Origin of the sequence: Streptomyces iranensis, assembly GCF_017874715.1 — a bacterium.
Lineage (GTDB): Bacteria > Actinomycetota > Actinomycetes > Streptomycetales > Streptomycetaceae > Streptomyces > Streptomyces iranensis.
In genome coordinates, this window is record NZ_JAGGLR010000017.1 from 166,825 (window position 1) to 223,504 (window position 56,680).

A 56,680-nucleotide genomic window follows, 5' to 3' on the forward strand; every position below is an offset into this window, starting at 1 on the left:
AGCCATAAGAGCCATAAGGGCCAGGTGGACCGGAAGGAGCGGGGTGGGGCGTCATGGCGAGAGCCTGGCAGCGGCAGATTGCACCGCCATTGCGTGGCCGTCACAGGTGATTGCGTCGACTTCACCGGCCGCCCGGCGCCGTGCTGAGGTCCGCTTCCCGCAGGCGTAATGCGAGGTGACACGGGCTGTAACACGGCCGTAGCACGCTCTTTCGCATGGCGCACGTACCGGTTCCCGGGGAGCACTCCCCCGCTTCCTCCGACCCCGTCGATACGCACTGCCCTTACTGTTCGCTGCAGTGCGGTATGGCGCTGCGCCCGCTGCCGCCGGGCGGCGGACCTGGTGACGGGCCGGGCGGTCGGCCGGGCGGTGTCGAGGTCGTCGAGCGCACCGCGTTCCCCGTCAACCGTGGCGCGCTGTGCGGTAAGGGCCGCACCGCGCCCGCCGTGCTCTCCTCCCGGGTGCGTCTGACCGAGCCGCTGGTCCGCCGCCCTGACACCGGTCGGCTCGAACCGGCCACCTGGGAGGAGGCCCTCGACCGGATCGCCGAGGGCCTGGAGTCCACCGGCCGGGCGTACGGCCGCGACGCGGTGGGCGTCTTCGGCGGCGGCGGCCTGACGAACGAGAAGGCGTACGCGCTGGGCAAGTTCGCCCGGGTGGTGCTCGGCACCTCACAGATCGACTACAACGGCCGGTTCTGCATGTCCTCGGCCGCCGCCGCCCATCAGCGGGCCTTCGGCCTTGACCGCGGGCTGCCGTTCCCGCTGGCGGACGTGGCCCGCACCGGATGCGTCGTCCTCGTCGGCTCGAACCTGGCCGAGACCATGCCGCCCGCGCTGCGCTATCTGACCGAGCTCAAGGAGGCGGGCGGGCGGCTGATCGTGGTCGATCCCCGGCGGACCCGTACGGCCGAGCAGGCGGATCTGCATCTGGCGCCGCGCCCCGGCACCGATCTCGCGCTCGCGCTGGGGCTGCTGCACCTGGTGGTCGCGGAGGGCCGGGTGGACGAGGAGTTCGTCGAACGGCGCACCAGCGGCTGGCCCGAGACGCGGGCCGCCGCGATGGCCCACTGGCCGGAGCTGGTGGAGCGGATCACGGGCGTCCCGGTTCCTGAGCTCCGTAAGGCCGTCACGATGTTCTGCGACGCCGAGAGCTCCATGGTGCTGACGGCCCGGGGGCCCGAGCAACAGTCCAAGGGCACCGACACCGTGGGCGCGTGGATCAACCTGTGCCTGGCCACCGGCCGCGCGGGCCGCCCGCTGTCCGGCTACGGCTGCCTGACCGGCCAGGGCAACGGCCAGGGCGGCCGCGAACACGGCCAGAAGGCCGATCAGCTGCCCGGCTACCGCAAGCTGGCCGACCCGGCCGCGCGCGCCCATGTCGCGGCCGTGTGGGGCGTCGAGCCCGACGACCTCCCCGGGCCGGGGCGCAGCGCGTACGAACTCCTGGACGCGCTCGGACGGGACGTGCGGGCGCTGCTGCTGATGGGCTCCAACCCGCTCGTCTCCGCCCCGCGCGCGGCCCATGTGGAGTCCCGGCTGCGATCGCTGGACTTCCTGGCGGTCGCGGACGTCGTGCTCTCGGAGACCGCCGCGCTCGCCGATGTGGTGCTGCCGGTGGCCCAGTGGGCCGAGGAGACCGGGACCATGACCAACCTGGAGGGCCGGGTCCTCCTCCGCCGGGCGGCCCTCACCCCGCCGCCGGGCGTCCGGACGGACCTGGAGGTGCTGAGCGGGCTCGCGGCCCGGCTGGGCTGGGAGAAGGGGTTCCCGGCGGACGCGGAGGAGGTCTTCGAGGAGCTGCGACGGGCCTCGGCCGGGGGCCCGGCGGACTACTCGGGCATCACGTACCGGAGGATCGCGGAGGAGGACGGGGTGTTCTGGCCCTGCCCGGAGAGCGTGGAACGGGACGACTCGGAGGGGGCCGAATCCCTGAGCCCTGCCGACTCCACACCTGCCGACTCCATACCGACCGACTCCGCACCGACCGACTCCATGAACGCGGGAGCCCACCCGCACCCCGGCACCCCCCGCCTCTTCCTCGACCGCTTCGCCACGGACGACGGCCGGGCCCGCTTCGCCCCCGTCAGCCATCGCCCGGCGGCCGAGGAGCCGGACGCGGAGTACCCGGTGCTGCTGACGACGGGCCGGGTACTGGCCCAGTACCAGTCCGGCGCCCAGACCCGGCGCGTCGGCGAGCTCAACGAGGCCGCGCCCGGCCCCTACGTCCAGCTCCACCCGCTGCTCGCCGAGCGGCTGGGGGTGGACGAGGGCGCGCCGATCGCGGTGGTCTCCCGGCGCGGCCGCGCCGTGGCCCCGGCCCGTATCAGCCGGGACATCCGGCCGGACACGGTGTTCATGCCGTTCCACTGGGCGGGGCCGGGACGGGCCAACACGGTGACGAACCCGGCGCTGGATCCGGTGTCGCGGATGCCGGAGTTCAAGGTGTGCGCGGTGCGGCTGGAACCGGCCGGGGGCTGACCGCCTCCGGTCGGCGTCAGCTCCAGCTCTCGACCTCCTTCAGGTACGCCGCCCGCGTCTCCTCGTCCAGGAACGCGGCCTGGAAGGAGTTGCGGGCCAGGGTGCGCAGGGTGGCCTCGTCGAGGCCGAGCGCGTCCCGTACGGCGGTGTAGTTGTCGCCCACGTAGCCGCCGAAGTAGGCGGGGTCGTCGGAGTTCACCGTCACCAGCAGACCGGCGTCCAGCATCGCGGGCAGCGGATGGTCCTCGAGCCGGTCCACGACGCGCAGCCGGACGTTCGACAGGGGGCAGACGGTCAGCGGGGTACGGTCCGCGACCAGCCGGGCCACCAGCGCCTCGTCCTCCAGGCTCCGCACCCCGTGGTCGACGCGGTCCACGCCGAGGACGTCCAGCGCCTCCCACACATACGCGGGCGGCCCCTCCTCCCCCGCGTGCGCGACGCACTTCAGCCCGGCCCGCCGCGCCAGCGCGTACACCTCGCGGAACTTCGACGGCGGGTTCCCGACCTCCGCCGAGTCCAGGCCGACGGCGGCGATCCGGTCCAGATGGGGGCGGGCCGCCTCGAAGGTCGCCAGGGCCGACTCGGCGCTCTCGTCGCGCAGGAAGCACATGATCAAGCGCGTGGTGATGCCGTACGCGCGCGGCGCGGCGTCCAGCGCGCGGCCGATCCCGCGGATGACCGTGTCGATCTCCACGCCGCGCGCGGTGTGCGCCTGCGGGTCGAAGAAGATCTCCGCATGCCGTACGCCCTGCGCACGGGCGCGGGCCAGATACGCGTTGGTGAGGTCGGCGAAGTCGTCCTCGGTACGCAGCACGGTCATCAGCGCGTAGTAGAGGTCCAGGAAGTCCTGGAGATCGCCGAAGGAGTAGGCGGCCCGCAGCTCCTCCTGGGTGGCGAACGGCAGCTCGACCCCATTGCGCCCGGCGAGCGCGAAGGCCAGATCGGGCTCCAGGGTGCCCTCGATATGGAGATGGAGCTCTGCGGTGGGAATCGGGGGCATGGCGGGGATCACCTGTTGTTTTCGCTAACGGGGGGGGTCACTCAGCCTATCCGGGCGGCAGACCTGCCCCGAGCGATAGGCTCTGCGTCGGCAGCAGTGCACTCAGGGACACAGGAGGCCACCGTGAGCAGTCAGCCGACCGAGGCGAGCGCTCCGTTGATCCCTATGCCGTCGCTGACCCCGGACGCGCTTCGGGTGGCAGTGGCCCAGATCGTTCCGAGTCGCCTCCCAGAGCTGAACGAACATCTGGCGAGCGCGGCAACCAGTGCGCAGCGCACCAGCAGCGTGGGACCGCTGCGAGCCTTCACCGCACATTGGGGAGCCGTCGTCAACATCGAACGCTGGCCACAGCGCGCCGCTCGCTTCCACGCCTGTGAGGAACTGGCCGCGGATCCGCTGGCCGACCCGGAAGCGGCTCGCGCGGCGACAAGCGAGGTCGGCCGCATCCTCCGAACCGCGGCCGAGGAGATCGGTGCATGAGTGACGCGTGGAGGTGGGAGTACGACCCCGACGCGGAACACGTCGTGGGCGGTCTCCCGCCGCATGTCGTCGCTGAAGTGGAACGGCTCGCCCGTGAACTGGCCGTGCTGGGGAGGGACGCCACCGAGGTGGGGGCCGGTCACCAGCTGCGCAATCTGACCTTCCTGGATGTGGGGCTGCTGTACTTCCTGCCGGTGCCCAGTCAGCAGCTGATCGCCGTGGTGCGCGTCACCTGGGCCGGGTGAGGCAACCGCCATCCCTCTCACCGGCGTCCCACAGCGCGAGCTGATCAGTGAGGCGAAGAGGGGGAGCACATGCTGGGGTGGGTGCGGGGGCGATTGCCGCGGACGCGGCGGGGGTGGCGGCGGTTGGTGCAGGGGGGCGTCCTCGTCTGCGTACTGGCCCTGCTCCCCGCGACCTGGCTGCGGCTGAGCACGGACGACCGGATCCGTACGGTCGCCGATGTGCCCTCGGCCCCGGTCGGGGTGGTCTTCGGGGCGGGGCTGTGGAACGGGGAGCCGTCGCCGTATCTGGCGCACCGGCTGGACGCCGCCGTACGGCTCTACAAGGACGGCAGGGTCCATGCGCTGCTGGTCACGGGCGACAACAGCCGCCATGACTACGACGAGCCGGACGCGATGCGCGCGTATCTGGTCAAGCGCGGGGTCCCGGACCGGCGGATCGTGAGCGACTTCGCGGGGTTCGACACCTGGGACTCCTGCAGCCGGGCCCGGCGGGTCTTCGGGGTGCACAAGGCGGTGCTGGTGAGCCAGCGGTTCCATGTCCGCCGGGCGCTGGCGCTGTGCGGGGCGGCGGGGATCGACGCGTACGGGGTCGCGGTCGACGAGCCGCACGACGCGACCTGGTACTTCGGCGGCACGCGGGAGGTCGTGGCGGCGGGCAAGGCCGCGCTGGACGCGGCGTTCGAGCCGGATCCGCACTTCCTGGGGCCACGGGAGCGGGGGATCGAGGAGGCGCTGGCGGACCGGGGCTCGGGCGCCGGCTCTCGCTCTGGCTCTGGCTCTGGCTCTGGCTCGCGTTGACCGTCGCCCCGGAGCCCCGGATCTCGCCCAGGGGCCCAGGGGGTGTCCGGCGGACCGTGACGCCTGCGGCGGGCTGCCCCCTCCCCGCCCCTTCCCACAACTGGGGCTCCGCCCCAGACCCCGGGGCCCAGGGGCGAAGCCCCTGCCACGCGGCGGACACCCCGTAGCCCACGCCCCGGCCCTCGATCACCGTCCGCCGATCAACGTCCGCCGATCAACGCCAGCCGATCAACGTCAGCCGATCGTCGTCTCCGACACCACCCAGGCCAGGTAGTCCTCGCTGCCGTTCACGATGGGCGTCGCGATGACCTCGGGGGTCTCGTAGTCGTGCGCCTCGCGGATATGTGCCTCCAGCTCGTCGTAGCGCGCGGCGGTGGTCTTGAACAGCACCTGCCACTCGGCCGCCGTCTCGACCTCCCCCTCCCACCGGTACACGGATGTCACGGGCTGGCTGATCTGCGCACAGGCCGCCAGCCGGGCCTCGATCGCCCCGCGGGCCAGCGCCTCGGCCTTCTCGGGGGTGTCGGTGGTGGTCAGTACGGTCAGGTAGTCGGCCACTGCTGCGGTACCTCTCTCCACGGGGCGGTTGTACGGGCGGTTGCACGGCGCGGCTGCGGACTGGCGCCCACCACGCTAGCCGGTGAGGATTGAGGGAACCCGCCGACGATCAGACCGGACCGATCGAGGGGCACTCATGGATGACCTGACCACGCTCGCGCGCCACCATCTGGACCAGGCCAAGGCCGATCCGCACGGGCGCAGCGCGCATCTGTTCCTGCACGACGGTCCGCTGCGGCAGAGCGTGATCGCCATGGTCTCCGGCTGTGAGCTCGACGAGCACAACGCTCCCCCGGCGGCCAGCCTCCAGGTGCTGCACGGGCATGTACGGCTGACCGGCGGCGGTGACCGGCTGGATCTCATCGCGGGCCAGGTGCAGGAGTTGCCGCACGAACGGCACGGGCTGCGGGCGCTGGAGGACTCGGTGGTGCTGCTGACGGCCGTGACCGCCACGCATGGCTGTCCCTCCCCTTACGAGGACGCGGCCACCGCCTGACGACGGGCCCGGCCACTTCTTTCCCCTCCCCGCCCTTCCCGCAGCGTCGATTTGCGGCTCCACCGCGTGGCATGGGCTCCGCCCCTGGACCCTGGGGGGCGGCGAGCCGGTCGCCGTCGTGATCAGCTCACCGGCCGGGGCGCCTGGGACGCGGTGGTCGAGCGGCCGACCGGTGGGCAGGGGGCCAGGGCGTCCGCGGGACGGGCGCTGCTCGCGGCGGGCGGCAAGGGCGTGAACACCTGCACCGGCGGGCTGATCGCGGGCGGCGCGCCGACGCGGCGGCCGACCGGGCGGACGCCCGCGCACATCCAGGTCGTCCGGCCGGGGTCTGGGGCGGAGCCCTGGGGCCGCTTCGCCCCTGGACGCCGGGGGCCGGCGAGCCGGTCGTCGTCGCGATCAGCTCACCGGCCGGGGCGCCCACCGCGCCATCTGCGACGCGGGCGGGGTCTGGGGCGGAGCCCCAGTTGCGGGAAGGGGCGGGGAGGGGAACAGCCCGCCGCAGGCGATCCGCCGGACAGGCCTAGTCGCCCCCGCCGCCTCCGCCTCCGCCGCCACCGCAGGAGTGGTGGCCGCCGCCATAGTCGCCGCCGTGGCTCCCTCCGTGGTCGCCGCCGTGGCTCCCGCCACGGTCGTCGCCCCACCCGTGCGCGGTGTGGAAGGACTCCTGGTCGGGGTAGTCGGGGTCGTAGGCGATGAGGAGGTTCCGGTCCCAGTAGGCCGGGTCGCCGGTCGGGACGGGTATCGCGTCGCTGACGGCCCTGCGCCGGGCCGGTTCCGGGACGACGACGGGGCCGTAGAAGACGTACGAGGGGAACGCCCCCTCCCGCACGGCCGCCTCCACGCGGCGCCTGCCCGTGCGGGTGGGGCGGCCCCGGAGACGGGTGAGCAGTCCGCCGGCGGTGAGCCGGTGCCGGATCTCCGCCAGCTCGGGTCCACCGAGCAGCGCGGGGACCACATGGTCCACCGGCCTCGAGCGCGGGCACAGCGCGATGAGCGCGCGCTCGACCGGGTGCTCGGCGTCCGGGTGCCCGGCCCCCGGGCGCTCGGCATCCGGGTGCCCGGCCCCCGGGTGCTCGGCCCCCTCCCCCGCCGTGGCGCGGATCCGGGAGCGCCGGAGCGTGATCACATCCCGTTCCTGGAGCGCTATCAGGAGGGTCTGGATCACCCACGGGCGCCCGCCCACCAGATAGGCGATGTCATAGAGGTCCAGCGCCGGTGGCTCCGCCGGGGCGGGGCGTCTGGTCATGGCACACATCGGAATGCCCCCGTCCATCCATGTCCATCCGTGTCCATCCAAGTCCATACGAACTGCTCAAGTACCGTCAGTTTTGTCTTTCTGAACGGTGATGAACCCTGATGAGTACCGTTTCAGAGCAGAATTTGAGCTTTCGCCCCCTACCCGAATCGGATCCGACGTGGCGCCGCGACGTGCGGGTCGCGCCCGTACCTCGTTCGCGTTGAAACGTTGACACCTGGAAGGCCAAACGGCCGCGCAGGGAACAGCCGCCCCGGGAGCGCGGTTGCATCGGCCGAGGGACCGGCGTTCGCACGGCGGGGAACGCGGAGACCACAAGGTCGTCCGCCCCACCAGGACCCGGGCCCAGGACCGCGGTGTGCCCGCCGCACACTTGGATCAAGACATATTTCTGCAGGAGGACTGTTTCATGACTGACCGGCCCTTGACGCTCATGGCAGTACACGCCCACCCCGACGACGAGGCCACCGGGACCGGAGGGGTTCTCGCGCGGTACGCGGCGGAGGGCATCCGGACGGTTCTCGTGACGTGTACCGACGGCGGTTGCGGTGACGGCCCGGGGGGTGTCAAGCCGGGCGACCCCGGGCACGATCCGGCGGCTGTCGCCTTGATGCGCCGTCAAGAACTCCAGGCGAGCTGTGACGTCCTGAAGATCAGCGATCTGGAGATGCTGGACTATGCCGACTCCGGGATGACGGGCTGGCCGAGCAACGACGCCCCCGGATCCTTCTGGCAGACCCCCGTGGAGGAAGGCGCCGCCCGGCTCGCGGAACTCATGCGGCACTACCGACCCGATGTAGTCGTCACCTACGACGAGAACGGCTTCTACGGCCACCCCGACCACATACAGGCCCACCGCATCACGATGGCGGCGCTGGATATGACCACGCTGACACCGAAGGTGTACTGGACCACGATGCCCCATTCGATGATGCAGCGGTTCGGGGAGACCATGCGCGAGTTTCATGAGGACATGCCGGAGCCCGATCCTGCCGAGGCCGCCGCGATGGCCGAGATCGGCCTCCCCGACGATGAAATCACCACGTGGGTGGACACCACCGCGTTCAGCGATCAGAAGTTCGACGCGCTGGCCGCGCACGCCAGTCAGGGCGAGAACATCTTCTTCCTCAAGATGGGCAAGGAGAGGTTCGGCGAGTTGATGGGCATGGAGACCTACCTACGCGTCAAGGACGCCACCGGCGCGGCCATACCCGAGAACGACCTCTTCGCCGGACTGCGCTGATCCCCCTGCCCAACCGGGGCACGGAAAGTCCGAGAAGTCGAAGAAGGCACAATGGCTCGCCCGAGGAAATGCCGTTCGCACTCGTATACTCGTGCGATCTCATGGAGGGGGAGGTGGAGACAGTGAAGCTTGCTGAGGCACTGGCAGAACGTGCGGAGGCGACGCGCCGTGTAGAACAGCTGCGAGCGCGCGTCGTCAGCAGTGCGCGGTACCAGGAAGGGGAGACACCCGCCGAGGATGCGGCTCAGCTGTTGGCTGAGGCCGGTGAAGTGCTGGACGCTCTGGAAACGTTGATTCGGCGGATCAACCGGACCAATGCCACCGTGGAGATGGGTCCGGACGGCACGCTCACCGATGCCCTCGCCCGCCGGGATGTCCTGCGGCTGCGTCACTCCGTGGTCACCGCAGCGGCGGACGCGGCGGCGGGTAAGGGCGAGCGGGGACACGGCCGGCAGCTTCGGTCCGAGCTGATGATGCTTTCCGCGCTTCCGGTCGCGGAACTGCGCGGTCAGGCGGATGTACTCGCCCGGGAGATCCGAGAGGTCGATGTGCGGATCCAGCGTACGAACTGGGAAGTCGATCTGCTGGACTGAGCGGTCCAGCAAGCTGGGACGATGTGGAGCAGGTAGCGGCTTCGGAGGCGTGCACACACCGAGGACTGGCGGTTTTCCAGTCCACTCCTGGCGCGTGAAGAGCAACGCGGGGGTTCGACTCCCCATCAACAGTGCAGCTCAGTACCGCGTACAGGTAAAGGTGCACATCGCACAGCACATCACCACGTGCAGATCCGAGGCGGCGAGGGCGGGTTCGGGGCTTTCCACACTACGTCGTGACGGACACATCCGCCGACGGACCGGTACCCGTGGCGGTCATGGCGGCGACCGAGAAGGTGTACGCGGTGGCCGGGCGCAGCTTGCCGATCACCCGCAGCATCCCCTTGGCCCGGGGCTGGGAGACCAGGACGTCGCGGCCGGTCACGGTGGTGGCGGTGCGGCCGTCGGAGACGGTGATCCGGTAGCCGATGACCGGGGTGTCGCCGGTGGTCTTGGGCGGAGTCCAGGAGAGCGTCGCCGCCGTGGCATCGGCGTTGGCCTTCACACCGGTGGGGGCGTCGGGCAGTGCGCCCGAACCACCCGCGCTGGGCGTGACGGGCGCGGCGGGCAGCGACGTCTCGCTCCGCCCCACCCCGTTGCGGGCCGTGACGGTCACCGTGTACGGCGTGCCGTTGGTGAGCCCGTCGACCACGGCGTACGCGATCCGCTTGAAGCGCGCCGCCGGGACGGTGGTGGAGACGGTGTGGGCGCCATCGGAGGACGTCGCGGTGACGGTGTACGAGGTGACCGGGGCCCCACCCTCGACGTACGACGGGTTCCAGGTGACGTACACCGAGCCGTCCGCCGCGAAGTCGCCCACGCGGGTGGGCGCTTCGGGTGCGGAGTCGGCGGCGAACGTACGGCCGAGCAGCCCCCGGTAGCCGGGCTCGAGACCGGCCGCGGCCACGATGTCCGCAGGTGCCTTGGACGGGTCGGCCAGGATGTGGTTGCCGCTGGTCACCACGCCCTTGTCGGTCCCGTCGGGATCGCCCTGCTCCCAGTAGTTGCCGACGATGCGGGTCGGGTCGTTGTTGCCGAGGTCGTCGCGGTAGTCGACGTGGGCGCTGAGGACGTTGGCCTGAGCGCCGTAGAGGACGTTGCCCTCGACCGTGACATAGGTGCAGCCGTTGTCGGTGTAGACGGTCCGGCCCAGCCCCCACCCGTCGTGGATGACATTGCCGGTGATCTTCTCGCCGTTGCCGAGGGAACTCCCGGTGAGGCCCTGGGTGTAGACGCCGGCGCCGTCGTCGAGTGCCTGCATGTAGTCGAAGATGAGGTTGTTGGACACCCTGTTGTCGCGGGAGACGTTGGCGGTGGCGGGTTTGCCGATCTTGTCGGGCCAGCCGCCCCAGCCCATCGAGATCGCCGAGTAGCCGACATGGTCGATCTGGTTGTGGGCGATGGTGTTGTTCCGGGTGTAGCCGTTGAGGATGGCGACGCCGCCGTGGTACTCGCGGGGCAGCGCGTAGAGGTGGTTGTTCGTCACCGACACCTCGCGGGTGAGGTCGGCGTCGCTGCCGGGCCGTGGGGCATCCACCCCGCCGATCTCCATACCGTTGCCGGAGATGTCGGTGAAGACATTGCCGCGTACGGTCGCGTTCCGCGTACCGGTGCCGAGTTCCAGCCCGGCCGCGCCGAGGTGGGTGAACGCGTCGTCGGAGAACTCGATGTCACGGCCGTGGCTGATGGCCACGTTGCCGGGCATCTTGGTCCAGGACGCGTACGGGCAGGTGCCGCCCGGGGTGTAGTCGCACAGCCCCTGGGTCTTCCAGCCCTCCGGGCCGGTCACCGTATAGCCCGCCTGCACCTCGGAGAAGCCCTCGGGCGAGGAGGGGGTGAGCCAGGTGGCGTACGAGAACTCGATACCGCGCAGGGCGATGTCGTGCAGCGGCGCGCGCCCGGTGCCCCGCCCGTCGACCAGCTTCTCCAGGACCGGCGCCTCCACCTCGGCGGTGCGCGGGTTCTCCCCGGAGCGCGGGCGGTAGTAGACGGTGCGGGTGTGCCGGTCGAGGTACCACTCCCCGGGCTGGTCCAGGACCTCGAAGGCGTTCTCGACATAGCCGGGCAGCGCGCCGCCTGTGAGCTTGGCGGGGCCGACCATGTTGATGCTGCGGCCGGGGATGTCGGGGAACTCCACGCGCCTGGTGGAGTTGTCCCAGCACGGCTGGGCCATGGTGACGGTGGTACCGGTCGTCGAGCCGATGGGGCAGCGCGGTTCGGTCCACGGGCCGAGTCCGTACTGCTGGATGTTCCACAGCGCCTCACCGCTGGGGTAGACGAACTCGATGTCCGACGGATTGCGCCAGCGGGCGAGGGTGCCGGCGGACGCGGTGTAGCCGGTGTCGGTGGCGGTGAGGGTCACCGGGATCGGCCCGCGCGCCCGCTGGGCGCGGACGCCGTTCACATACAGCTGCCGGGTGTTGTCCAGCCCGGCGGGCGCGGGCGCCGACCACAGTCCGGCGCTGCCCTTGACCGGCCGCCAGCCCCGGACCGCCCGCCCACCGCTGAACACGGTGCCCTTGCCGCCCTGCCAGATGACGCGGTGGCCATTGCCCCCGGAGTCGCGGGAGTCGAGGACGAGCGGACGGGAGAGACGGTATGTGCCCGGCGCGAGGTGCACCGTAAGGTCGGCACTTTGCTGCGGGACGCGCTTCCGTACGAGGTCGCGGGCGCGTTCGGGGGTGCGGACGGGGGCGGTGCGGGTGCCGGGGGCGCGGTCGTCGCCGTTGGGCGCGACATAGACATCGGCGGCGGGGCGGGGCCCGCGCGCGACGGCGTCGGCGGTGCCGCCGAAGGCGGCGCCGAGGGTGGCGAGGGTGGCCAGGACGGCGGCGGCGGAGGCGGCTCTCGGGGCCGCTTTGCGGGCCGCCTTGCGGACGGTCTTGGGCGTCCGGACCGACCGGACCATCCGGATGCGTGAGCGTACGTACTCCGACATGTCCCTCCCTGCGGAACCTTGCTGGAACCCTGCTGGAACCCTGCTGGAACCCTGCTGGAACTCGTGGAGCGACCCCAGGAAAGGTAGGATCTATAAGCGGAGTACGTCAATATAGCGGCGCCGAATCGCCTCGCTTCACCTCCAGGGCATTAATTCATTGGACCTATCGGCCCGGTGATGGCCTTACGGGGTGTTCGGGGTGTCAGGACGCCGAGTCGCTCTCGTACAGGACGACGTACCGACCGCGGGCCTCGCCGCCCTCCGACAGCCGCCAGCCCGCGCTGACATGGCCCAGGGACCCGGTGGACTCCGCACCGGACTCCGGACGCAGAACGCGCGTCACGTGGAGGGCGGGACCCCCGTCGCCCAGCAGCAGACGGGTGCCGTCCCGACGGTTCGCGACGGCCGGAGCCCCCGCGGCCCCGGCCGGGACGTCGAACCCGGCTCCGGCCACCTCGGCCGTGACGGACGGGTCCGCGGTGTGGGACTCGCTCTGCGCCTGCGGTTCGGCGCGGCCCTGGAGGAGCGCGATCAACTGGGCCACCAGCACCGGGTCATACGGCCCGTCGTAGATCCACCGCCGCCCCAGCACCCCGTGCTCGGTCGTGCCGATGAGGGCCCGCTCGGCTCCGTCGAGCGGCGTCGCGCGGTAGGTCATCGGTACGTGGTACCAGGCGGGCCGGTCACCGGCGTCGTCTCGGACCACCATGAACTCCATCCCCACCTGGCCCTTCGGGTCGTCGAGCCGGAAGCCGCCGACCCGGGACAGCTCCGGAGGGCGCTGCGCGGCGGCGTACCACGGCTGCTGGGGCAGCCACGGGGTGAGGAGCTCCAACTTGGTCGGGCTCATCGTGGTCTTGTGGATGATCGACATGCCGTGTGAACGCCTTCGCTCGTCGTTACGCTTCCCGGGCGCTGACACGGTCTCACGGCACACGGAAATGCCCGGCGCGCCGTGCGCGCCGGGCATTTCGACGGCCGGCCCCCCACTTGGCCGGCCGGTGGATCAGGAGCGGGTCGCGCGGGTCGCCTCGACCGCCGTGGTCTTCGCGTCCGAAGACGGCTTGGTGGCCCGGTGCCCGTCCTTGGACACGACGATCACGCAGATCTTGCCCGGCTTGCCCGGCTTACCGGGCTTGGTGGGCGTCGTGGGCGTGGTGGGCTTGCCCGGCTTGGTGGGCGTGGTGTGCTTGCCCGGCTTGGTGGGGAAGGCGGGGACGGAGTCCGGCTTCCCGGAGCCACGCTTGATCACGACGACCTTGCAGGCCTTCCCGGGGTCGGTCGGGAAGGCGGGGATGGCGACGCAGGTGTCGTCGTGCCCGCGGGAGCGGTCCTTCGACACCGCGATGGCCTTCTTACCGGCGACCTTGCCCGCCTCGGTCAGCTTGCCCGGCTTGGCGTGCTCAACCACCTTGCCCGGCTTGGTCGGCGTGGTCGGCGTGGCGCTGTCGTCGTCGGCCCGGATCACACAGAGGGCCGGACCGTGGGACGTCTTCCCCTTGGCGGCGGAAGCCGACGCCGAGGAGGACTGGGAGGCCGAGGCCGAGGCGGGGGCCGCGGCCCCCAGCGCCAGGGCGCCCGCCGCCACGGCGAGCACGACACCGCGCCGCTTCGCGGCCGAGGCACGGGGCAGGGTACGAGACATGGGCACAGCTCTCCTTCGTTCGGGGAGTGGAACTGGCTGCCGAAGGACCCTTGATCCGTCGGCGCACTCACCGTGTCGCACCGATGCTGAGTCCTCGCTGAATCACCTGAGGCCCCGCTGAAACCGGTGCCGGTTTCAGCGGGGCCTCAGCTTGCCCGTGCCATCCTGACCGCGTGCGCATACTGGTGGTGGAAGATGACGCCCGGCTCCGCGAGCTGCTCACCGAGGGCCTGGAGCAGGAGGGTTTCACCATCGAGACGGCGGCCGACGGGCTGAGCGGCCTGGCGCTCGCCCGGTCCGGCGAGTACGCGGCGATCGTGCTGGATGTGATGCTCCCCGGGTGCTCCGGCTATCAGCTGTGCTCGCGGCTGCGCGAAGAGGGCGACTGGACGCCGATCCTGATGCTCACCGCCAAGGACGGCGAGTACGACGAGGCCGATGGGCTCGACGTGGGCGCAGACGACTATCTGACCAAGCCGTTCTCCTTCGTCGTCCTCATCGCCCGGGTGCGCGCCCTGGTGCGGCGCGGCGGGCTGGACCGGCCCGAGGTGCTGGCGCTGGGCGATCTGCGGCTGGAGCCCGCGGCGCTGGCCTGCGCGCGCGGGACGGACGAGGTCACGCTCACGGCCAAGGAGTTCGCCGTGCTGGAGTACCTCGCCCGGCGCGCCGGGCAGGTGGTCTCCAAGTCCGAGATCGTGCAGAGCGTATGGGACGCCGCGTACGACGGCGGGGCCAATCTGGTCGAGGTCTACATCCGCAGTCTGCGCCGGAAGATCGATGTGCCGTACGGACGGCGGTCGATCCGCACGATACGGGGCGCGGGCTATCTGCTGGCCCGCGACGGAGGGTGAAACGGTGGGGCACACAGCGGGCTCGATACGCGTCGCGGACGCGGAGCACATGGCGCACGGGCAGCAGGAGTCGGAGGGCATACGGACCCGCCGCCCGCGCCTGACCTCCGGGTTGAGCGTGCGTGCCAAGGCCGTGCTGGCGGCCGCCGGGACCGTGGCCTTCGCGATCGCGCTGTGCATGCTGGCACTGGTGCTCGCCCTCCAGCACAACCTCCGTGCCAGCGCCGACCTGGACGCCAGGAACGCCGCCGTGGCGATCAAGGGCCAGCTGGGGAAGACCCGGGCCATGCCGCAGCGGGCGTTCATCGTCGCCCCCGGCGCGGTGACGATCAGGGACGCCTCCGGCCGGACGGTCACCCCCATGACCCCGACGGATGCCGCCTCGCAGGGGTCGACCGGGCTCCCGAGGCTCCACACCGAACCCACCGAACCCACCGAGTCCGCCGAACCCACCGAGCCCGCCAAGCCCACCGAACCCACCGAACCCGCCGAACCCGTCGAGGCCGGGCGGCCGTACAGCGTGACGGTGAGCCCCTCGACCACCTCCCTCGACAGCGCCACCGGGCTGCTGCTGCGCCAGGCCGCCCCCGCGGCCGCCGGTCTGGTGCTGTTCGTGGCGGGGCTCACCTGGCTGCTGGTGGGCCGAGCGCTGCGCCCGGTCGCCGCGATGCGGCAGGAGTTCACCGAGATCACCGAGCGCGATCTGCACCGCCGGGTGCCGGTGCCCCGGGCGCGGGACGAGATCCACCGGCTGGCCCGGACCATGAACGCCACGCTGGACCGGCTGCACCGGGCCATGACCCGGCAGCGGCAGTTCGTGGCCGACGCCTCGCATGAGCTGCGCAGCCCCATCGCGGCCGTACGCGCCCAGCTCGAGCTGGTCCTGGCCCGCCCGTCGCGCACCGACTGGCCGGCCGCCGTACACAAGGCGCTGCGGGACACCGACCGGCTCCAGGCCGTCGCCTCCGATCTGCTGCTGCTCGCCCGGCTCGACGCGCAGGAGGCGCCGCCCAAGGCCGCGGTGGACCTCGGCGCGCTGGCGGCCGAGGAGGTACGGCGCCACCCGGGCGCGCTCACGATGGACCGGTCCCCGATGGCCACGACGGACCAGCCCACGATGGCCGGGGGCCACCCCACGAAGACCGGCGACCGTCTCACGAAATCCGGGAACCAGGACCGGGCCGCCGTCGTGACCGGCAGCCGGGTGCAGCTGTCCCGGCTGCTCACCAACCTCGCCGACAACGCCCGCCGCCACACCCGTACCAGCGTCTCCATCACCGTGGCGGTCCAGGGCGGCATGGTCGAACTGGCCGTGGACGACGACGGCCCCGGCATCCCCGAAAGCGACCGCGAGCGCGTCTTCGAGCGGTTCACCCGGCTGGATGATGCCCGAGCCCGCCAGGACGGCGGCACCGGTCTCGGCCTCGCCATCGCCAATGACATCGCTCACGCCCACGGCGGCACCCTTACGGTGCTGACCAGCCCGCGAGGCGGGGCTCGCCTGCTGTTGCGCCTGCCCCGGGCGGCGTAGCCGAACCCCGACCCCGGTGCGGCCACGGCTGCCCAGTCGTGAGAGTTTGGCAACTACCGGACCAGACTGATCAGTTGGTCAGTAGTATCTGCCCTTTCTTGGCCGTGTCCCAGATGGAGGTGTCGAAGGTGCTGTCGGGGACGGGGGCCGTCGTGCTGGCCGCGTCCGCGGTGCTGGTACTGGTGTTATCACTGTGCCTCACCTGGGTGGTCAGACTTCGCCGCGCGCTCGCGGAGGCGTGTAGGGCGACCGAGCGAGAACGAGCCGTTTCCGAGCGGGAACGAGCCAATGCGGCCGAAGAGCGGGCGCTGGCGGCCGAGCGCGGCGAGGAGGTCGCCCGGCTGGCCGCCGTACAGACCGATCTGGACGAGGCGGCGCGCCGGGAGCGGATCCTGCGCGACTCCGTCCAGGCATCGTTCGAGTCCGTGGCCCGCAATATGCACGCCATGTCGATGGTGCAGCAGCAGGTCCTCGACGGCCTGGAGCAGTATGTCGAGGACGCCGGGCTGATGGGCGAGGTCATGAAGGCGGACCACGCCGCCGCCCAGATGACCCGTAAGGCCCAGACGCTGCTGGTGATGTGCGGGATCTGGCCCGCGCGGCGGGAGACCCGGCCGGTGTCGCTCTTCGACTGTGTGCGAGGCGCGCAGTCGCGCATCGTGGAGTTCGGCCGGGTGGACGTGCACGGCGGTCAGACCCTCTACGCGGTGGCCCCCGCGGTGGAGGGCCTGATGCACGCGGTGGCCGAACTCCTGGAGAACGCCACGGTCTTCTCCCCCTCCCGCACCCAGGTCGCGGTCGCCGTCCGCGAGGTCGCCGCGGGCGCGGTCATCGAGATCGACGACGCGGGGCTCGGGATGCCGCCGGACGTGCTGGAGAAGGCCGTGGGCCAGCTGCGGGACGGTCTCGACCTGGCCCAGCTGGGCGCGGTGCCCCGGCTGGGGCTCGCCTGTGTGGGGCGCTGGTCGCGGGAGCTGGGCTTCGGCGTCGAGCTGTCCACGGCGTCGGCGTACGGCGGCACCCGGGTGGTGGTCTTCGTACCGCACCGGCTGCTGACCGAGCAGACGAGCGCCGTACGGGCGGCGGACCACAAGCCGGTGGTCGTGGAGCCCGTGGTCGTCGGCACGGTGAACCAGGACGCGGGCGGCGCGGGGCTCGGCCCGGCCGCCGCGGACCCCGCCGGGGGCGGCCTGCTGAATGGCATGTCCGGGGACGACGTGGACGACATCCCCGACGCCCCCGCGCCCCTCGGCACCGGGCTGCCCCGGCGCCGCAACCGCCGCCGCCCGGCCTCCGGAGCCGCGTCGGCCGCCACTACCGACGTGGCCGATAGGGCCGATGGGGCCGGCGCGGGCGACCTCGCCACCGCCTCCGGCACCCCCGCCCGCGCCGCCCCCACCCCGCCGGCCGCGGCGGTCCCCTGGACACCCGAGGCCGCCCGCGCCTCCATCACCAGCGTCGTCTCCGGCACCCGCCGCGGGCGCGCGGAAGCGGAGTCGGAGGCCGTACCGCCCGAGGATGAGACGAGTCCGGACCGAGAAGACCGAGAGGGAGGCCGGTAGTGGCCGGAACCATATCCAGGTTGCCCGACGTTGGATGGATGCTGCGTCCGCTCACGGGGATCCCCGGGGTGCGGCATGCCGTCGTCGTCTCGGAGGACGGTCTGCGCATGGGCCATGACTCCGCCGAGGGGCTGACCGGCGAGGTGTCCCGGCTCGGGGTGGCCGAGGCCGAGTCGCTGGCCGCCGCCTGTGCCGCGCTCACGGTCACCAGCCAGTCCACAGTGTCGCTGCTGTTCGGCGACGAGGCCGGGGTGCGGCAGCTGATGATCGAGTCCGACAGCGGGTTCGTGCTGTTCACCTCGGCCGGTCAGGGCGCCTCGCTGGGGGTGGCCACCGACACGGAGGCGGATGTCGGCCTGGTGGCTCAGCAGATGCAGTTACTGGTCGCCAAGATCGGTGCCCATCTGAGCAGCCGGCCGCGGGAGTCGATGGGCCGCCCGACGTCATGAGCCGGCCCGGCGAGGAACGCACCACGGCCGCGGTGCGCCCCTATGTGATCACACGGGGGCGTGCCGGTTCCTCACGGGATGCTCTGCCGCTGGAAACGCTTGTCATGGCGTCCGGGAGCGCGCTGCCGCCGCATCTCCAGCCCGAGTACCGGCGGATCGCCGGCTTCTGCCAGGGGCTGCTGTCGGTGGCGGAGGTCGCCGCCCATCTCGGTCAGCCACCGGCCGTGGTGCAGGTGCTGCTCGCGGATCTCATCGGCTGGGGGCACATCGTGGCGCGTCCGCCGATCCGGGTGGTCAAGCGAAAACGTGCCGATTTGGACTTGCTGAGGAAGGTGCTCGATGGGCTTGAGAGCAAGCTCTGAGATCTCGATGGCCGGTACGGACGGCACAATCAGGACCGACCACCACACGGCCCACCCGGGCCACACGGCCCACCCGGGCCACGCGGACCGCACGACCCGCACAGACCACACCAACGAGACAGGCGAGACGGACGAGACGGGCGATACGGACGACATGGATGACATGGACGACACCCCCGTCATGTACGTGGAGTCCAGCGTGGCCGGGGCGGCCAAGATCCTGGTGGTCGGCCCGATGGGCGTCGGCAAGACCACGCTGATCGGCACGGTGTCGGAGATCAAGCCGCTGTCCACCGAGGCGACGATGAGCCAGGCCGGGGCCCGGCTCGACACCAAGGTGCGGCCGTCGAAGACCACGACCACCGTGGCGCTGGACTTCGGGCGGATCACCCTGGGCGGCGAGCTGGTGCTCTACCTCTTCGGCACCCCCGGGCAGCAGCGGTTCCTCCCCGCCTGGAAGGACCTGGCGCGCGGTGCGCTGGGCGCGCTCGCGCTGGTCGACACCCGCGATCTGGAGGCCTCCTTCGACGCGATCGGGCATCTGGAGGACCTGGATGTGCCGTTCTCCGTCGCCGTCAACGCCTTCCCGGACAGCACGCCGCACAACGAGGACGATCTGCGCTCCGCGCTCGATCTGCTCCCGCACACCCCGCTGGTCATCTGTGACGCCCGGGAGCACAAGTCCTCGGTCCAGGCGCTGATCTCGCTCGTCTCGCATCTGATCGAGACGCTGACGGAGGCGTCGTGACCGCCCGAGCCGCCTCCCGGGTGCCGCTGTACGGGACCGCGCTCGACGGTCCGCTCACCGACCTGTACGAGCGGATGCGGCGCGACCACGGTCCGGTGGTCCCGGTGGAGATCGCACCCCGGGTCGAGGCATGGCTGGTCATCGGCCACCGTGAGCTGCTCCATCTCACCCGCGACGAGCAGTACTTCTCCCATGACCCGCGCCGCTGGACCCCGCTGCGCGAGGGCCGGGTGGCCGCCGACTCGCCGCTGATGCCGCTCGTGGGCTGGCGCCCCGCGCTGCTGTTCGCGGACGGCGCGGCGCACCGCCGGATGCGCTCGGCGGTGGCCGACGCGCTGGGGCGGGTCAACGGCCATGAGCTGATCCGCAGGGTGCGGGCCACCGCGGAGCGGCTGGTCGCCGGGTTCGCCGACCAGCACGAGGCGGATCTGGTCGAGAGTTACGCGCGCATCCTGCCGCTCCAGGTCGTCACCGAACTACTGGGCCTCGACGAGGAGAACGGGGCCCGGCTGGTCGAGACGCTCACCACGATCGTCGCCCCGACCGTGGCCGCCACCGGCGCCAACAAGCGGATGGGTCAGATCCTGCTCCAGCTGATCGCCGGGAAGAAGCGGCGGCCGGGCGCGGATCTGACGTCCTGGCTGCTGGAGCACCCCGTCGGGCTCAGCGACGAGGAGGTGCTGCACAACCTCGTGGTGATCATCGTCGCGGGCAACAACACCACCGTGAACTGGATCGCCTCCACGCTCCAGATCCTGCTCACCGACCCCGCGTTCCGCTCCTCGCTGGCCCGCGGCCACCTGACCGTGGACGACGCCCTGGACCTGGTGTTGTGGCGCCAGCCGCCCACCCAGAACTTCCCCGGCCGCTACGCCACCCGCGATCTGCGCTTCGGCGGCCAGGACATCCGCGCCGGGGACATGCTCATCCTGGGCCTCGCGGGCGCCAACGCGGACCCCGAGGTGCTGCCCGAGGACGGGCGTCCGGTGGTCGGCAACCGCTCGTACCTCGCCTTCGGGGCGGGCCCGCATGGCTGCCCGGCGCGGGATCCGGCCCGGCTGATCACCCGTACCGCCGTGGACACGCTGCGGCACCGGCTGCCGGACATGGAGATCGCGGTGCCGGAGGAGCAGCTTCCGTGGATCACCTCGCCGTGGTCCAAGGGTCTGGCCAAGCTGCCGGTACGGTTCTCCGTGCCGCAGCTGGCCGCCGATGCTCCGGGTTCGGGCTCGGGCTCGGCGTCGGGTTCGGTTTCGGCTTCGGGCTCGGGTTCGGGCTCGGTGGCCTCGAGCTCACCGGCAACGCCCTCCGACTGACCACCGGTCCCGACCCCCGACTCCCCCGCAGGAGACAGCAGATGACCGACGGCCGATGCCCCGTGTCGCACGCCGACCCCGCCGCACCGCACCGCCTGGACCCCACCGGGGCGCGCCAGCACGCGGTGAACGAAGAGCTGCGCGCCCGCGGGGCCGCGGTCCCGGTCCTGCTGCCCGGTGACGTACCGGCGTACGCCATCACCCGGCACGAGGAGCTGAAGGACTTCGTCACCCACCCCGACGTGGCCAAGAACGCCTGCCACTTCGCCGCGTTGCAGAACGACGAGCTCCCGCCCGGCTGGCCGATGCGGACCTTCGCCACCGTGCGCGGCATGATCACCGCGGATGGCGAGGACCACAAGCGGCTGCGGTCCCTGGTGACCCGGGCGTTCACCCCGCGCCGGGTGGAGGCGCTGCGTCCGGTGGTCCACGAGCTGACCGGCACGCTGCTGGAGCGGCTGGGCGAGGCCGCCGCCGCCGATCCGGACGGGGTGGCCGATCTGCGCCGCCACTTCGCACTGCCCCTGCCCATGAGCGTGATCTGCCAGCTGCTGGGCGTCGACGACCACTACCAGGACCGGCTGCACGAGCTGTCCAACGAGATCGTCTCCACCCAGACCGCGCCCGAGCGGGTCCCGGCCGCCAACCGCGAGATGGTGGCGATCCTCGGCCAGGTGGCCGCTGCCCGGCTGCGGGACCCCGGGGACGATCTCACCAGCGCGCTGATCGCGGTCCGTGAGGAGGACGGCGACCGGCTCAGCGAGGAGGAGCTGATCGGCACGCTGATGCTGACGATCATCGCCGGGCACGAGACCACGCTCAATCTGATCACCAACGCGGTGCGGGCGCTGTGCAACCACCGCGATCAGCTGGATCTGGTCCGGTCCGGGGCCGCGAGCTGGAGCGATGTGGTCGAGGAGACGCTGCGGTACGACAGTCCGGTGTCCTTCTTCCCGTTCCGCTACACCACGAGGGACCTCCCGGTCGGGGACGCGGTCATCCCGAAGGGCGCGCCCGTGCTCATCTCGTACACCGCCGCCGGGCGCGACGAGCGAGCGTACGGCCCGGACGCCGGCCGCTTCGACGTCACCCGGGGCGCGCGCCATCTGTCCTTCGGCCACGGCGCCCACTTCTGCCTGGGCGCCCCGCTGGCCCGCATGGAGGCCGTGATCGCCCTCGATGCCCTCTTCACCCGCTTCCCCGCGCTGGATCTGGCGATCCCCGACGAGGAGCTGGTCCCCCACCCCAGCTTCGTCGGCAACAGCCCGCGGCGGCTCCCCGTCCGGCCGGGGACGCCCGGGGTGGCTCACAGCGGCTGAGGGGGCGCGCTGAGGGCAGCGTTGCCTACGGGAAACGGCGGGGATGCGGCCGGGTAACAGGCACCCCGCAGGCTTCCTGGCATGGAGTCGTACAGGAAGCCGAGGAGCCCGAGCCGCCGCCGGGTGGTGATCGTCGGCGGCGGCATGGCGGGCACGAGGCTGGCGCAGCAGCTTGACGTGGGTTCGGGTGCGGGTGCGGGTGCGGGTACCGGTGCCGGTTCCGGTTCCGGTTCCGTCGAGGTCACGATCATCGGCGAGGAGCCGCACCCCGCGTACAACCGGGTGCTGCTCGCCGAGGTACTCGCCGGGCGGTACGCCCCGGAGGTCATCGCGCTCCCCGCCCCCTCGGCCGAGGTACGGCGGCTCAGCGGGGTGCGGGCGGTGCGCATCGACCGCCCCACGGCGGAGGTGGTGTGCGACGACGGCCGCCGCGTGCCGTACGACGCGCTGGTGCTGGCCACCGGCTCCAACCCGGTGCTGCCGCCGCTGCGCGGCCTGTTCGAACCGGACGGCCACGAGCTTCCGGACGGCGTCCACGCCTTCCGCACCATGGACGACTGCCTGGCCCTCGGCGCCGCCGTACGCCCCGGGGCGCGGGCCGTCGTCATCGGCGGCGGACTCCTGGGGGTCTCCGCAGCGCGTGCGCTGGCCCAGCGCGGCGCCCAGGTGGTCCTGGCGCAGCAGGGCGAGCACCTGATGGAGCGCCAGTTGGACCCGGGCGCGTCAGGGGTCCTGCGACGGCATATGGCGGCGCTGGGCGTGGAGGTCCACACGGAGTGCCGCGTCCGCGGCCTGCGCACGCGCGCGGTGAGCGGCGGGCGCGCGGTGGACGGCGGGCGCGCGGTGAGCGGCGGGCGCGCGGTGAGCGGTGTCGAACTGGCCGACGGATACGCCCTGGAGGCGGACCTGGTCGTGCTGGCGTGCGGGGTCCGCCCACGGGTCGGGTTGGCGGTGGCCGCTGGGCTGGAGGTGGCGCGGGGGGTCGTGATCGACGACGAGCTGCGGACGAGTGATCCGCGGGTGTTCGCGATCGGCGACTGCGGGGAGCACGCGGGGGTCGTGTACGGCTTGGCGGGCGCCGCGCAGGAACAGGCGGACGTGCTGGCGCGCCTGCTCTCCCCCACCCCGCCCCTCCCCGAACCTATGGGGCTCCGCCCCCTAGACCCCCACGAGGCCTCCGCCCCCGACCCCACCCAGGGCTCCGCCCCAGGACCCAGCCAGGGCTCCGCCCCGAACCCCGACCAGGGCCCCGCCCTCGAACCCGACCAGGACTCCGCCCCAGGACCCCGCCAGGGCTCCGCCCCTGGGGCCGCCCGGGACTCCGCCCCCACCCCCCGCCATGGCTCCGCCCTCGAACCCAGCCAGGGCTCCGCCCCCACCCCCCGCAGGGGCTCCGCCCCGAACCCCGACCAGGGCCCCGCCCTCGAACCCGACCAGGGCTCCGCCCTCGAACCCGCCCGGGACTCCGCCCCCACCCCCCGCCATGGCTCCGCCCTCGAACCCTCCCCGGGCTCCGCCCCGAACCCCGACCAGGGCTCCGCCCTCGCACCCGCCCGGGGCTCCGCCCCAGGACCCCGCCGGGGCTCCGCCCCTGGGGCCGAGCGGGGCTCCGCCCCCGACCCCGCGCCTGGGGACCAGGTTGTGGGCGATCGTCCCGCGGAGGGGGCACCTCCCAGCGGTAGCTGGGGGAGGAACGGATGGGCACAACCCGGGCACCGGGCCGCGCCCGGCGACGAAACCCCGACCCGCAACACCGACGCCGCACCCGCCGACCACCCTGCGGGGGCGCAACCCGGGCACCGGGCCGCGCCCGGCGACGAAACCCCGACCCGCAACACCGACACCACACCCGCCGACCACCCTGCGGGGGCGCAACCCGGGCACCGGGCCGCGCCCGGCAGTGAGACCGTGCCCCGGTACCACGGCACCCGTACGCTCACCCGCCTCACCCTCACCGCAGCGCCCGGCTCCGCCGGAGCGAGCGCGTCGGGCACCGATGGCCCCCTCGACCTCGCCGCCTTCGGCAACCCCACCCCCGCCCCCGGCGACGACGTCATTCACCTCACCGACGCCACCCGCAACACGTACCGCAAAGTCGTGGTCCGCGGTGACCGCCTGCTCGGGGGCATTCTGCTCGGCGATCTCGGCACCGTTGGCGCGCTCGCCCGTACCTGGGAGAGCGATGAGCCGCTTCCCGCCACCCCCTTGCTCCACCTGCTGACCAACGATGGAGGGTCCTGACGATGAGCGCATCGAATCCCCGAACCGCCGAGCACGCCGAAAACGCCGAGCACGCCGAGAACGCCGCACCCACCATCGTGCTCGTCGGCCACGGCATGGTCGGCCAGCGGTTTCTCGAGGCGCTGGCCGAACGGAAGGTCACGGAGACCGCCCGCGTCGTCGTGTTCTGCGAGGAGCCCCGCCCCGCCTATGACCGCGTCCAGCTGACCTCGTACTTCTCCGGGCGCACCCCGGACGAGCTCTCCCTCGTCGAGGAGGGCTTCATAGCGCGCCACGGCATCGAGTTGCGCCTGGGCGACCCGGCCCAGGTCATCGACCGCGACGCCCGCACCGTGACCAGCCAATCCGGGCTGACCGTCACCTACGACGCGCTCGTGCTGGCCACCGGCTCGTATCCGTTCGTCCCGCCCGTGCCCGGCAAGGACAGCGACGGTTGCTTCGTCTACCGGACCGTTGAGGATCTGCTCGCGATCGAGGAGTACGCCACGAACCGCTCGTCCGGCGTCGTCGTCGGCGGCGGGCTGCTCGGCCTCGAGGCCGCCGGTGCGCTCAAGGGGCTCGGGCTCACCACCCACATCGTGGAGTTCAACCCGCGTCTGATGGCCATCCAGGTGGACGAGGGCGGCGGCGCCGCGCTGCGCCGCACGGTCGAGGACATGGGCCTGATCGTGCACACCGGCGTCGGCGGTAAGGAGATCACGGCGGACGGCGACGGCGCGGTCACCGCCATGACGCTGTCCGACGGCTCGTCCATCGACACCGACCTCGTCATCTTCTCGGCGGGCGTGCGCCCCCGCGATCAACTGGCCCGGGACTGTGGCCTCGACGTCGGCGAGCGCGGCGGCATCGCGGTGGACGAGACATGCCGCACCAGCGATCCCGCGGTGTACGCGATCGGCGAGTGCGCGCTGGCCGCCGACGGCCGGGTGTACGGGCTGGTCGCGCCCGGCTATGAGATGGCTCAGGTGGCCGCCGAGGCCATCGCGGACAACACCGCCACCAGCGGCTTCCGCGGCGCCGACACCTCCACCAAGCTCAAGCTCCTCGGCGTCGACGTGGCCAGCTTCGGCGACGCCCACGGCACCGCCGACGGCTGCCTGGACGTGGTCTACTCCGACTCCCGCACGGGCGTCTACAAGAAGCTCGTGGTGGGCGCCGACGGCGCCCTGCTCGGCGGGGTGCTGGTCGGCGACGCCGAGGCGTACGGCATGCTGCGCCCCCTCACCGGCTCGGTGCCGCCCGTAAGCCCCGAGCAGCTCGTCCTCCCGGCGGGGCTGGGCGCGCCCGCCGCCCTCGGCCCCTCCGCGCTGCCGGACGAGGCGGTCATCTGCAACTGCCACAACGTCACCAAGGGCGCGATCCGTTCGGCCGTCACTGACCACCACTGCACCAGCGTCCCGGAGGTGAAGAAGTGCACCAAGGCGGGCACGGGCTGCGGCAGCTGCGTCAAGGCGCTCACCTCGCTCGTCAACGACGAGCTGGAGGCGGGCGGGGTCAGCGTGGACAAGGGGCTGTGCGGCTGCTTCGCGTACACCCGCGCCGAGCTGTACGAGATCGTCCGCACCCTGCGCATCACCACCTACGCCCAGCTGCTGGACAGCCACGGCCGGGCGGAGGCCCGGGAGGGCGACGGCTGTGAGGTGTGCAAGCCCGCCGTGGCCTCGATCATCGCCTCGCTCGCCCCGACCCTGGGCGCGAGCGGCTATGTGCTGGACGGCGAGCAGGCGGCCCTCCAGGACACCAACGACCACTTCCTGGCCAACCTCCAGCGCAACGGGTCGTATTCGATCGTCCCCCGGATCCCCGGCGGAGAGATCACCCCGGAGAAGCTGATCGTGATCGGCGAGGTGGCCCGGGACTTCGGGCTCTATACGAAGATCACCGGCGGTCAGCGGATCGACCTCTTCGGCGCCCGGGTGGACCAGCTCCCGCTGATCTGGACGCGGCTGGTGGACGCCGGTTTCGAGTCGGGCCACGCGTACGGCAAGGCGCTGCGCACCGTGAAGTCGTGCGTGGGCCAGACCTGGTGCCGCTACGGAGTGCAGGACTCGGTCCGGATGGCCATCGACCTGGAGCTGCGCTACCGGGGGCTGCGCTCACCGCACAAGCTCAAGTCGGCCGTCTCCGGCTGTGCCCGCGAATGCGCCGAGGCGCGCGGCAAGGACTTCGGCGTGATCGCCACGTCCAACGGCTGGAACCTGTACGTGGGCGGCAACGGCGGGGCGGACCCGCGCCACGCCGATCTGCTCGCCCAGGACCTGGACGACAAGGAGCTGATCCGGCTCATCGACCGGTTCCTGATGTTCTACATCCGCACCGCGGACCGTCTGGAGCGCACCTCGGCCTGGCTGGAGCGGATCGAGGGCGGCCTGGACCACGTCCGCGAGGTGGTGGTCGAGGACTCGCTGGGGCTGGGCGCCGAGCTCGAGGCGATGATGGCCGACCATGTGACCGGCTACCGCGACGAGTGGGCCGAGACCCTGGGCGACCCCGAGCGGCTGCGGCGCTTCGTCTCCTTCGTCAACGCGCCGGGCGCACCCGACCCGACGGTGAAGTTCGTGCCCGAGCGCGACCAGGTCAAGCCGGACCTGACGATCCTGTCCGGTCCCACCCTCCCCGTCCGTACTCTCGAAGGGACTGCCAGCCGATGACCATGGCACCCATGACGCCCATGGCAGCCGAGCGGACCGCGGTCCGCGTGGAACTCCTCGTCGACCAGCGGTGGTTCACCGTCTGCGAGCTGACCGACCTCACCCCCGGGCGCGGGGTGGCCGCCCTGCTGCCGGACGGCGCCCAGGTGGCGGTCTTCCCGGACCGTTCGGGGCGCGTGTACGCGATCGCCAACCGCGACCCGTTCACCGGGGCGTATGTCCTCTCCCGGGGGCTGCTGGGCTCGGCGGGCGGGCGGCCGTTCGTCGCCTCCCCGCTGCTGAAGCAGCGCTTCGACCTGGAGACGGGGCGGTGCCTGGACGACGAGGGGGTCGTCGTCCAGGCGTATGCGACCCGTACCCGGGCGGGCTCGGACGAAGTGTCAGCCCAGGTCGCGTGAGACCAGCACCCCGCACTGGACGGGGTCGCTCGCACAGCCTGCTGTCCCCGCGGCGAGCACGCCCTTCGTCCCGGGGACGGCCGCGACGCCGAGCACCGTGGACATCTCGCTGTGCTCGGTGACGTCGGCGGGCAGTTCCTCGGTCGCCCACTCCGTACCGGTCCAACGGGCCAGTACGGAGTGGGGGTTGCCCGGGGCCCAGCCGGCGATCCACAGCCGCCCGGCGCCGTCCGCGCCCACGGCGTTCGCCTCGCCGACGGGGAGCGCCGGGAGCGACTGCCAGCGGCTGCCGGTCCAGCGGGTGGCCATGGTGGCCGTGGGCGACTGCGGGTCGTTGGTCTTCCCGACGACGTAGACCGAGTTACGGCCGGTGGCCACGGCGTGGTTGGCCACCCAGCCGGTCGGGTGCTCGCCGGGGGCCGGCACCTCACGGACCGTCCAGCCGCTGCCGTTCCAGTGGTACAGCAGCGGTACGGACGCCTCGCCGGTCATGGCGCTCGCGGTGACCCATACGTCGTCCGGGCCGGTGCCGGTGATGTCCCAGGGCTGTACCTGGCCACCGCCGGGGGCGGCGGGGAGGGACACCTCCTCCCATGCGGAGCCGGTCCAGCGCTCCAGACGGGAGACCTGGGTGTCGCCGTTCGGATCCCAGTCGAAGCTCGTCAGCCAGGCCGACTTCGTGCCGAACGCGGCCAGGTCGCCGACGAAGCTGAGCGCCCCCTCCGCGGGGGCCGCGTGGCCGACCTCCGTCCACTTCTCGCCGTCCCAGTGCTGGAGCACGACCGGCGCGGAGGTGTTGTCGGCCAGGCTGCCGGCCGCCCAGGCGTCGTCGGGCGCGGCGGCGGCGACCTTCTCCAGCTGGGCCGCCTTGCCGCCGGTGGAGGCGGCGGGTACGTCCGCCCATGTGCTGCCGTTCCAGTGTCTGATCAGGGGGGCGGGCCCAGCGGGGCCATCCGTCGTGCGGCCCACCGACCAGGCGTCCTCGGCGCCGGTCGCGGCGACGTCCCAGAACTCCCGCGAGGCGGTCTCGCTCAGCGGTGTCCGCAGCTTCCACGGGGTGTCGGCGCGGGCCGCCCGGTCGGACGAGGCGCTGGGCGCGGCGCCGGGCGCGGCGTTCGCGGGGGTGCCGAGGGTGGCGAGCGTGCCGAGTGCGACCGCGCACACCGCGACCGCTGTACGCAGCCGCGTCCGGCGGGTTCCGGGCCGTCCTGCGGTTCTGTCCATGGCCATCCTTCTGCTCGGGTGGGGCTCTCAGGGCTCTCAGGGCTCTCAGAAGGAAATGGCCGCCGCCCGGCCGTTCTTACAGCTCGCCCCGGACGGTCATTCAGGGGCCTTCAGCTGCCGCTCGGTCCACTCCGACTCCACCGTGGCGGTGTAGTTCACCACCGTGCCCGCCGTGAGCCCCGCCTCGGTGGCCTTCGCGTCCGGCTTGGTCAGCACCTCCTGGTCGGACAGCAGGGCCCCGGTCGCCGGGTCCACGATCAGCTCCGACCGCGCGGTCCCGTAGTCGGGCCGGGCGGTCGCGGGCAGGGCGAAGCCGACCCCCTTACGGCCCAGCGGGTCGGTCACCTCGCCGAGCGACCGGATGCCCGGCAGATCCGCGATGACGCGGTACGCGGCGGCCCGGACCCCGGGCCTGACCGGGAGGCCGATCAGCCCGGCCGCCTGCCGCCACATCCACTCGGTGCGGCCCGAGATCTCGCTTCCGCGGTCCTCCTCGTACAGGTCCGCCAGCACCCCCTTCAGCTTCGCGCTGTCGCCGGGGAGCTTCCGCAGCTCCGCGTAGCTCACATTGCGCGCGCCGAGGGCGGCGATCTTGTCGCCGCTGTTGATCCGGTCCACCGTCGGCCGCTTCCTTCCCCCCGTCTCCAGCCGCAGACCGAGCCTGCCGCCCGACCCGGACGCGGTGAGCGTCACGTCCTTCGGCGATCCGGCGGCCCGCCAGCGTGCCGTGTCGCGCTCGGTGCGGGGCTCGGTGGTGGCGTCGATCCCCGAGACCCACAGGCTCTGCGTACCGGGCCGCACTCCGAAGGACCACCGCGAGGTCTCGGAGGAGACCACCGCGAAGGTCGACTCGGCCGCGGAGGCGACGCCGATCCAGGACGACCGCGTGGTCGTCTGCCAGTACGTGCCTTCGTCCGCCGTGCGATCCACCCGGGCGGCCACGTTGAGCAGCGCCAGGCGGCCGCTCTCGGGAGTGTGCCGGGGGCCGTCCGTGGTGGGTCCGGCGGTGGCGCGGGAGCCGCGGGTGTCCCGGGTGCCGGAGCCGCCCTCCGGCAGGGTGGCGACGAGCACCCCGGCCGCGGCCGCCGTCGCGGCGACGGGCAGTGCCCACCGCCAGGTGAACGGCCGGGCGGACCGGGACGCCGTCCGCGGCTCCGGCGCGCCGGGCCTGCTCGCCAGGATGGTGATCAGGTCGTGCCGGGCGCGTTCCGAACCGGCCAGCTGGTCCGGATCGAGCTCCGGGGGCCGGGCGTCCGCCAGCGTCTTCATGACATCGGGCCGCTTGCGTGCCATGTCAGTGCTCCTTCACGGTCACTTTCGGGTGGGAGTCGCGAGGGTCGCGAGAGGGTCCGACCGCGTCCACGGCCCGCTCCAGCCGCCGTCTGGCCCGGTGCAGCCGCACCGAGAACGTGGCGGTGGAGCAGCCCAGGACGCGTGCCGCCTGTCTCGGGCCGAGCCCGTGCCAGGCGACCAGCGTCAGCAGTTCGCGGTCGGCAGCGGACAGCCCCGCCAGCGCCTGCAGCGCCACCGCGCGCTCGGCCACCCCCGCGGCCACGTCCTCGACCTGGGCTCCGGAGGTGATGACGCGCTGGGCCTCCCGAGCGGCCAGGTCGTACTGTCTGCCGTCGCGGCGCCGCAGCTCGCGGGTCAGATTGCGGGCCACGCCGAGCAGCCACGGCAGCGGTGGCGTGGGGATGTCCCGCATCCGCCGCCAGGCGACCGTGAAGGTCTCACTCGTGATGTCCTCACCGACCTGCCGGCCCACCAGGCCGGTCGCGTAGGCCAGCACACGGGGATGACACTCCTCGTAAAGGTCCCGAAAGCGTTGGGCGTCGGTCACGCCGTCTCCTCATCTCGGCTCTCTCACCATGCAGTGGTCGAGGGCCGCGCTTTCTTACACCCGGGGAGAGGAGATTCCACGCGGCGAGGTGCCCGGGACGACGGAGGCCGGGACGATGGGGCCGGGAGACGGAGGCCGGGACGATGGGGCCCGCGGCGCTGCGTAAGCTCAGGAGCCTCATGGGGACGTCCCCTCTCTCGTCTCTTCACGTCCGATCCGGTTTTCCGGAAGACTTCTGCAAGGTTCCGAGGGCGCGTCCCCGGGAAGCAAGAGGCGGGGGTGGCTCCCGTCAACGGAGGAGGCGGTAATGGCTACGGAGAGCAGGGGCACCGAGGGCGGCGCCCGGCCCAAGGTGACGATCACGGCCATCGCCCAGGAGGCCGGGGTGTCGGTGCCCACGGTCTCCCGGGTGGTCAACGGCCGTTCGGACGTCTCGCCCGAGACCCGGGCCCGGGTCGAGGACCTGCTGCGGCTCCACGGCTACCGCCGCCGCCAGAGCGCGCCCGGCGATCGCGCCGCCCTGATGGACCTGGTCTTCAACGACCTGGACAGCCCCTGGGCCGTGGAGATCATCCGGGGCGTGGAGGACGTCGCGCACCAGGACGGGGTGGGCACGGTGGTCTCGGCGATCCACGGCCGCGCGGGCTCCGCCCGGCAGTGGCTGAAAAACCTGCGGGCCCGCGCCTCGGACGGGGTGATCCTGGTGACGTCCGTACTGGAGCCGGTGGTCCACGAGGAGCTGCGGCGGCTGAACGTGCCGATCGTGGTCGTCGACCCGGCCGGCTCCCCGGCGCTGGACGCGCCCACCGTGGGGGCCACCAACTGGGCGGGCGGCATGGCCGCCACCGAACATCTGCTGAGCCTCGGCCACCGCCGCATCGGGCTGATCGCCGGTCCGCCGCGACTGCTGTGCAGCCGCGCCCGGCTGGACGGCCACCGCGCGGCGCTGGAGGCGGCGGGGGTGCCGTTCGACCAGGCCCTGGTCGCGCAGGGCGACTTCTACCACGAGTCCGGTTTCCACGGCTGCGATCAGCTGATGTCCGGCCCCACCCCGCCGACCGCCATCTTCGCGTCCAGCGACCAGATGGCGCTGGGCGCGATCGAGGCGCTGCGGCGGCGGGGCCTGCGGGTTCCGGAGGACGTGAGCATCGTCGGCTTCGACGACCTCCCCGAGGTGCGCTGGTCCGCGCCCCCGCTGACGACGGTGCGCCAACCGCTCGCGGACATGGGCAAGTTGGCCGCCCGTACGGTGTTGCGGCAGGCGCGGGGCGAGGAGATCGAGTCCCCGAGGGTCGAGCTGGCCACCCAACTGGTCGTCCGCGCCAGCACGGCCCCACCCGCCGGGAGCTGATCCCCCGCCCCGCCCCTTCCCGAAACCGGGGCTCCGCCCCGGACCCCGGTCCTCAATCGCCGGACGGGCTGGAAATCCAGCCCGTCAGGGGGCACCTCCCAGCGGTAGCTGGGGGAGATTGAGGACACGCCCGAAGGGCGTTCGGGGCCGGGGGCTGCGCCCCCGATTCGGGAAGGGGCGGGGCGGGGAACAAAGCCGCCCGCTGCCGCACCCCTTGACACCGCATCAGCACCCCCATACCTTCCACGCAACCGCTTCCGAGAATTATCGGGCTACTTCCGGAAGGCACACGATGCGCATACCTCGGTCAAGGTCCACCCTTCGTGCGTCCACCCTGGCAGCGGCCGTGCTGCTGGTCGGAACGGCACTCGCCGGCTGCGGAAGCGGCGGGCCCGGGGGTTCGGATGACGATTCCCTCGACGTCTGGGTCTACCAGGACGCCTCGACCAAGGTGCAGCGCGAGGTCGTCAAGCGGTTCAACAAGACCTCCGACATCAAGGTGAAACTCACCCAGGTGCCCGGTGAGGGCTACTCGGACAAGATGCGCACCTCCATGGGCACGCCCAACGCCCCGGACATCTTCTTCAACTGGGGCGGCGGCAGCATCAGCGACTTCGTCAAGAAGGACATGCTGCTCGACCTGGACCCGGCGATGGCCAAGGACGCGGAGCTGAAGAAGGCGTTCATCCCCACGATCCTCGACGCGGGCGCGATCGACGGAAAGCACTACGGGATCCCCATGCGCGGGATGCAGCCAGTGATCCTCTTCTACAACAAGGACGTCTTCGGGGACGCCGGGGCCAGGCCCCCGAAGTCCTGGGACGATCTCCTGAAGCTCATCGACACCTTCAAGGACAAGGGCGTCGCCCCGTTCGCGCTGGCCGGCACCGACGCCTGGACCGAGCTGATGTGGGTGGAGTACCTGGTGGACCGCTACGGCGGGGCCGGGGTGTTCCAGAAGATCCTGAGCCAGGGCATGGCTGCGTGGGACGACCCGGCGGTGCTCAAGGCCGCGCAGACGGTCAGGGACCTGGTCGGCCGGGGCGCGTTCGGCAAGAACTACAAGTCGGTCAACTACACGGCCGACGGGGCCTCCACGCTCTTCGCCAAGGGCAAGGCGGCCATGCATCTGATGGGCAGCTGGGAGTACGCCAACCAGAAGGCCAACCAGCCCGCGTTCGCCAAGTCGGGGCTGGGCTGGACCACCTTCCCGGCGGTCCCCGGCGGCAGTGGTGACCCCAAGAGCGTCGTCGGCAATCCGACCAACTACTGGTCGGTCAACGCCAAGGTGAAGGGCGACAAGCAGAAGGCGGCGATCGAGTTCGTGAAGTTCGCAGCGGAGCAGGACTACTCCAAGGATCTGATCGCCAACGGGGACGTCCCCACCACCTCCGACGCCACCTCCCTGCTCGCCGAGCACGAGAACCCCGACTACGCGCGGTTCCAGTACGACATGGTCAAGCGGGCCCCCGACTTCACGCTCTCCTGGGACCAGGCGCTGCCCGCCAAGTACACCCCGCCGCTGCACACCGCCGTGCAGAAGCTGTTCAACGGGCAGCTCAGCCCGGCCGGGTTCATCGACGCCCTGAAGGGCATGTGATGGCGGACGCCGCGACCCGCGAGCGGCGTCCGACCCGCGAGCGGCGTCCAGCCCCCGAGCGGCGCCGGAGCGTCAGGGGAGCGAAAGTCGGGCGGGCCGGGGTCGGCCGGCCCGGCGTCGTCTGGGCTCTCCCCGGGGCGCTGTTCTTCGTCTTCTTCGCGGTGGCGCCGATGGTCCTGGTCGGCGCCCTCGCCTTCACCGACTGGGACGGCATCGGCACCCCGAGCTGGACCGGGATGAGCAACTGGTCCCGGCTGTGGGACGACCCGGAGACCCATCAGGCCATCTGGCTCAGCCTGATCCTGACCGTACTGACCTGGGTGTTCCAGACCCCGCTCGCGCTGCTGCTGGGTGTCTGGGCGGCCGGGCGGCAGCGCAACCGGGCCGTGCTGTCGGCGATCTTCTTCCTGCCGCTGCTCGGCTCGTCCGTGGCGCTCGCGCTGGTCTGGAAGTCGCTGCTGGACCCCAACTTCGGTCTGATCGCCGACATCGGGCCCGCCCTGGGCTTCGCGGACGGCGATCTACTGGGCAGCTCCAAGGGCGCCTTCGGGGCGATCCTCTTCGTCACCGCCTGGCAGTTCATCCCGCTGCACACACTGATCTACCAGGGCGGCGCCCGCGCCATCCCGCGCTCGCTCTACGACGCGGCGGCGATCGACGGCGCCGGGACCGTACGGCAGTTCTTCTCGATCACCCTGCCCCAGCTGCGCAACACCATCGTCACCTCCTCGGTGATCATGGTGGTGGGCGCGCTGACCTTCTTCGACACCGTCCTGATCCTCACCAAGGGCGGGCCGGGCACGGACACCACGATCGTGCCGTACCTGATGTACAAGAACGGCTTCCAGGCGTTCGACCTCGGCTACGCCAGCGCGGTCGCCACCATCCTCGTCGTCGTCGCCACCACCGTCTCGCTGCTGCTGGTGCGGCTCACCGGCTTCGCCGCGATGCGCAGCACCCGGGAGGGGATGTGACCGACGTCCTGCACGACCACCCCGACCACTCCCCGAACCGCCCCCTGAACGGCGTCCGTACGCCGAACAAGACCCCGGCGGCCCCTCGCCCCCGCCTCCGCCGCCGGGGTCTGCCCCGCGCCAACTACCCGGCCGGGCTCGGCTCCCTGATCTGGCTCGGCATCGTCGGACTGCCGCTGTACGTCCTGGTGGCCGCCACCTTCCAGACCCGCGACGGCTATATCGACGACGGCCCGCTGGCCCTGCCCGACCATCCCACGCTCGCCAACTACCGGCGGGTGCTGCGCTCCGACTTCCTCTCCTACCTCCTCAACACCGCGCTGGTCACGGCCGTGTGCGCGGCGATCGTGATCACGCTGTCGGTGACCGTCGGCTACACCGTCGTCCGCGCCCGCGGCCGCACGTCCCGCCGGATCTTCCAGATCTTCCTGCTGGGTCTCGCGATCCCCTCCCAGGCCGTGGTGATCCCGGTCTATCTGGTCATCACCAAGCTCCATCTGTACGACACCCTGCTCGCGGTGATCCTGCCGACGGCCGCCTTCTCCCTCCCGGTCAGCGTGCTGATCCTGGTCGGCACGATGCGCGACATCGACGAGGAGCTGTACGAGTCGATGGCGCTGGACGGTGCGAGCCCGACCCGGGTGCTGCTCCAGCTCGTGGTGCCGCTGTCGCGGTCCGGGATCTCCACGGTCGGGGTGATGTCGGCCCTGCACGCCTGGAACGGCTTCCTCTTCCCGCTGCTGCTCACCCAGTCCAAGAGCAACCGGCTGCTGACCCTGGGGCTGTACGACTACGTGGGCGAGTTCCGGGTGGACACCCCGGCGCTGCTCACCGCCGTGGTGCTCTCCATCGTCCCGATCTTCCTGGTCTATCTCTTCGCCCGCCGTCAGCTGATCAGTGGGCTGATGGGCGTGGGCGGCAAATAGGCCCGCCTCCGGGCGGCACACGAGCCGTTCTCCCACCCCGCCGTCCTCCCCCGACAAGGAGCTTCATGCCTCAGCCCTGGCAGGACACCTCCCTCTCCGCCGAGGACCGCGCGGCGGCCCTGCTCTCCTCGATGACGCTGGAGGAGAAGCTGGCCCAACTCGTCGGCGTCTGGCCGGGATCCGAGGCGGGGGAGGGTGAGGACGTCGCCCCGCTCCAGCACGAGGTGTCCGAGGCAGTGGACCTCGACGGCCTTCTCCCGCACGGCGTCGGCCAGCTGACCCGGCCGTTCGGCACCTCCCCCGTCGAACCGGCCGAGGGCGCCGCCGCGCTGGCCCGCCTCCAGGCCCGGATCGCCGCCGGGAACCGCTTCGGGATCCCGGCGCTGGCCCATGAGGAGTGTCTGACCGGCTTCTTCGCCTGGCGCGCCACCGTCTTCCCCACCCCGCTCGCCTGGGGCGCGTCCTTCGACCCGGCGCTGGTGGGGCGGGCGGCCGAGCTGATCGGCGGTTCGCTGCGGTCGGCCGGTATCCACCAGGGTCTTGCCCCGGTGCTGGACGTGGTGCGGGACGCGCGCTGGGGCCGTACGGAGGAGTCCATCGGCGAGGACCCGTATCTGGTCGCGACCATCGGCACCGCGTACGTCCGCGGCCTGGAGTCCGCCGGGATCGTCGCCACCCTCAAGCACTTCGCGGGCTACGCCGCCTCCCGGGGCGGCCGCAACCACGCACCGGTCTCCATCGGCCCCCGGGAACTCGCCGATGTCATCCTAACGCCCTTCGAACTGGCGGTACGGGACGGGGGCGCGCGGTCGGTGATGCACTCCTACAACGACCTCGACGGTGTGCCCTCGGCCGCCAACCCCTGGCTGCTGACCGAACTGCTCCGCGACACCTGGGGCTTCACCGGCACCGTCGTCGCCGACTACTTCGGGGTGTCCTTCCTGGAGCTGGCCCACCGGGTGGCCGGCACCCGGGGCGGCGCGGCCGGGCTCGCCCTGGCGGCCGGTGTGGACGTGGAGCTGCCCGCGGTGCGCTGCTTCGGCACCCCGCTGCGGGACGCGGTACGGGCCGGGGAGGTGGACGAGGCGCTGGTGGACCGGGCGGCGCTGCGGGTGCTGCGGCAGAAGTGCGAGCTGGGGCTGCTGGATGCGGACTGGTCGCCGATGCCGTCGGCGCTCGCGGGGGCTGTGGACTCCGCGAGCCCTGTCGACCTCGGCCCCGACCCCGACCTCGACCTCGACCTCGATCCCCCGGGGATGCGGGCCGTCGCGCGGGAGCTCGCCGAGGAGTCGGTGGTGCTGCTCGCCGACGACGGCGATGTGCTGCCGCTCGCGCCGGACGCCCGGATCGCGGTGGTCGGCCCGCTCGCCGACGACCCGGCCGCCATGCTCGGCTGCTACACCTTCCCCCGCCACGTCGGGGTGGAGCACCCCGAACTCCCCCTGGGCATCGAGGTGCCGACGCTCTTCGCCGCGCTGCGCGCCGAGCTGCCCGGTGCGCGGATCGCCCATGCCGAGGGGTGCGCCGCGCCCGCCGGGGAGGCCGGGGGCGCGGCCTCGGCCGGTGCGTCGGCGCTCACCGCCGAGAGCCGACTGGCGCAGGCCGCCAGGACGGCGGCGGACGCCGATGTGTGCGTCGCGGTGCTGGGCGACCGCTCGGGTCTGTTCGGCCGGGGCACCTCGGGCGAGGGCTGTGACGCCGCCGACCTCGAACTCCCCGGTGAGCAGGGGGCGTTGCTGGACACGCTGGTGGCCACCGGCACCCCCGTGGTGCTGGTGCTGTTCACCGGTCGGCCGTACGCCCTCGGCCGCTGGTCACGCCTGCTGGCCGGCGCCGTGCAGGCGTTCTTCCCCGGTGAGGAGGGCGGCCCGGCGGTCGCCGGGGTGCTGAGCGGGCGCGTCAACCCCTCGGGCCGGCTGCCGGTGAGCGTTCCGTACACGTCCGGCGGCCAGCCCTGGACGTACGCACAGCCGCCGCTCGGGCTGCGCGGTGACGCCAGCTCGATCGACCCGACCCCGCTGTTCCCCTTCGGCCATGGGCTGTCCTACACCTCGTTCGCCTGGGAGCGCCCGGAGGCCGACGCGACCGATGTGCCGACCGACGGGGAGACCACGGTCCGGCTGACCGTGCGCAACACCGGTGACCTGGCCGGGACGGAGGTCGTGCAGCTCTACCTCCACGATCCGGTGGCCCGTATCGCCCGGCCGGTGTCCCGGCTGATCGGCTACGCACGGGTACCGCTGCGGCCGGGCGAGTCCGCCGAGGTCCACTTCACCTTCCATGCCGACCTCGCCTCGTATCCGCTGGGCGCCGATGGCACGAGGGTGGTGGAACCGGGCGCCCTGGAGCTGCGGCTGGCCTCCTCCAGCGCCGACTCCGGCGTACGGCACACCGTGCCGCTGACGCTGACCGGGCCCGAACGCACGGTGGACCACCGGCGGCGGATGGTGTGCGAGGTGCGGGTGAAGTAGGCGCCCCTGGGGATGCCGCCGGGGCCGGTTCAGACCGGCCCCTCGCCCTTCTCCACCAGCGACCAGGCGTGGGCGAACAGTTCGGGCAGGGTGCGGGTGGGCAGCGGCAGCGGATTCTCCAGCCGCGCGGCACGTCCCGCGCCTCCTCAATCTCCCCCAGGCTCGGCGGCTCCCCCTCCCCCGTCCACAGCTCGACGAACCGGCGCCGCCCCTCACGGCTCCACCCGACGCTGACGGCCGCCCCGCGCCCGTCGCGCACCGTGAGGCGCTCGGTGACCACGATCCCGGTGCGCAGCCGGGCGGCCGGATCGGCGAACGGGCTCCGCCGGTCGTCCACGGCCGTCCAGCCACCGGTCGTCATCGGACGTCCCCCGTCTCCCCCGTCGCACACACCATGGGGAGATCATCGCCCATGGCTGCGACAGCGGCCCTCCCACCTCCGGCAGGCGTCCGTGCACGGCGGTCAGTTGGCCAACAGGCCGTCCACCAGGGCTCGGAGCCCGTCCAGGTAGGTGTCCTCGGCGGTCAGCTCGGCCCAGCGGTCCGCCAGCCGCGCCAGGCGCGGGAGCTCGTCCGGGTCGAGATCCGCGAAGACGCGGTCCCGGTAGGTCGGTTGGTCGTCCGCCGCGCGCCGCCGGGCCGCTGTCGCCCGGACCAGGATCTCACCGGCGGTGTAGTACCAGATCGCGCGGTAGCCGTGCACGGCCCGCTCGGGCGTCAGCCCGCACTCGACCAGGCTGTCCACGATCTGCTCGACGAACCACAGGGCGGCGGTGGACATCAGGTCATCGGCGGTCAGCACCTCCACGATCCAGGGGCAGGCCGCCAGCACATCGTGGATCGCGACGGCGGCGACGACGACCCGTTCGCGGGGCTGGCCGGGCAGCTCGGGCCGGTGCAGCGTCCGCTCGGCGTAGTCGTTCAGCAGCAGGAGGAGCAGTTCCTCCTTGTCGCGGACGTGGTGGTAGAGCGCCATCGGCGTACTGCCGATCTCCTTGGCGAGCCGCCGCATGGTCAGCCGGGCCGCTCCTTCCTCGGTCACGATCCGGCGGGCCGTCCCGATGATGTCTTCCCGGGAGATACGGGCAGGTCGGCCGGGCGTCTTGCGCGGCGCTGAGGAGTGCGACATGGCCTCATCATCCACCAGGCCTCGACATCGGCGAGGAGCTCCCGCTATTTTTCTTACATGTATAGAAACTTAACCCCGCACCCCGCACGTTCCCGCCCCGGCGTGGTGCTGGCCGCCGCGGCGGTCGCCCAGTTCGTCGTCGCCCTGGACATGGCGGTGGTGAACGTCGCGCTCTCGGCGATCCGCGCCGACCTGGGATTCGCCCCGCTCGACCTGTCGTGGGTCGTGCATGTGTACGCGCTCACCTTCGGCGGCTTCCTGCTGCTGGGCGGCCGGGCCTGCGACCTCTACGGCCGGCGCCGACTGCTCGTCCTGGGCCTGGGCGTCTTCGGGCTGTGCTCGCTGGCGGGCGGACTGGCCCAGGCCCCCTGGCAGTTGATCGCCGCCCGCGCCGGACAGGGCCTGGGCGCCGCCGCGGCGGCCCCGGCCGCGCTGGCGATACTGACCACCACCTTCGCCGAGGGCCCACGGCGGGTCCGGGCGCTCGGCGTGTGGAGCGCCACGAACGCCGCGGGCGGTGCGCTGGGAGTGCTGGCGGGCGGTCTGCTCACCGAGTACGCGGGCTGGCGCTGGGTGATGCTGATCAACCTGCCCATCGTGGCGGCGGCGCTCGCGCTGATCGCCGCTGTACCCGCCGAGAAACGGCCCGCCCGGCGCGAGAGGCTGGACGTCCTCGGCACGGTCCTGGTGACCGGCGGAATCGGGCTCCTGGTGCTCGGCGTCGTCCGCACCGACACCCACGGCTGGGGCTCCCCCGCCACGCTCGGGACACTCGCCGCCGCGGCCGTCTCCCTGATCGCCTTCGCCTTCGTCGAATCGCGGGCGTCCGCGCCCCTGTTGCGGCTGGGCCTGCTGCGCAGCCGCTGGGTCGCGGGCGCGAACGTGCTGGTGTTCCTGGCGGCGGCCGGGCAGTTCACCGCGTTCTACTTCGTCTCCCTGTACATGCGGCAGGTCCTGGGCATGAGCGCCGCCGCGACGGGCACCGGGTTCCTGCCCTTCTCCGTGGGCCTGGTGGCGGGCACCGCCGTCGCGACCCGTATCACCGCGGCCCGCTCACCCCGCGCGTCCCTGGTGCCCGGCGCCCTGCTGGCCACGGCGGGCCTGGCCTGGTTCGCCATGATCAGCCCCGACGGAAGCTTCCTCACGGATGTCCTCGGCCCGTCGCTCCTCACCAGCGTCGGCGCCGGACTGGTGCTGGCCCCGGTCGCCGCCGCCGCGACCACCGGAGTGGCACCCCACGAGGCCGGGATGGCCTCCGGCGTCCTCAACAGCTCCCGCCAACTCGGCGGCTGCATCGGCCTGGCGGCCCTGGCCACCGTCGCGGCCCACCGCACCGGCACCGCCACCAACCCCGCCGCGCTGGGCGACGGCTACGCCCTCGGCCTGGCCGTCACCGCCGCCCTCTTCGTCCTCGCGGCGGCCGTGGCGATCGTCGCCTTCCCCCGCCACCGGACCACCCCACCCGCACCACGCCCCACCGCCTCCGCGGACCCCCGACTGGAAGGAACCCCGTCATGACCACACACCCCATCGACCTGTTCGCCTCGGCGCTGCACATCCACCTGGACGGTGAAGTCCGCGCCGCCGAACGGCAGATGACGTCGAGCGACTCCGGCGCCTGGCAGGTCGCGACGTTCCACCTCGAGACCGACGCCGACGTCCACGCCGACCACTGGGAGCAGCACCCCGAGGCCGAGGAGGCGGTCTGCTGTCTGACCGGCAGCGTGCGGCTGTACTTCCGCCCCACCGACCCCGGCGGCGCCGAAGAGATGGTGCGACTCCCGGCGGGGCACGCCGTGATCGTCCCCCGCGGCCGCTGGCACCGCCTGCGGCTGGACGCCCCGAGCGACCTGATGACGATCACGCTCCGCCAGGGCACCCGCCTCGAGAAGCGCACGCCCTGAAAGCCGATCGCCCCGCCAGGCGCGGCGCCCTTCCCGCCGTGGGCCCTACGGGACCAGATGGCGGGCGAGAACCGCGAGGGCATCGGCCACCTCGCGCAGCCGGTGCGGGTCGTCGGTACCGAGGGCAGCGGCCAGGGCGGCGTCGACGGTCGTGGCGCGGACCTGCTCGACGCGGGCGGAGGGCACCGCGGCGGGACTGATGAGAACCCGGCGGCGATCGGCGGGGTCGGGGGCGACGGTGATCGCCCCCGCCTCCTTCAGCCGGGCGACAGCGGTGGAGATCTGACTCTGCGGCAGTCCAGTGCGGGCCGCGATGTCGCCCACGGTGGTGCCGGGGTGCGCGGCCACGTCGCTGGCGGCGATCAACACCAGACGCGCGCTGCCCTTATGGCGGTCGGCACCGCCGGGAGGCTCGGGCATGGCATCCTCGCCGATCTTCATCAGCGTGCGGCCCAGAAGGAAGAGTTCGACTCCGTTCACACCCCGATGATACTCGATCCATCGGATTCGATGCATCTATCTTGATGCATCGAATTCGATGGAATAGCGTGTGGCCATCACGACCGAGACGAGGGGGAGCCCATGACGAACGACGACACGCACACCGGCACCGTCCGCGCGCCCGGAGCCACACTCCACTACCAACTGCGCGGGCACGGACCCACATTGCTCATCGGGCAGAGCGGCGAGGGGGACGCCGACCGCACCGTCGACCTCGTCGCGCACCTCGCGGACACGCATACGGTGATCACCTACGACCGGCGGGGCCTGTCCCGGAGCCGACTCGACGACCCGTCACGCGGGGCGACGCCGGCCGAGCACGCGGACGACGCGGCACTCCTGCTCGCGACGGTGGCATCCGAACCAGCCGCGATGCTCGGGTGCAGCCTCGGCGCCCGTCATCGGCCTGCACCTCGCGGTGCGGCACCCGGGCCGGATCCACACGCTGATCGCCCACGAGCCCGTCGCACCCCGGCTGCTGCCCGCCGCCGAACGGGCTCGCCATGAACACGAACTCGCCGACCTGCGGCGGCTCTACGCACGTTCCGGCCTCGCCGCGGCCCTCCCGGAGATCGCCCGCGTCCTCGGCATCGACACCAGCGGACGCGACGCCGAACCCGGTCTGACCCCGCAGCCGATCAACGGCCTGCGCCGCGCCAACTTCGACCACTTCATCCGCCATGACGTCACCGCAGTGCTCGAAGACACCCTCGACGCGGCCGCCCTCGCGGCCACGCCCACCCGCATCGTCCCCGCCGTCGGCCGCACCACCCCCAAAGGCGTCTTCGACCGCCGCTGCGCCTACGCCCTCGCGGACGCACTCGGCACCGACGTCGTGGAACTGCCCGGCGGCCACAACGGCAACACCAGCCACCCGTCCGCCTACGCGGCGGTTCTGCGTGACCTGCTCGCGACGCATGTCCATGCGGCTCAGCCATGACCGATACCTTCTGGAAATCGCTTGATGCATTAGTTGCGCCAGATCAAGCGTTTTTCGGAGGGGGTACCGGGAGGGACGGGATCGAGCGCGGCGTTGGGCCGCCGAAACACCTCCGGGCGTGGCCCGGCATCGCACCTACCGGGATCTTGTCCCACCGCCCGCAGCCCGGCGGAGCCCCGGCCGCCGAGTACGGAAGCCGCCACCCGCCTGGCCACCAGCGGCCGGTGGACGGCGATGGCACCGCGCCCCCGCCCTCCTGCCCCGCTGCTCAATTGCGCCGAAGGCGCGAGACGGCGCCGCACCCGACCGGGCCGAGCCGCCCCGGGCTCTTCTAGCCGCCGAACTCGCCGTCTCGGACAGCGTTCACGAACGCCTGCCAGGCGGACGGCCCGAAGAGCAGCGCCCCGCGCTCACGGTCCTTGGTGTCGCGGACGGCCTGACGGCCGGTGGGGAGGATGCCGCGTTCGACGCAACCGCCGGAATTTCCGCTGTACGTGCTCTTATGCCACGTCGCGCCGTCCAGTTCGGGTATCACGGTCTGCTTCCTAGAGGAGGTCACGGATGTACTGCTGAGAGTCGGCGGGAGGTAATGCGGCGGCCGTCAGTTCATCCCAAGCCTTGGAGTACCTCTGCACGTCCCGACGCTGCTCCAGCAAATTACCACCCGTAATGTGCTCCAACCAGACGACATCCGCCGGGGGTTCACCACGCTGACGGAAGATCGTGAATGGCGGGTACACATCCACCGGTAGGGCCGCACCGAGCGGGAGCACCTGAATATTCACGTTGCTCCGCTCGGCATCCTTCTGGAGCTGTTCGAGCTGTTCACGGACGACCTCCGCCGAGCGGCCAAGACGGTGCAGGGCAGGTACATCGATTACCGCTCGCAAGCGGAATCCCGTGCGGTTGTCCAGCAACTCCTTACGCTTCATCCTCGTCTCCACGAGGACTTCAACACGCTCTGGCGGGTGCACCGCGAACGTCTGACGCATGTACGCCTCGGTCTGCAACAGGCCGGGAATGACTACGGACTCGTACGAACACACCAGTTCCGAGTCCGCTTCGAGGGTCAGGTAATCCCGCAAGTTGTCGTCCACCAGCGGACCTTGGTTGCTCCACCAGTCGACCTTGTGAATCTCCTTGGCCAGTCGCCTCAGGCTTGCGCACTGACGCTCGTCGTCAACCCCGTAGTGCTTCAGCAGCACCGTAAGATCCAGCGGGCGGATGCCGCGCTTCCCATTCTCGATCTGACTGACCTTGGGCTGCCCACACTCCAGCACCTCGGCGATCTCTTGCACTTTCAGTCCCGCCTCGATGCGCAAGCGGCGTAGTTCCGCGCCGAGCCGACGGCTGCGCATCGTGGGCATGTCCCTCTGGTCCATGGCACGCATGCTGCCCAGCGGCTTCTGAGCCTTACAAGCGCGTCGGCTATTCCTTCACCCGTATGAGTGGCATCAGGGGAATAACTTGCCCTGGCGCTGAACGCGGGTCCACGATCGGCCCATCACCGACCGTCACCGAAAGGCCGTGCCCGCCATGGCAGTTGAAGAGGTCCCCCAGAGCTACGAACAGCATCTGCACGTCGACCCTCGGATACTGAGCGGGATTCGCCGCATCATCCGTGCCCATCTGCGCCTCTGGGGCCGGGACGACCTGGTGGACGCCGTAGCACTCTGCGTCACGGAGGTGCTCACCAACGTCCCCAAGCACACCGGATCCCCCGAGTGCCGCCTCCGGCTGTGGAACACCGAGGACGGCGTCCACACGACCATCAGTGACACCGACTCCGCTCTCCCCACCGTGTCCGAACCGGACTGGTGCGCCGAAAGCGGCCGGGGCATGTTCCTCCTCAGCAGCACCGCCTACCGCTGGGCGGCACTGCCCACACCCAGCGGCAAGGACGTCTGGTTCGAGTGCAGGCCCGCACACCTCGCACCTTCGACACCCCGCCCTTAGGCTGTCGCCGGACACGAGGGCTACCGGCGCGTAGCGCAGGCCGCGACAGACGCGACAGACCGCGAAGGAGCGCGTGATGAAGGGCTGGACCGCGAGCGACATCCCCGATCAGACCGGCCGCACCGCCGTCGTGACCGGCGCCAACAGCGGGCTCGGCTTCGTCACCGCCCGTGAGTTGGCGCGGCACGGTGCGCGGGTGGTGCTCGGGTGCCGCAGCGAGAAGCGGGGGGCCGGGGCCGCGGAGCGGATCCGGGCGCAGGCGCCGGGCGCGCGGGTGGAGGCCGCGCCACTGGACCTCGCGGACCTGACGTCCGTACGGGCCTTCGCGGCCGAGTACAAGGGCGACCGGCTCGATCTGCTGATCAACAACGCGGGCGTGATGGCCCTCCCGCACCGCAGGACCGCCGATGGCTTCGAGATGCAGTTCGGCGTCAACCACCTGGGCCACTTCGCGCTGACCGGGCTGCTGCTGCCGAAGCTGCTGGAGGCGGGCCCGGGGGCGCGGGTGGTCACCGTCTCCAGCTTTATGCACATGCTGGGGACGGTGGACCCGCGTGACCTGAACATGGAGCGGGGGTACCGGCGTTGGGTCGCCTACGCCCGCTCCAAGTCCGCCAATCTCCTCTTCACCCACGAGCTCGCCCACCGGCTGCGCGCGGCGGCGGGCGTCCGCCTGGTGGCGGCCGCCGCGCACCCCGGCTACGCCGCGACCAACCTCATGTCCGCCGCGCCGAAGATGGAGGGCCACCGGGCGAAGGAGCGGTTCATGGAGATCGGCAACCGCTACTTCGCCCAGAGCCCGGAACAGGGCACGCTCCCCGCCCTGTACGCGGCGACCGGCCCGGACGTCCGCCAGGACGACTTCTTCGGTCCGCCGCTCCAGGGGCTGTTACGCGGCTCCCCCATCCGCTCGGCCCGCGCCAGGTGGACGCTCAACGACACGGCGGGGCGGGGGCTGTGGGCCGCGTCCGAGCGGCTGACGGGGGTGCGGTACGAGGCGCTAGCGAACTGAGCCACGTCCGCCGCTTTCCAGCCGTCGCGCCTCAGCGCACGGTGATGACCAGCTTGCCCGTGGTGCGGCCCGTCTCCCCCTGAACGTGGGCGCGGGCGCCTTCGGCGAGGGGGAAGGTGCCGGAGACGTGGGCGCGGAGCCTGCCCCGTTCGACGAGCTCGGCGATGGCGCGCATCCCGGCCTGGTCGTGCTCGACGATCAGGGTGACGGCGCGGACCTGTGCCTTCTCCGCCGCCGCCCGGGTGTCCTCGGCGCCCGGCAGCAGGGAGACGAGGGTGCCGCCGGGGCGGAGTACGCCCACGGAACGGGTGGCGGTCTCCCCGCCGAGGGCGTCGAGGACGACGTCGTAGCGCTCCTCGGTGTCGGTGAAGTCCTCGGAGCGGTGGTCGACGCAGGCGTCCGCGCCGAGTTCGCGCAGGAAGTCGTGCTTGGGGGCGCTCGCCGTCCCGGTGACGTGCGCGCCGCGCTCCTTGGCGATCTGTACGGCGAGATGGCCGACACCGCCCGCCGCGGCGTGGATCAGCACCCGCTGCCCGGCCCGGAGGCCCGCGGTCTCGACGAGGGCCTGCCAGGCGGTGAGCGCGGCCAGCGGGAGCGCGGCCGCCTGGACGTGGTCGATCCCGGCGGGCTTGGCGGCGAAGGCGCGGGTGGGGCCGGTCACGTACTCGGCGTGGGAACCGGCCCCGTACGGGTAGGGCAGCATGCCGAACACCTCGTCACCGGGCTGGAAGAGGGTGACGCCGAAGCCGGTCTCCGCCACGGTGCCGGAGACGTCCCAGCCGAGGGTCAGCGGCGGGGGCGGCAGGAAGATGCTCAGGGCGCGGTGCTTGAAGTCCGTGGGGTTGAGCCCGGCCGCGTGCACGGCGACGAGGATCTCCCCGGGGCCGGGCGCGGGCCGCGGAAGCTCGGTCAGCCGCAGGACGTCGGGGCCGCCGAGGGCCGTCTGGTGCAGGGCGAGCATCACGGGGGCGCCGTCCGGCGCGGCGGGGTGCGGGGCCGCGAGGTTCTCAGGGGTGTCCGTCGAAGTCATGCCCCGATCCTGGCCGTACGGTCCGGCCCGGGACGATGGCCAGAAGGTCAGCCTCCGATACATTCCTGCCATGCCCATCGCCCCTGCCACCCGCCGCCTTCCCGGAGCCCACGGCACTCCCGGCACTCCCGGAACCCCCAGCACTCCCGGCGCTCCCAGCACTCCCGGCCCCCGCCCCGCCCCCGCCGCGCCCGCCGCGCCCGCCGCGTCCGCCGCGCCCGCCACGTCCGCCGCCCCCTCCCGGGCCCGTGACCTCGCCGACCGCGCGGCCGGACTGGACCGTCTGATGCATCCGGACCCGCGGCCCGGCGCCCACAAGGTCGTCGTCCTCGCCCTCGACGGCGTCTACCCCTTCGAACTCGGCATCCCGCACCGGGTCCTGGGGTCCGCCGACGGCCGCTACGAGGTGCTGTCCGCGAGCGTGGACGGGCAGCCCGTGCGCACGGACTCGGACCTGACCGTCACCCCCGGGCACGGTCCCGAGGCGCTGGCCGAGGCGGACACCGTGGTCATCCCTCCGTACGCGATCTCCCGGGCCTCGGCCGCCGCCCCGGACCCGCAGGCCCTCGCCGCCCTGTCCCGCGTCCGCCCCGGCACCCGTCTGGTGTCCATCTGCACCGGTGCCTTCCTGCTGGCCGCCGCCGGTCTCCTGGACGGGCGCCGGGCCACCACCCACTGGGCGCTCGGCGACCACTTCCGGGAGCTGTTCCCCCGGGTCGAGCTCGACGCCGGCGTGCTCTTCGTCGACCACGGTGACGTGCTGACCTCCGCGGGGGCGGCGAGCGGTGTCGACGTCTGCCTGCACCTGGTGCGCCAGGACCACGGCAGCGAGGTGGCCAACCAGGTCGCCCGCTGCTGCGTCGTACCGCCGTACCGGGACGGCGGGCAGGCGCAGTACATCGAGCGGCCGCTGCCGCCGGCGGGCGGCACCGGCACCGGGCCGACCCGCGACTGGGCGCTGCAACGGCTGGAACTGCCGCTGTCGCTGGACGAGCTGGCCGCGCACGCGGCGATGAGCACCCGTACCTTCGCCCGGCGCTTCCGGGAGGAGACCGGCCTGAGCCCCGGCCGCTGGCTGACCCAGCAGCGGCTGCGGCGGGCGCGGCGCCTGCTGGAGTCCAGCGACCTGCCGGTGGAACGGGTCGCCCACGAGGTCGGCTTCGCCACCGCCACCTCGCTGCGGCGGCACCTGGCGGCGGAGGCGGGGGTCGCCCCGTCGGCGTACCGGCGCACCTTCCGTGCCCCGGGTACATCGTGACCACCACGGCGCCGGGGCATCGGGTACTGTGGCCACACCCGTACGACCGAGGAGGTGAGACCCATCAACGCCAGTTCAGGCTGGGTGCTCTCGCCGCAGGGATACACGGGATAGCCGACTGCCGGGAGCGCCCTCAGGGATCTCGAAAGGCTTCCAGGCTTCCATGTCGGCTTCACCTTCGCTTGTCACCTTTTCCGCCGTCGTCACCAGGCTCCGCGCCGCCGGGTGCGTGTTCGCCGAGGACGAGGCGCGACTGATCCTTTCCGCGGGCCACGTTCCGGCCGAGATCGACGCCATGGTGGACCGGCGCGCCGCTGGGCTACCGCTGGAGCATGTGCTCGGCTGGGCGGACTTCCGGGGGCTTCGGATATCCATCGACGCCGGGGTCTTCGTACCGCGCCGGCGCACCGAGTTCCTGGTCGAGCAAGCCGTACCGCTGGCCCGGTACGGGGCCGTCGTGGTCGATCTGTGCTGCGGCTCCGGCGCGCTGGGCGCCGCGCTGGCCTCGGCCTCGGCTTCGGGTGGGGTGGAGCTGTACGCGGCCGATATCGACCCCGTCGCGGTGCGCTGCGCACGGCGCAATGTCGCGGCGGCGGGCGGCACGGTGTACGAGGGCGACCTCTACGAGCCGCTGCCCGCCGCGCTGCGCGGCCGCGTGGACGTTCTGCTGGCCAACGTCCCGTACGTGCCCACCGAAGAGGTCGGACTGCTGCCGCCGGAGGCCCGGGTCCACGAGGCGCGCGTGGCGCTGGACGGCGGTGCGGACGGGCTGGACGTCCTGCGCCGCGTGACCGCCGGGGCGGGCGGCTGGCTGACCCCGGGCGGCTCGCTCCTCTTCGAGACGAGCGGACGGCAGGCGTCCACGGCGATGGGCATTGTGGCGGAGGGCGGCCTGGAGCCACGGCTGGCCGAGAGTGACTCGCTGGACGCCACGGTCATCATCGGCACCAGGCCATCGGCCTCTCAGCCGGTGCCCGACGGCTTGTGACGCCTGCGGCGGGCTGTTCCCCTCCCCGCCCCTTCCCGTAACCGGGGGCTCCGCCCCCGGACCCCGAGGCCTGGGGCAGAGCCCCACCACGCGGCGGAGCCGCGATCGAAGCCGCGGTCCGGGGTGTGGGGCAGAGCCCCGATCCGGGGCTCGGGACCGAGCCCCGGTCGGGGGCTGGGGCGGAGCTCCAGGTTCGGGGAGGGGCGGGTAGGGGAAAGACCCGCGCGCCTACGTGCGCAACTCCTCCGCCGCGTCCGTAACCCGGGCGATCAGCCGCAGCAGAGTCTCCCGCTCCGTCTCGTCCAGCGGGGCCAGGAAGACCCGGTTCATCCGAGACGTCCGGGTGACCAGCTTTCGATGGACCCGGATGCCCTCCTCCGTCAGCCGCAGGACGTTACGGCGGCCGTCGTTCGGGTCGCGCACCCGCTCCAGCAGGCCGCGCCGGGCCAGCCGGGCGACCAGGTCGGCGATGGTGGAGCGGTCGAGGTGGACGTGTTCGCTCAGCGTCCGCTGGTCGATCTCCGGCTTCTCGATCAGCGCGTTGACCACCGCGAACTGCGGCGAGGTGGTCTCCTCGGAGACCATCGCGCCCCACAGCAGGGAGTGCGCCTGCTGGAAGCGGCGGGCCAGATGCCCGGGGTGCGTGTTCAGATCGACGGCGCCGCCCATGCCGTGCCTCCCGGCTTCCCCGCTGCTCGATCGTCCTGAGTTAATCCGTGTGCTGAGTGATTCTGCCCTGTGGAAGACCCCATGTCGAGAGGCCGACATTCGACCTAGACTCCCTTGACGAGCGCACCAGCCAATGGCAGCGTGCGAAACCGGCACCACATTAGTCAGCACACTGAGCATCCCGACCCGCGGAGTGACGATGGCCGACATCCGAAGCCTGCAGGACGCCGTGGCGGACCTCGTCCACGACGGGGACACCGTCGCGATGGAGGGATTCACCCACCTGATCCCGTATGCCGCCGCGCACGAGGTCATCCGCCAGGGCATCACCGATCTGACCCTCGTCCGGATGACCCCGGACGTCATCTACGACCAGCTCATCGGCGCCGGACTCGTCCGCAAGCTGGTGTTCTCCTGGGGCGGCAACCCCGGCGTGGGCTCGCTGCACCGCTTCCGTGACGCCGTCGAGAACGGCTGGCCACGGCCGCTGGAGCTGGACGAGCACAGCCACGCGGGCATGGCGAACCGCTATGTGGCGGGCGCCTCCAAGCTGCCGTTCGCCGTGTTGCGCGGCTATCGCGGCAGCGACATCCCGACCCGTACGGACACCGTCTCCACCGTCGTCTGCCCCTTCACCGGGGAGGAGCTGGCCGCCGTCGCGGCACTCAACCCGGACGTCACCGTCATCCACGCCCAGCAGGCCGACCGGGCCGGCAATGTGCAGATGTGGGGGCTGACCGGGGTGCAGAAGGAGGCGGCGCTCGCGGCGGACCGGGTGCTGGTGACCGTGGAGGAGATCGTCGAGGAGCTCACGCCACGTCCCGGCGGGATCGTCCTGCCGACGTGGGTGATCGACGCGGTGTCCGTCGTCCCCGGCGGTGCCCACCCCTCCTACGCCACCGGGTACTCGACCCGCGACAACGACTTCTACCAGGCATGGGACCCGATCGCCCGCGACCGCGAGGCGTTCTTGACGTGGATCGAGGAGAACGTGCGCAACAGCGAGGGAGCTCTCACCCGATGACCACGACCCCCGCCGGGACCACCGGGACCACCGGGACTACCGGTTTCAGCAGCGACGAGCTGATGGAGGTCAACGCCGCCCGCGCCCTGGCCGGAGCGCGGACCTGCTTCGTCGGCATCGGCCTCCCCAGCACCGCCGCCAACCTGGCCCGCGCCACCGTCAACCCCGGCCTCGTGCTCATCTACGAGTCGGGCACCATCGGCTCCAAGCCCACCCGGCTCCCGCTCTCCATCGGCGACGGCGAACTCGCCGAGACGGCCGACGCGGTGGTCCCGGTCCCGGAGATGTTCAACTACTGGCTCCAGGGCGGCCGGATCGACGTCGGCTTCCTCGGCGCCGCCCAGGTCGACCGCTACGCCAACATCAACACCACCGTCGTGGACCGCGGCCCGGACAAGCCCGAGGGCCGCCTCCCCGGCGCGGGCGGCGCCCCCGAGATCGCCTCCAACTGCGGCAAGGTACTCATGGTGCTGCGCCACTCCACCCGCAACTTCGTGGAGCGGCTGGACTTCGTGACGACCCTGGGCCACGGCGGCGGCCCCGGCGACCGTAAGAGGCTCGGCATGCCGGGCGCCGGACCCACCGCCGTCATCACCGACCTGGGCGTCCTGCGCCCCGACCCGGCCACCGCCGAACTGGTGCTCACCGAAGTGCACCCGGGCGTCACCGTGGAGCGGGTACGGGCCGCCACCGGCTGGGAGCTGACCGTCGCCGACACCGTGGGCACCACCGAGCCACCCACCCCCCAAGAGCTGGCGGCGCTGCGCGCCCTGAAGGCCGCCGGAAAGGACGCACGATGACCGCCCTGCGTGACGTCTACATCCTCGACGCCGTCCGCACCCCCATCGGCAAATACGGCGGCGCCCTGGCCGGGGTGCGCCCCGACGACCTGGCCGCCCATGTGGTGCGCGGCCTGCTCGCCCGCACCCCCGCCCTGGACCCGGCGCGCATCGACGACGTCTACTTCGGCAACGCCAACGGCGCGGGCGAGGACAACCGCGATGTCGCCCGCATGGCCGTGCTGCTGGCCGGGCTGCCCGTCACCGTGCCCGGCGCGACCGTCAACCGGCTCTGCGCCTCCGGTCTGGAGGCCGTGCTCCAGGCCGCCCGCGCGATCGCGGTCGGCGACGCGCACATCGCCCTCGCGGGCGGTGTGGAGTCGATGAGCCGCGCCCCCTGGGTGCTGCCCAAACCCGAACGCGCCTTCCCCGCCGGGCATCAGCAGATGTACTCCACGACTCTGGGCTGGCGGATGACCAACCCGGACATGCCGCCCGAGTGGACCGTCGCCCTCGGCGAGGGCGCCGAGCTGATCGCCGACAAGCACGGCATCACCCGCGAGGCACAGGACGCCTTCGCGCTCACCAGCCACGAGAAGGCGGCGCGGGCGTGGAAGGACGGGGCGTACGAGGCCGAGGTGCTGCCGTATCCGGACACCGGGCTCGTACGGGACGAGACCATCCGCGAGCCCGTGTCCAACAGCGGCTCCGCCGCGGGCTCGACCGAGGCCCTGGCCAAGCTCAAGCCCGCCTTCCGCAAGCCCGGCGGCACCGTCACCGCGGGCAACTCCTCGCCCCTCAACGACGGCGCGGCCGCGCTGCTGCTCGTCGACGAGGAGGGCCTGAAGGCCACCGGACGCGAACCCCTGGCCCGGATCGGCGCCTCGGCCGTCACCGGTATCGAGCCGCAGTACTTCGGGCTCGGCCCGGTCGAGGCCGTACGCCGCGCCCTCGCCAAGGCGGGCCGCTCGTTCGCCGACCTGGCCACCCTCGAACTCAACGAGGCGTTCGCCGCACAGGTGCTGGGCTGCCTCGCCGAGTGGCCTGACCTGAACCCCGACATCGTCAACCCGCGCGGCGGCGCCATCGCCATCGGCCATCCGCTCGGCGCCTCCGGCGCCCGGCTCACCGGGGCCGTCGCCCATCAGCTCGCCGCCCGTGGCTCGGGTACGGGCCTGGCCACCTTGTGCATCGGCGTCGGACAGGGCCTCGCCCTCGTCCTGGAAAGGTAAGGCTGACCGCAGACATGGCTCTCACCCAGTCCGACATCGACAGCGAACTCGCGCATGTACGGGAGTCGTACGACAAGGCGCGCGCCGAAGGGGCCCCCGCCACCGACCACCCGCCGCGCGACTTTCCCCCGTACCGCAGCAGTGTGCTGCGCCACCCCAAGCAGCCGCTGGTCGCGGTGCACGGCGACCCGGAGACCGTGGAACTGCACACCCCGGTCTTCGGCCACACCGACATCACCGCGATCGACAACGACCTCACGGTGCAGCACCAGGGCGAGCCGCTCGGCGAGCGGATCACCGTCTCCGGACGGCTCCTGGACAGCCGGGGCCGCCCCGTCCGGGGGCAGCTCATCGAGCTGTGGCAGGCCAACGCGTCGGGCCGTTACGCCCATCTGCGCGATCAGCACCCCGCGCCGCTCGACCCCAACTTCACCGGTGTGGGGCGGACGTTGACCGGCGACGACGGTTCGTACCACTTCACCACCATCAAGCCGGGCGCGTATCCGTGGCGCAACCACGAGAACGCCTGGCGCCCCGCGCATCTGCACTTCTCCGTCTTCGGCGCGGCGTTCACCCAGCGGCTGGTCACCCAGATGTATTTCCCCGGCGATCCGCTCTTCGCCTACGACCCGATCCTGCAGTCGGTGACGGACGACTCGGCGCGGCAGCGGCTGGTCGCCCATTACGACCACACGCTGTCGCGGCCGGAGTGGTCGCTGGGCTACCGCTGGGACATCGTGCTGGACGGGCCGTCCGCCACCTGGATCGAGGAGGGGCGCTGATGAGCGAGAGGCTTGTACCCGCGCAGGAGCTCGCACCCGCCAAAGGGCTCGCATCCGCCGAAGGGCTCGCACCCACCGAAGCGCTCGCGCCCACCCCCTCCCACACCGTGGGCCCCTTCTACGGCTACGCCCTGCCCTTCCCCGGCGGCGGCGAGATGGCCCCGGCGGGCCACCCCGGCGCCATCACGCTCCACGGCCATGTCCGCGACGGCGAGGGCGCTCCCGTCCCGGACGCGCTGGTGGAGCTGTGGCAGGCGGGCCCGGACGGCTCGCTCGCCGGGGCGGGCGGATCGATGCGGCGCGACCCGGTGACCGGTGGCTTCCTCGGGCGCAACGGCGTCGACTTCACCGGCTTCGGCCGCGTCGCCACCGACGCGGACGGCCACTGGACGGCCCGTACGCTGCCGCCGGGTGGCCCGGCGGCGCCCGCCGCGCCGTACATCAGCGTGTGCGTCCACGCCCGGGGGCTGCTGCACCACCTCTTCACCCGCGTGTACTTCCCCGAGAACGCCGAGGCCAACGCCGCCGATCCGCTGCTCGCCTCGCTGGATCCGGCGCGCCGCGAGACGCTGGTGGCGACGGCGGCGTCCCCGCCGGGGACCTATCGCTTCGACATCCGACTACAGGGCGAAGGGGAGACGGTTTTCCTTGAGTTCCGCTAGTCCTGGTACCTCCAACAGCGAGGATGTAGGGCTGCTGTCCCCGGTGCGGGCCGGGTCGGCGGTGGAGGCCGCCACGGGCGACACGGCGTTTCTGCAGGCCATGCTGGACGCCGAGGCCGCGCTGGCGCGGGTGGTGGCACCGGCCGGTGCGGCGGAGGCGGTGGCGGGCGCGGCCCGCGCCGAGCTGTACGACGTACGCGATCTGGCGCTGCGCGCCCGCTCCGGGGGCAACCCGGTCATCCCGCTGGTCGCCGACCTCACGGCGGCGGTGGCCCGTACGGACGCCGAGGCCGCGACGTACGTCCACCGGGGCGCGACCAGCCAGGACATCGTGGACACGGCCACGATGCAGGTGGCCGCGCGGGCGCTGCCACTGATCGTGGCCGACCTGGAGCGTACGGCGGCGGAGCTGGCGCGGCTCGCCGCCGCGCACCGCGACACCCCGATGCCCGGCCGCACCCTCACCCAGCACGCCGTGCCCACCACCTTCGGGCTGAAGGCGGCGGGCTGGCGAGCACTCGTCCTGGACGCCCGCGACCGGCTCGCGGCGCTGCGGCCACCCGCCCAACTGGGCGGTGCGGCGGGCACGTTGGCCGCCTTCGACGGCGGGGTTCCGCTGCTGGGCCGGTTCGCCGACGAGACCGGCCTCGCCGAACCCGAACTGCCCTGGCACACCCTGCGCACCCCCGTCGCCGACCTGGGCACCACGCTCGCCTTCGCCGTGGCGGCGCTGGGGAAGATGGCTGCGGATGTGCTGGTGCTCTCGCGGACGGAGATCGGTGAGGTGGCGGAGGGGGCGGGGGGTGGCTCGTCCGCGATGCCTCATAAGTCGAACCCCGTGCGTGCCACGCTGATGGCCGCCGCGGCCCGTCAGGCCCCGGGCCATGCCGCCACCCTGCTCGGCTCGCTCGCCGCGGAGGACGAACGGCCGGGTGGGGCATGGCACGCCGAGTGGCAGCCGCTGCGGGAGCTGTTGCGGCTCGCCGGGGGTACCGCCCGTGACGCCGCGGAACTCGCCTCCGGGCTGCGGGTCTTCCCTGACCGGATGGCCGCGAACCTGGGGCTGACGGATGGCCTGATCGTCAGCGAACGCCTCATCGCCGCGCTCGCGCCGGGGCTCGGCCGGGCCCGAGCGAAGGAACTCCTGGCGGAGGCGGCTCGGGAGGGTGCGGGGCTGGCCGAAGCGCTATTGGGCGTTCTGCCGCCTGACCGCCTGCGCGAGCTGACGGACCCGAGGAGGTACGTGGGCGCGGCCCCCGCCCTGGTGGACCGGGCCCTGACCCGCGATGCGTGAACGCCTCCGGCGGTCTGTTCCCCACCCCGCCCCTTCCCGAACCGGGGGACACCCCCGGCCCCCCGCCGCGGGGGCTCCCCGCCCCCACACCCCCCGCCGGGGCTCCGCCCCGGACCCCGCTCCTCAATCGCCGGAGGGGCTGGATATGCCCCCTGGCGGAACGGGTGGGCACAACCCACCCACCGGCCCGCACCCGGCGACGCCCCCGGGTCCAAGGGCGGAGCCCATGGTTCGGAAAGGGGCCACACCTACGCCCAGGCGGCGACGCCCGGGGTCCAGGGGCGGAGCCCTTGGTTCGGGAAGGGGCGGGGTGGGGAAGAACCACCGGCCCGCACCCGGCCACCAACCCACAGCCCCAGACCCAACCCCAGACCCAACCCCAGGCCACGCCGCACCCCAGCCCACCGGAGCACCCACCCCATGACCAATACCCCACCGCACCACGACCTCAGCGGGCCCCCCGCCGCCCCGCCCCTCGTCCTCGGCCCCTCCATCGGCACCTCCCTCGCCGTCTGGGATCCCCAGCTTCCGGCGCTCGCCCGAGGTCATCGCGTTCTGCGCTGGGATCTGCCCGGCCACGGGGGCTCCCCCGTCGCGCCGCTGTCCTCGGACGGGTCGGCCACCATCGACGATCTCGCCGCTCTCGTACTGCGGCTGGCCGACGATCAGGGGTGGGAGCGGTTCGCGTACGCGGGGATTTCGATCGGCGGCGCTGTCGGGCTGCATCTCGCCGCACACCACCCCGACCGGATCAGCCGCCTGTCCGTCGTCTGCTCCTCGGCCCGGTTCGGCGACCCCGCCGTCTGGCGTGAGCGGGCCGCGCTCGTACGGGCCGAGGGGACGGAGGCGATGGTGGCGAGCCGCCCCGGCACCTGGTTCTCGCACGACTTCGCCCGCACGCCCGTCGGCACCGCGCTGATCGAGGATCTGCGGGCCACCGACCGTGCGGGCTACGCCGCCTGCTGTGACGTTCTCGCCGCGTACGACATGACGGCCGACCTGGAGAAGATCACGGCGCCCACCCTCGTCGTCGCCGGTCGGGACGACCCCGCGACGCCACCCTCCCACGCCCGCCGGATCGCCGACGCGGTGCCCGGCGCGAGCCTGCTCGAGGTCGCCGGGGCGGCGCATCTGGCGGGCGTGGAGCGGCCGGAGGCGGTCACCGGGGCGCTGCTCACCCACCTCGACAGCCCGGCGTCCCCACGGGACGACGCCTCCCGCCACGCCGCCGGAATGGCGGTGCGCCGGGCCGTCCTCGGGGACGCGCACGTGGATCGCGCGGTGGCCCGGACGACCCCGTTCACCGCCCGCTTCCAGGACTTCATCACCCGCTACGCCTGGGGCGAGATCTGGACCGGCGACGGGCTGGACCGGCGGACCCGCAGCTGTATCACCCTCACCGCGCTGATCGCCCACGGCCATGAGGCCGAACTGGCCATGCACATCCGGGCCGCGCTCACCAACGGGCTGACCCGTGAGGAGATCGGCGAGGTGCTGCTCCAGTCGGCGATCTACTGCGGTGTCCCGGCCGCCAACTCGGCCTTCGCCACCGCCCAGCGCGTCTTCGACGAGATCGACGCCGGGCGTGCCGAACTCGACACCACCGACATCGACTCTGCGTCACATTCCGATACCGAAAAGTGACATCCCCCCGCAACACCTCTGTCGTAATCCGCCTCCATCGTTGATCGTTGAGTCGTACGGAGACCGGGAGACCGAGAGTCCGGGAGTCCGGGAGTCCGAGACCGGGAGACGAGGGGGCGCACGCCAATGTCCATGAGCCGCCGAAGGCTGCTGGGTGCGGGCGGAGGGCTGGCCCTGACGGGCGCGCTCGCCGCCGCCTGTGGGTCCAACACCGGGCGGGACGGCGATGACCACGCCGGCCAGCCGGTGCTCGAGCAGTGGTACCACCAGTACGGCGAGCCCGGCACCGAACAGGCCGTCAGGCGCTACGCCGACGCGTATCTGAAGGCGA

The 56,680-nt window shown here is 72.4% G+C and carries 53 protein-coding genes (1 of these 53 cut by a window edge); 38 read left to right on the forward strand and 15 right to left on the reverse strand.

What is annotated here, in order from left to right:
• The first annotated feature begins 215 nt into the window (after positions 1-215).
• Positions 216-2,480, forward strand: coding sequence for a molybdopterin oxidoreductase family protein (locus J2Z30_RS29670; RefSeq protein ID WP_044575761.1), 2,265 nt, complete (start codon positions 216-218; stop codon positions 2,478-2,480).
• Positions 2,481-2,496: 16 nt separating this feature from the next.
• On the opposite strand, the gene J2Z30_RS29675 is transcribed toward J2Z30_RS29670, so the two are convergent.
• Positions 2,497-3,480: an adenosine deaminase gene (locus tag J2Z30_RS29675; RefSeq protein WP_044575759.1), complete on the reverse strand. Its 984-nt coding sequence runs from the start codon at positions 3,478-3,480 to the stop codon at positions 2,497-2,499.
• A 123-nt stretch (positions 3,481-3,603) separates the two neighbouring features.
• Here J2Z30_RS29675 and J2Z30_RS29680 point away from each other — a divergent pair, with 123 nt between their 5' ends.
• The 3 genes from J2Z30_RS29680 to J2Z30_RS29690 all read left to right on the forward strand — a co-directional run bounded on the left by J2Z30_RS29680 (position 3,604) and on the right by J2Z30_RS29690 (position 5,003).
• A complete protein-coding gene (locus tag J2Z30_RS29680; protein ID WP_044575756.1) occupies positions 3,604-3,960 on the forward strand; it encodes a hypothetical protein in 357 nt (118 codons plus the stop codon).
• A complete protein-coding gene (locus tag J2Z30_RS29685) occupies positions 3,957-4,205 on the forward strand; it encodes a hypothetical protein (RefSeq protein ID WP_044575753.1) in 249 nt (82 codons plus the stop codon). Before J2Z30_RS29680 ends, J2Z30_RS29685 begins: the two co-directional genes overlap by 4 nt.
• A gap of 69 nt (positions 4,206-4,274) precedes the next feature.
• Complete coding sequence (locus J2Z30_RS29690) at positions 4,275-5,003, forward strand: SanA/YdcF family protein (RefSeq protein WP_044575750.1); 729 nt, start codon at positions 4,275-4,277, stop codon at positions 5,001-5,003.
• Between the two features lie 234 nt (positions 5,004-5,237).
• Here the strand turns inward: J2Z30_RS29690 and cutA are convergent, their stop codons facing one another.
• Positions 5,238-5,561, reverse strand: coding sequence for a divalent-cation tolerance protein CutA (gene cutA, locus J2Z30_RS29695; RefSeq protein WP_020871507.1), 324 nt, complete (start codon positions 5,559-5,561; stop codon positions 5,238-5,240).
• Between the two features lie 136 nt (positions 5,562-5,697).
• Here cutA and J2Z30_RS29700 point away from each other — a divergent pair, with 136 nt between their 5' ends.
• On the forward strand, positions 5,698-6,057 hold the full coding sequence (locus J2Z30_RS29700; protein ID WP_044575747.1) for a cupin domain-containing protein: 360 nt from the start codon (positions 5,698-5,700) through the stop codon (positions 6,055-6,057).
• A gap of 520 nt (positions 6,058-6,577) precedes the next feature.
• Here J2Z30_RS29700 and J2Z30_RS51075 read toward each other — a convergent pair.
• On the reverse strand, positions 6,578-7,303 hold the full coding sequence (locus tag J2Z30_RS51075; RefSeq protein ID WP_052701597.1) for a TIGR04222 domain-containing membrane protein: 726 nt from the start codon (positions 7,301-7,303) through the stop codon (positions 6,578-6,580).
• A gap of 418 nt (positions 7,304-7,721) precedes the next feature.
• Between J2Z30_RS51075 and J2Z30_RS29710 the strand changes: the two genes are divergently transcribed.
• Together J2Z30_RS29710 and J2Z30_RS29715 are read left to right on the forward strand one after the other, a co-directional pair.
• Positions 7,722-8,555, forward strand: a complete 834-nt coding sequence (locus J2Z30_RS29710; RefSeq protein WP_044575741.1) for a PIG-L family deacetylase — start codon at positions 7,722-7,724, stop codon at positions 8,553-8,555.
• A gap of 122 nt (positions 8,556-8,677) precedes the next feature.
• Positions 8,678-9,148: a DIP1984 family protein gene (locus J2Z30_RS29715; RefSeq protein WP_044581970.1), complete on the forward strand. Its 471-nt coding sequence runs from the start codon at positions 8,678-8,680 to the stop codon at positions 9,146-9,148.
• A gap of 229 nt (positions 9,149-9,377) precedes the next feature.
• On the opposite strand, the gene J2Z30_RS29720 is transcribed toward J2Z30_RS29715, so the two are convergent.
• The 3 genes from J2Z30_RS29720 to J2Z30_RS29730 form a co-directional block, all read right to left on the reverse strand.
• Positions 9,378-12,086: a fibronectin type III domain-containing protein gene (locus J2Z30_RS29720; protein WP_044575739.1), complete on the reverse strand. Its 2,709-nt coding sequence runs from the start codon at positions 12,084-12,086 to the stop codon at positions 9,378-9,380.
• Positions 12,087-12,288: 202 nt separating this feature from the next.
• Positions 12,289-12,960 (reverse strand): maltokinase N-terminal cap-like domain-containing protein, encoded by a 672-nt coding sequence (locus J2Z30_RS29725; protein ID WP_044575736.1) that lies wholly within the window; start codon positions 12,958-12,960, stop codon positions 12,289-12,291.
• Positions 12,961-13,092: 132 nt separating this feature from the next.
• Positions 13,093-13,731: a hypothetical protein gene (locus J2Z30_RS29730; protein WP_044575733.1), complete on the reverse strand. Its 639-nt coding sequence runs from the start codon at positions 13,729-13,731 to the stop codon at positions 13,093-13,095.
• 173 nt (positions 13,732-13,904) lie between these two features.
• Here J2Z30_RS29730 and J2Z30_RS29735 point away from each other — a divergent pair, with 173 nt between their 5' ends.
• The 11 genes from J2Z30_RS29735 (at position 13,905) to nirD (ending at position 27,159) form a co-directional block, all read left to right on the forward strand.
• A complete protein-coding gene (locus J2Z30_RS29735) occupies positions 13,905-14,582 on the forward strand; it encodes a response regulator transcription factor (protein WP_044575730.1) in 678 nt (225 codons plus the stop codon).
• A 4-nt stretch (positions 14,583-14,586) separates the two neighbouring features.
• Positions 14,587-16,113, forward strand: coding sequence for a sensor histidine kinase (locus J2Z30_RS29740; protein ID WP_308280110.1), 1,527 nt, complete (start codon positions 14,587-14,589; stop codon positions 16,111-16,113).
• A 104-nt stretch (positions 16,114-16,217) separates the two neighbouring features.
• Entirely contained in the window at positions 16,218-17,675 is a 1,458-nt protein-coding gene (locus J2Z30_RS29745) for an ATP-binding protein (RefSeq protein ID WP_372453332.1), read from the forward strand.
• Complete coding sequence (locus J2Z30_RS29750; protein WP_044575727.1) at positions 17,675-18,124, forward strand: roadblock/LC7 domain-containing protein; 450 nt, start codon at positions 17,675-17,677, stop codon at positions 18,122-18,124. The genes J2Z30_RS29745 and J2Z30_RS29750 overlap by 1 nt, the downstream gene beginning before the upstream one ends.
• The gene (locus J2Z30_RS29755; protein ID WP_044575724.1) at positions 18,121-18,486 is read left to right on the forward strand and encodes a DUF742 domain-containing protein; all 366 of its coding nucleotides are present in this window, start codon (positions 18,121-18,123) and stop codon (positions 18,484-18,486) included. Before J2Z30_RS29750 ends, J2Z30_RS29755 begins: the two co-directional genes overlap by 4 nt.
• Entirely contained in the window at positions 18,470-19,234 is a 765-nt protein-coding gene (locus tag J2Z30_RS29760) for a GTP-binding protein (RefSeq protein WP_245388575.1), read from the forward strand. Before J2Z30_RS29755 ends, J2Z30_RS29760 begins: the two co-directional genes overlap by 17 nt.
• On the forward strand, positions 19,231-20,550 hold the full coding sequence (locus J2Z30_RS29765; RefSeq protein WP_044575721.1) for a cytochrome P450: 1,320 nt from the start codon (positions 19,231-19,233) through the stop codon (positions 20,548-20,550). The genes J2Z30_RS29760 and J2Z30_RS29765 overlap by 4 nt, the downstream gene beginning before the upstream one ends.
• Positions 20,551-20,591: 41 nt before the next feature.
• Positions 20,592-21,869: a cytochrome P450 family protein gene (locus tag J2Z30_RS29770; RefSeq protein ID WP_044575718.1), complete on the forward strand. Its 1,278-nt coding sequence runs from the start codon at positions 20,592-20,594 to the stop codon at positions 21,867-21,869.
• A 123-nt stretch (positions 21,870-21,992) separates the two neighbouring features.
• Positions 21,993-24,110 (forward strand): NAD(P)/FAD-dependent oxidoreductase, encoded by a 2,118-nt coding sequence (locus J2Z30_RS52150; protein ID WP_443732393.1) that lies wholly within the window; start codon positions 21,993-21,995, stop codon positions 24,108-24,110.
• A 2-nt stretch (positions 24,111-24,112) separates the two neighbouring features.
• Positions 24,113-26,761, forward strand: a complete 2,649-nt coding sequence (gene nirB, locus J2Z30_RS29785; protein WP_209468899.1) for a nitrite reductase large subunit NirB — start codon at positions 24,113-24,115, stop codon at positions 26,759-26,761.
• Complete coding sequence (gene nirD / locus J2Z30_RS29790; protein WP_044575715.1) at positions 26,758-27,159, forward strand: nitrite reductase small subunit NirD; 402 nt, start codon at positions 26,758-26,760, stop codon at positions 27,157-27,159. Before nirB ends, nirD begins: the two co-directional genes overlap by 4 nt.
• On the opposite strand, the gene J2Z30_RS29795 is transcribed toward nirD, so the two are convergent.
• From J2Z30_RS29795 to J2Z30_RS29805, 3 genes are all read right to left on the reverse strand, one after another.
• Positions 27,142-28,383, reverse strand: a complete 1,242-nt coding sequence (locus tag J2Z30_RS29795) for a hypothetical protein (protein ID WP_044575712.1) — start codon at positions 28,381-28,383, stop codon at positions 27,142-27,144. The two genes, nirD and J2Z30_RS29795, sit on opposite strands and share 18 nt — an antisense overlap.
• A 96-nt stretch (positions 28,384-28,479) precedes the next feature.
• Entirely contained in the window at positions 28,480-29,676 is a 1,197-nt protein-coding gene (locus J2Z30_RS29800) for a CU044_5270 family protein (protein WP_044575709.1), read from the reverse strand.
• 1 nt (position 29,677) lies between these two features.
• Positions 29,678-30,223 (reverse strand): RNA polymerase sigma factor, encoded by a 546-nt coding sequence (locus J2Z30_RS29805; RefSeq protein ID WP_044575706.1) that lies wholly within the window; start codon positions 30,221-30,223, stop codon positions 29,678-29,680.
• A 307-nt stretch (positions 30,224-30,530) separates the two neighbouring features.
• Here J2Z30_RS29805 and J2Z30_RS29810 point away from each other — a divergent pair, with 307 nt between their 5' ends.
• From J2Z30_RS29810 to J2Z30_RS29830, 5 genes are all read left to right on the forward strand, one after another.
• A complete protein-coding gene (locus J2Z30_RS29810; protein WP_044575703.1) occupies positions 30,531-31,574 on the forward strand; it encodes a LacI family DNA-binding transcriptional regulator in 1,044 nt (347 codons plus the stop codon).
• Between the two features lie 292 nt (positions 31,575-31,866).
• A complete protein-coding gene (locus J2Z30_RS29815; protein WP_044575700.1) occupies positions 31,867-33,174 on the forward strand; it encodes an extracellular solute-binding protein in 1,308 nt (435 codons plus the stop codon).
• Positions 33,174-34,148 carry a carbohydrate ABC transporter permease gene (locus tag J2Z30_RS29820; RefSeq protein ID WP_044575697.1) on the forward strand — a complete coding sequence of 325 codons (975 nt, stop codon included), beginning with the start codon at positions 33,174-33,176 and terminating at the stop codon, positions 34,146-34,148. The genes J2Z30_RS29815 and J2Z30_RS29820 overlap by 1 nt, the downstream gene beginning before the upstream one ends.
• Before the next feature lie 110 nt (positions 34,149-34,258).
• A complete protein-coding gene (locus J2Z30_RS29825; protein ID WP_209468904.1) occupies positions 34,259-35,074 on the forward strand; it encodes a carbohydrate ABC transporter permease in 816 nt (271 codons plus the stop codon).
• A gap of 65 nt (positions 35,075-35,139) precedes the next feature.
• Positions 35,140-37,545, forward strand: a complete 2,406-nt coding sequence (locus tag J2Z30_RS29830) for a beta-xylosidase/alpha-l-arabinosidase (protein WP_044575694.1) — start codon at positions 35,140-35,142, stop codon at positions 37,543-37,545.
• Between the two features lie 463 nt (positions 37,546-38,008).
• On the opposite strand, the gene J2Z30_RS29835 is transcribed toward J2Z30_RS29830, so the two are convergent.
• Entirely contained in the window at positions 38,009-38,674 is a 666-nt protein-coding gene (locus J2Z30_RS29835; protein WP_044575693.1) for a TetR/AcrR family transcriptional regulator, read from the reverse strand.
• Positions 38,675-38,731: 57 nt separating this feature from the next.
• Between J2Z30_RS29835 and J2Z30_RS29840 the strand changes: the two genes are divergently transcribed.
• Positions 38,732-40,192: an MFS transporter gene (locus J2Z30_RS29840; protein WP_044575690.1), complete on the forward strand. Its 1,461-nt coding sequence runs from the start codon at positions 38,732-38,734 to the stop codon at positions 40,190-40,192.
• Positions 40,189-40,578 (forward strand): cupin domain-containing protein, encoded by a 390-nt coding sequence (locus J2Z30_RS29845; RefSeq protein WP_044575688.1) that lies wholly within the window; start codon positions 40,189-40,191, stop codon positions 40,576-40,578. Before J2Z30_RS29840 ends, J2Z30_RS29845 begins: the two co-directional genes overlap by 4 nt.
• 45 nt (positions 40,579-40,623) lie before the next feature.
• On the opposite strand, the gene J2Z30_RS29850 is transcribed toward J2Z30_RS29845, so the two are convergent.
• Complete coding sequence (locus J2Z30_RS29850) at positions 40,624-41,058, reverse strand: MarR family winged helix-turn-helix transcriptional regulator (RefSeq protein WP_107073563.1); 435 nt, start codon at positions 41,056-41,058, stop codon at positions 40,624-40,626.
• Positions 41,059-41,497: 439 nt separating this feature from the next.
• Here J2Z30_RS29850 and J2Z30_RS51430 point away from each other — a divergent pair, with 439 nt between their 5' ends.
• Positions 41,498-42,019, forward strand: coding sequence for a hypothetical protein (locus tag J2Z30_RS51430; RefSeq protein WP_308280112.1), 522 nt, complete (start codon positions 41,498-41,500; stop codon positions 42,017-42,019).
• A 331-nt stretch (positions 42,020-42,350) separates the two neighbouring features.
• On the opposite strand, the gene J2Z30_RS29860 is transcribed toward J2Z30_RS51430, so the two are convergent.
• The gene (locus J2Z30_RS29860) at positions 42,351-42,554 is read right to left on the reverse strand and encodes a DUF397 domain-containing protein (protein ID WP_078956897.1); all 204 of its coding nucleotides are present in this window, start codon (positions 42,552-42,554) and stop codon (positions 42,351-42,353) included.
• Positions 42,555-42,564: 10 nt separating this feature from the next.
• Positions 42,565-43,401 (reverse strand): helix-turn-helix domain-containing protein, encoded by an 837-nt coding sequence (locus tag J2Z30_RS29865; protein ID WP_044581964.1) that lies wholly within the window; start codon positions 43,399-43,401, stop codon positions 42,565-42,567.
• A 154-nt stretch (positions 43,402-43,555) separates the two neighbouring features.
• Between J2Z30_RS29865 and J2Z30_RS29870 the strand changes: the two genes are divergently transcribed.
• Both J2Z30_RS29870 and J2Z30_RS29875 read left to right on the forward strand, forming a co-directional pair.
• Positions 43,556-43,975, forward strand: coding sequence for an ATP-binding protein (locus tag J2Z30_RS29870; protein WP_044575679.1), 420 nt, complete (start codon positions 43,556-43,558; stop codon positions 43,973-43,975).
• 76 nt (positions 43,976-44,051) lie between these two features.
• A complete protein-coding gene (locus tag J2Z30_RS29875) occupies positions 44,052-44,987 on the forward strand; it encodes an oxidoreductase (RefSeq protein ID WP_044575675.1) in 936 nt (311 codons plus the stop codon).
• A 31-nt stretch (positions 44,988-45,018) separates the two neighbouring features.
• Here J2Z30_RS29875 and J2Z30_RS29880 read toward each other — a convergent pair whose 3' ends face one another.
• Positions 45,019-46,017, reverse strand: coding sequence for an NADP-dependent oxidoreductase (locus J2Z30_RS29880; protein WP_044575672.1), 999 nt, complete (start codon positions 46,015-46,017; stop codon positions 45,019-45,021).
• 286 nt (positions 46,018-46,303) lie between these two features.
• On the opposite strand from J2Z30_RS29880, the gene J2Z30_RS29885 reads away from it, so the two are divergent.
• Together J2Z30_RS29885 and J2Z30_RS29890 are read left to right on the forward strand one after the other, a co-directional pair.
• The gene (locus J2Z30_RS29885) at positions 46,304-47,275 is read left to right on the forward strand and encodes a GlxA family transcriptional regulator (RefSeq protein ID WP_044575669.1); all 972 of its coding nucleotides are present in this window, start codon (positions 46,304-46,306) and stop codon (positions 47,273-47,275) included.
• A 163-nt stretch (positions 47,276-47,438) separates the two neighbouring features.
• Positions 47,439-48,263: a putative protein N(5)-glutamine methyltransferase gene (locus tag J2Z30_RS29890; RefSeq protein ID WP_044575667.1), complete on the forward strand. Its 825-nt coding sequence runs from the start codon at positions 47,439-47,441 to the stop codon at positions 48,261-48,263.
• 228 nt (positions 48,264-48,491) lie between these two features.
• Here J2Z30_RS29890 and J2Z30_RS29895 read toward each other — a convergent pair whose 3' ends face one another.
• The gene (locus J2Z30_RS29895; RefSeq protein WP_044575662.1) at positions 48,492-48,932 is read right to left on the reverse strand and encodes a MarR family winged helix-turn-helix transcriptional regulator; all 441 of its coding nucleotides are present in this window, start codon (positions 48,930-48,932) and stop codon (positions 48,492-48,494) included.
• A gap of 199 nt (positions 48,933-49,131) precedes the next feature.
• Between J2Z30_RS29895 and J2Z30_RS29900 the strand changes: the two genes are divergently transcribed.
• The 8 genes from J2Z30_RS29900 to J2Z30_RS29935 all read left to right on the forward strand — a co-directional run.
• Positions 49,132-49,956, forward strand: coding sequence for a CoA transferase subunit A (locus J2Z30_RS29900; RefSeq protein WP_044575659.1), 825 nt, complete (start codon positions 49,132-49,134; stop codon positions 49,954-49,956).
• Complete coding sequence (locus tag J2Z30_RS29905) at positions 49,953-50,756, forward strand: CoA-transferase subunit beta (protein ID WP_044575656.1); 804 nt, start codon at positions 49,953-49,955, stop codon at positions 50,754-50,756. The genes J2Z30_RS29900 and J2Z30_RS29905 overlap by 4 nt, the downstream gene beginning before the upstream one ends.
• Positions 50,753-51,967 (forward strand): thiolase family protein, encoded by a 1,215-nt coding sequence (locus tag J2Z30_RS29910; protein ID WP_044575653.1) that lies wholly within the window; start codon positions 50,753-50,755, stop codon positions 51,965-51,967. Before J2Z30_RS29905 ends, J2Z30_RS29910 begins: the two co-directional genes overlap by 4 nt.
• Positions 51,968-51,981: 14 nt before the next feature.
• Positions 51,982-52,749, forward strand: coding sequence for a protocatechuate 3,4-dioxygenase subunit beta (pcaH, locus tag J2Z30_RS29915; protein WP_044575651.1), 768 nt, complete (start codon positions 51,982-51,984; stop codon positions 52,747-52,749).
• Positions 52,749-53,411 (forward strand): protocatechuate 3,4-dioxygenase subunit alpha, encoded by a 663-nt coding sequence (pcaG, locus tag J2Z30_RS29920; protein ID WP_044575649.1) that lies wholly within the window; start codon positions 52,749-52,751, stop codon positions 53,409-53,411. Before pcaH ends, pcaG begins: the two co-directional genes overlap by 1 nt.
• Positions 53,398-54,705, forward strand: coding sequence for a 3-carboxy-cis,cis-muconate cycloisomerase (pcaB, locus tag J2Z30_RS29925; protein ID WP_044575645.1), 1,308 nt, complete (start codon positions 53,398-53,400; stop codon positions 54,703-54,705). Before pcaG ends, pcaB begins: the two co-directional genes overlap by 14 nt.
• Positions 54,706-55,125: 420 nt before the next feature.
• Positions 55,126-56,349, forward strand: a complete 1,224-nt coding sequence (gene pcaDC / locus J2Z30_RS29930) for a bifunctional 3-oxoadipate enol-lactonase/4-carboxymuconolactone decarboxylase PcaDC (protein ID WP_044575642.1) — start codon at positions 55,126-55,128, stop codon at positions 56,347-56,349.
• Between the two features lie 126 nt (positions 56,350-56,475).
• Positions 56,476-56,680 carry the start of an ABC transporter substrate-binding protein gene (locus J2Z30_RS29935; protein WP_107073364.1) on the forward strand. It continues 1,061 nt past the right edge of the window, so only the first 205 of its 1,266 coding nucleotides appear in the window; it begins with the start codon at positions 56,476-56,478; its stop codon lies beyond the right edge, outside the window.

Excerpts from the sequence above, each read along its gene's own strand:
- nirD (WP_044575715.1), top strand. The coding sequence starts at position 26,758 with ATGACCATGGCACCCATGACGCCCATGGCAGCCGAGCGGACCGCGGTC.
- J2Z30_RS29905 (WP_044575656.1), top strand. The coding sequence starts at position 49,953 with ATGACCACGACCCCCGCCGGGACCACCGGGACCACCGGGACTACCGGT.
- J2Z30_RS29865 (WP_044581964.1), bottom strand. The coding sequence starts at position 43,401 with ATGGACCAGAGGGACATGCCCACGATGCGCAGCCGTCGGCTCGGCGCG.
- J2Z30_RS29800 (WP_044575709.1), bottom strand. The coding sequence starts at position 29,676 with ATGGCACGCAAGCGGCCCGATGTCATGAAGACGCTGGCGGACGCCCGG.
- J2Z30_RS29710 (WP_044575741.1), top strand. The coding sequence starts at position 7,722 with ATGACTGACCGGCCCTTGACGCTCATGGCAGTACACGCCCACCCCGAC.
- J2Z30_RS29720 (WP_044575739.1), bottom strand. The coding sequence starts at position 12,086 with ATGTCGGAGTACGTACGCTCACGCATCCGGATGGTCCGGTCGGTCCGG.
- J2Z30_RS29900 (WP_044575659.1), top strand. The coding sequence starts at position 49,132 with ATGGCCGACATCCGAAGCCTGCAGGACGCCGTGGCGGACCTCGTCCAC.
- J2Z30_RS29725 (WP_044575736.1), bottom strand. The coding sequence starts at position 12,960 with ATGTCGATCATCCACAAGACCACGATGAGCCCGACCAAGTTGGAGCTC.
- J2Z30_RS29770 (WP_044575718.1), top strand. The coding sequence starts at position 20,592 with ATGACCGACGGCCGATGCCCCGTGTCGCACGCCGACCCCGCCGCACCG.
- J2Z30_RS29890 (WP_044575667.1), top strand. The coding sequence starts at position 47,439 with ATGTCGGCTTCACCTTCGCTTGTCACCTTTTCCGCCGTCGTCACCAGG.
- J2Z30_RS29880 (WP_044575672.1), bottom strand. The coding sequence starts at position 46,017 with ATGACTTCGACGGACACCCCTGAGAACCTCGCGGCCCCGCACCCCGCC.
- J2Z30_RS29700 (WP_044575747.1), top strand. The coding sequence starts at position 5,698 with ATGGATGACCTGACCACGCTCGCGCGCCACCATCTGGACCAGGCCAAG.
- J2Z30_RS29870 (WP_044575679.1), top strand. The coding sequence starts at position 43,556 with ATGGCAGTTGAAGAGGTCCCCCAGAGCTACGAACAGCATCTGCACGTC.
- pcaG (WP_044575649.1), top strand. The coding sequence starts at position 52,749 with ATGAGCGAGAGGCTTGTACCCGCGCAGGAGCTCGCACCCGCCAAAGGG.
- pcaDC (WP_044575642.1), top strand. The coding sequence starts at position 55,126 with ATGACCAATACCCCACCGCACCACGACCTCAGCGGGCCCCCCGCCGCC.
- J2Z30_RS29840 (WP_044575690.1), top strand. The coding sequence starts at position 38,732 with ATGTATAGAAACTTAACCCCGCACCCCGCACGTTCCCGCCCCGGCGTG.
- pcaH (WP_044575651.1), top strand. The coding sequence starts at position 51,982 with ATGGCTCTCACCCAGTCCGACATCGACAGCGAACTCGCGCATGTACGG.
- J2Z30_RS29690 (WP_044575750.1), top strand. The coding sequence starts at position 4,275 with ATGCTGGGGTGGGTGCGGGGGCGATTGCCGCGGACGCGGCGGGGGTGG.
- J2Z30_RS29835 (WP_044575693.1), bottom strand. The coding sequence starts at position 38,674 with ATGTCGCACTCCTCAGCGCCGCGCAAGACGCCCGGCCGACCTGCCCGT.
- J2Z30_RS29820 (WP_044575697.1), top strand. The coding sequence starts at position 33,174 with ATGGCGGACGCCGCGACCCGCGAGCGGCGTCCGACCCGCGAGCGGCGT.
- J2Z30_RS29675 (WP_044575759.1), bottom strand. The coding sequence starts at position 3,480 with ATGCCCCCGATTCCCACCGCAGAGCTCCATCTCCATATCGAGGGCACC.
- J2Z30_RS51075 (WP_052701597.1), bottom strand. The coding sequence starts at position 7,303 with ATGACCAGACGCCCCGCCCCGGCGGAGCCACCGGCGCTGGACCTCTAT.
- J2Z30_RS29755 (WP_044575724.1), top strand. The coding sequence starts at position 18,121 with ATGAGCCGGCCCGGCGAGGAACGCACCACGGCCGCGGTGCGCCCCTAT.
- J2Z30_RS29685 (WP_044575753.1), top strand. The coding sequence starts at position 3,957 with ATGAGTGACGCGTGGAGGTGGGAGTACGACCCCGACGCGGAACACGTC.
- J2Z30_RS29885 (WP_044575669.1), top strand. The coding sequence starts at position 46,304 with ATGCATCCGGACCCGCGGCCCGGCGCCCACAAGGTCGTCGTCCTCGCC.
- nirB (WP_209468899.1), top strand. The coding sequence starts at position 24,113 with ATGAGCGCATCGAATCCCCGAACCGCCGAGCACGCCGAAAACGCCGAG.
- J2Z30_RS29795 (WP_044575712.1), bottom strand. The coding sequence starts at position 28,383 with ATGGACAGAACCGCAGGACGGCCCGGAACCCGCCGGACGCGGCTGCGT.
- J2Z30_RS29910 (WP_044575653.1), top strand. The coding sequence starts at position 50,753 with ATGACCGCCCTGCGTGACGTCTACATCCTCGACGCCGTCCGCACCCCC.
- J2Z30_RS29830 (WP_044575694.1), top strand. The coding sequence starts at position 35,140 with ATGCCTCAGCCCTGGCAGGACACCTCCCTCTCCGCCGAGGACCGCGCG.
- J2Z30_RS29875 (WP_044575675.1), top strand. The coding sequence starts at position 44,052 with ATGAAGGGCTGGACCGCGAGCGACATCCCCGATCAGACCGGCCGCACC.
- J2Z30_RS29810 (WP_044575703.1), top strand. The coding sequence starts at position 30,531 with ATGGCTACGGAGAGCAGGGGCACCGAGGGCGGCGCCCGGCCCAAGGTG.
- J2Z30_RS29845 (WP_044575688.1), top strand. The coding sequence starts at position 40,189 with ATGACCACACACCCCATCGACCTGTTCGCCTCGGCGCTGCACATCCAC.
- J2Z30_RS29895 (WP_044575662.1), bottom strand. The coding sequence starts at position 48,932 with ATGGGCGGCGCCGTCGATCTGAACACGCACCCCGGGCATCTGGCCCGC.
- J2Z30_RS29730 (WP_044575733.1), bottom strand. The coding sequence starts at position 13,731 with ATGTCTCGTACCCTGCCCCGTGCCTCGGCCGCGAAGCGGCGCGGTGTC.
- J2Z30_RS29670 (WP_044575761.1), top strand. The coding sequence starts at position 216 with ATGGCGCACGTACCGGTTCCCGGGGAGCACTCCCCCGCTTCCTCCGAC.
- J2Z30_RS29815 (WP_044575700.1), top strand. The coding sequence starts at position 31,867 with ATGCGCATACCTCGGTCAAGGTCCACCCTTCGTGCGTCCACCCTGGCA.